The sequence below is a fragment of the Nocardia abscessus NBRC 100374 genome (assembly GCF_000308455.1).
Taxonomy (GTDB): domain Bacteria; phylum Actinomycetota; class Actinomycetes; order Mycobacteriales; family Mycobacteriaceae; genus Nocardia; species Nocardia abscessus.
In genome coordinates, this window is sequence record NZ_BAFP01000006.1 from 1 (window position 1) to 57,236 (window position 57,236).

At 69.0% G+C, this 57,236-nt stretch carries 53 protein-coding genes, 1 tRNA gene and 1 other RNA gene (1 of these 55 running past the window's edge); 26 read left to right on the top strand and 29 right to left on the bottom strand.

What is annotated here, in order from left to right:
• On the bottom strand, positions 1-374 hold a 374-nt coding region (locus ON19_RS01540), incomplete at its 3' end, for a glutamate--tRNA ligase family protein (protein WP_043685659.1).
• 56 nt (positions 375-430) lie between these two features.
• Positions 431-913 (bottom strand): DUF309 domain-containing protein, encoded by a 483-nt coding sequence (locus tag ON19_RS01545; protein ID WP_043685340.1) that lies wholly within the window; start codon positions 911-913, stop codon positions 431-433.
• Positions 914-1,361: 448 nt separating this feature from the next.
• Between ON19_RS01545 and ON19_RS39880 the strand changes: the two genes are divergently transcribed.
• Entirely contained in the window at positions 1,362-1,547 is a 186-nt protein-coding gene (locus ON19_RS39880) for a DUF397 domain-containing protein (RefSeq protein ID WP_372478713.1), read from the top strand.
• 103 nt (positions 1,548-1,650) lie between these two features.
• Here the strand turns inward: ON19_RS39880 and qcrB are convergent, their stop codons facing one another.
• The gene (qcrB, locus tag ON19_RS01550) at positions 1,651-3,291 is read right to left on the bottom strand and encodes a cytochrome bc1 complex cytochrome b subunit (protein WP_043685343.1); all 1,641 of its coding nucleotides are present in this window, start codon (positions 3,289-3,291) and stop codon (positions 1,651-1,653) included.
• A 176-nt stretch (positions 3,292-3,467) separates the two neighbouring features.
• Between qcrB and ON19_RS01555 the strand changes: the two genes are divergently transcribed.
• Entirely contained in the window at positions 3,468-5,027 is a 1,560-nt protein-coding gene (locus ON19_RS01555; protein WP_051168436.1) for a WS/DGAT/MGAT family O-acyltransferase, read from the top strand.
• 16 nt (positions 5,028-5,043) lie between these two features.
• On the opposite strand, the gene ON19_RS01560 is transcribed toward ON19_RS01555, so the two are convergent.
• The 4 genes from ON19_RS01560 to ON19_RS39885 all read right to left on the bottom strand — a co-directional run bounded on the left by ON19_RS01560 (position 5,044) and on the right by ON19_RS39885 (position 8,496).
• Positions 5,044-5,682, bottom strand: coding sequence for a hypothetical protein (locus tag ON19_RS01560; RefSeq protein WP_157229564.1), 639 nt, complete (start codon positions 5,680-5,682; stop codon positions 5,044-5,046).
• Positions 5,683-5,993: 311 nt separating this feature from the next.
• A complete protein-coding gene (locus ON19_RS01565) occupies positions 5,994-6,449 on the bottom strand; it encodes a deaminase (RefSeq protein ID WP_086006582.1) in 456 nt (151 codons plus the stop codon).
• Positions 6,446-7,117: a RibD family protein gene (locus ON19_RS01570; protein ID WP_255218362.1), complete on the bottom strand. Its 672-nt coding sequence runs from the start codon at positions 7,115-7,117 to the stop codon at positions 6,446-6,448. The genes ON19_RS01565 and ON19_RS01570 overlap by 4 nt, the downstream gene beginning before the upstream one ends.
• 11 nt (positions 7,118-7,128) lie before the next feature.
• Positions 7,129-8,496, bottom strand: coding sequence for a helix-turn-helix domain-containing protein (locus ON19_RS39885; RefSeq protein ID WP_051168437.1), 1,368 nt, complete (start codon positions 8,494-8,496; stop codon positions 7,129-7,131).
• A gap of 302 nt (positions 8,497-8,798) precedes the next feature.
• On the opposite strand from ON19_RS39885, the gene ON19_RS41580 reads away from it, so the two are divergent.
• The 5 genes from ON19_RS41580 (at position 8,799) to ON19_RS01600 (ending at position 10,482) form a co-directional block, all read left to right on the top strand.
• Positions 8,799-8,978, top strand: coding sequence for a hypothetical protein (locus tag ON19_RS41580; RefSeq protein WP_051168444.1), 180 nt, complete (start codon positions 8,799-8,801; stop codon positions 8,976-8,978).
• Positions 8,979-8,986: 8 nt separating this feature from the next.
• Positions 8,987-9,433 carry a hypothetical protein gene (locus tag ON19_RS01585; protein WP_043685359.1) on the top strand — a complete coding sequence of 149 codons (447 nt, stop codon included), beginning with the start codon at positions 8,987-8,989 and terminating at the stop codon, positions 9,431-9,433.
• Complete coding sequence (locus ON19_RS01590) at positions 9,412-9,753, top strand: hypothetical protein (RefSeq protein WP_043685362.1); 342 nt, start codon at positions 9,412-9,414, stop codon at positions 9,751-9,753. Before ON19_RS01585 ends, ON19_RS01590 begins: the two co-directional genes overlap by 22 nt.
• Positions 9,750-10,187 carry a hypothetical protein gene (locus ON19_RS01595; RefSeq protein ID WP_043685365.1) on the top strand — a complete coding sequence of 146 codons (438 nt, stop codon included), beginning with the start codon at positions 9,750-9,752 and terminating at the stop codon, positions 10,185-10,187. The genes ON19_RS01590 and ON19_RS01595 overlap by 4 nt, the downstream gene beginning before the upstream one ends.
• 79 nt (positions 10,188-10,266) lie before the next feature.
• On the top strand, positions 10,267-10,482 hold the full coding sequence (locus ON19_RS01600) for a hypothetical protein (RefSeq protein WP_043685369.1): 216 nt from the start codon (positions 10,267-10,269) through the stop codon (positions 10,480-10,482).
• A gap of 60 nt (positions 10,483-10,542) precedes the next feature.
• On the opposite strand, the gene ON19_RS01605 is transcribed toward ON19_RS01600, so the two are convergent.
• Positions 10,543-10,842 carry a hypothetical protein gene (locus ON19_RS01605; protein WP_043685373.1) on the bottom strand — a complete coding sequence of 100 codons (300 nt, stop codon included), beginning with the start codon at positions 10,840-10,842 and terminating at the stop codon, positions 10,543-10,545.
• Positions 10,843-10,860: 18 nt separating this feature from the next.
• Positions 10,861-11,004, bottom strand: a complete 144-nt coding sequence (locus ON19_RS41585; RefSeq protein WP_157229565.1) for a hypothetical protein — start codon at positions 11,002-11,004, stop codon at positions 10,861-10,863.
• Positions 11,005-11,094: 90 nt separating this feature from the next.
• Here ON19_RS41585 and ON19_RS01610 point away from each other — a divergent pair, with 90 nt between their 5' ends.
• Positions 11,095-11,505 carry a hypothetical protein gene (locus ON19_RS01610; RefSeq protein WP_157229566.1) on the top strand — a complete coding sequence of 137 codons (411 nt, stop codon included), beginning with the start codon at positions 11,095-11,097 and terminating at the stop codon, positions 11,503-11,505.
• Positions 11,506-11,663: 158 nt separating this feature from the next.
• Here the strand turns inward: ON19_RS01610 and ON19_RS01615 are convergent.
• Positions 11,664-11,751, bottom strand: a tRNA-Ser gene (locus ON19_RS01615).
• 126 nt (positions 11,752-11,877) lie between these two features.
• Here ON19_RS01615 and ffs point away from each other — a divergent pair.
• An RNA gene (ffs, locus tag ON19_RS39640) (signal recognition particle sRNA small type) lies at positions 11,878-11,972 on the top strand.
• Positions 11,973-12,220: 248 nt separating this feature from the next.
• On the top strand, positions 12,221-13,510 hold the full coding sequence (locus ON19_RS01620; RefSeq protein ID WP_043685381.1) for an aspartate aminotransferase type Ic: 1,290 nt from the start codon (positions 12,221-12,223) through the stop codon (positions 13,508-13,510).
• A gap of 151 nt (positions 13,511-13,661) precedes the next feature.
• Here the strand turns inward: ON19_RS01620 and ON19_RS01625 are convergent, their stop codons facing one another.
• Both ON19_RS01625 and ON19_RS01630 read right to left on the bottom strand, forming a co-directional pair.
• Positions 13,662-14,102 carry an SRPBCC family protein gene (locus tag ON19_RS01625; protein ID WP_043685385.1) on the bottom strand — a complete coding sequence of 147 codons (441 nt, stop codon included), beginning with the start codon at positions 14,100-14,102 and terminating at the stop codon, positions 13,662-13,664.
• Positions 14,103-14,111: 9 nt separating this feature from the next.
• Positions 14,112-14,918 (bottom strand): methyltransferase domain-containing protein, encoded by an 807-nt coding sequence (locus ON19_RS01630; RefSeq protein WP_043685388.1) that lies wholly within the window; start codon positions 14,916-14,918, stop codon positions 14,112-14,114.
• Between the two features lie 161 nt (positions 14,919-15,079).
• Between ON19_RS01630 and ON19_RS01635 the strand changes: the two genes are divergently transcribed.
• The 3 genes from ON19_RS01635 (at position 15,080) to ON19_RS01645 (ending at position 18,107) form a co-directional block, all read left to right on the top strand.
• Entirely contained in the window at positions 15,080-15,655 is a 576-nt protein-coding gene (locus ON19_RS01635; RefSeq protein WP_043685392.1) for an HhH-GPD-type base excision DNA repair protein, read from the top strand.
• A gap of 122 nt (positions 15,656-15,777) precedes the next feature.
• Entirely contained in the window at positions 15,778-16,488 is a 711-nt protein-coding gene (locus ON19_RS01640) for a DUF8020 domain-containing protein (protein ID WP_043685395.1), read from the top strand.
• A 344-nt stretch (positions 16,489-16,832) separates the two neighbouring features.
• Positions 16,833-18,107, top strand: a complete 1,275-nt coding sequence (locus tag ON19_RS01645; RefSeq protein WP_043685400.1) for an ROK family transcriptional regulator — start codon at positions 16,833-16,835, stop codon at positions 18,105-18,107.
• Between the two features lie 60 nt (positions 18,108-18,167).
• Here ON19_RS01645 and ON19_RS01650 read toward each other — a convergent pair whose 3' ends face one another.
• Positions 18,168-19,799 carry a DUF2207 family protein gene (locus ON19_RS01650; RefSeq protein ID WP_043685404.1) on the bottom strand — a complete coding sequence of 544 codons (1,632 nt, stop codon included), beginning with the start codon at positions 19,797-19,799 and terminating at the stop codon, positions 18,168-18,170.
• A gap of 76 nt (positions 19,800-19,875) precedes the next feature.
• Between ON19_RS01650 and ON19_RS01655 the strand changes: the two genes are divergently transcribed.
• Entirely contained in the window at positions 19,876-21,006 is a 1,131-nt protein-coding gene (locus tag ON19_RS01655; protein ID WP_227954558.1) for a neutral zinc metallopeptidase, read from the top strand.
• Between the two features lie 7 nt (positions 21,007-21,013).
• Here ON19_RS01655 and ON19_RS01660 read toward each other — a convergent pair whose 3' ends face one another.
• The 4 genes from ON19_RS01660 to ON19_RS01675 form a co-directional block, all read right to left on the bottom strand.
• A complete protein-coding gene (locus ON19_RS01660) occupies positions 21,014-22,330 on the bottom strand; it encodes an ammonium transporter (RefSeq protein ID WP_043685411.1) in 1,317 nt (438 codons plus the stop codon).
• A 94-nt stretch (positions 22,331-22,424) separates the two neighbouring features.
• Positions 22,425-23,114, bottom strand: a complete 690-nt coding sequence (locus tag ON19_RS01665; RefSeq protein WP_043685414.1) for a TetR/AcrR family transcriptional regulator — start codon at positions 23,112-23,114, stop codon at positions 22,425-22,427.
• Positions 23,111-25,357, bottom strand: a complete 2,247-nt coding sequence (locus ON19_RS01670) for an MMPL family transporter (protein ID WP_043685418.1) — start codon at positions 25,355-25,357, stop codon at positions 23,111-23,113. Before ON19_RS01670 ends, ON19_RS01665 begins: the two co-directional genes overlap by 4 nt.
• An 80-nt stretch (positions 25,358-25,437) precedes the next feature.
• Entirely contained in the window at positions 25,438-26,256 is an 819-nt protein-coding gene (locus ON19_RS01675) for a hypothetical protein (protein WP_043685422.1), read from the bottom strand.
• A gap of 452 nt (positions 26,257-26,708) precedes the next feature.
• Between ON19_RS01675 and ON19_RS43535 the strand changes: the two genes are divergently transcribed.
• The 5 genes from ON19_RS43535 (at position 26,709) to ON19_RS01700 (ending at position 38,871) form a co-directional block, all read left to right on the top strand.
• Positions 26,709-29,981: a DNA polymerase III subunit gamma and tau gene (locus ON19_RS43535; RefSeq protein WP_227954559.1), complete on the top strand. Its 3,273-nt coding sequence runs from the start codon at positions 26,709-26,711 to the stop codon at positions 29,979-29,981.
• 443 nt (positions 29,982-30,424) lie between these two features.
• The gene (locus ON19_RS01685) at positions 30,425-31,639 is read left to right on the top strand and encodes an acetyl-CoA C-acetyltransferase (RefSeq protein ID WP_043685426.1); all 1,215 of its coding nucleotides are present in this window, start codon (positions 30,425-30,427) and stop codon (positions 31,637-31,639) included.
• 115 nt (positions 31,640-31,754) lie between these two features.
• Entirely contained in the window at positions 31,755-33,905 is a 2,151-nt protein-coding gene (locus tag ON19_RS01690) for a 3-hydroxyacyl-CoA dehydrogenase NAD-binding domain-containing protein (protein ID WP_043685428.1), read from the top strand.
• 111 nt (positions 33,906-34,016) lie between these two features.
• Positions 34,017-35,114 carry an esterase-like activity of phytase family protein gene (locus tag ON19_RS01695; protein ID WP_043685432.1) on the top strand — a complete coding sequence of 366 codons (1,098 nt, stop codon included), beginning with the start codon at positions 34,017-34,019 and terminating at the stop codon, positions 35,112-35,114.
• A 184-nt stretch (positions 35,115-35,298) separates the two neighbouring features.
• Complete coding sequence (locus tag ON19_RS01700; RefSeq protein ID WP_043685435.1) at positions 35,299-38,871, top strand: serine/threonine-protein kinase; 3,573 nt, start codon at positions 35,299-35,301, stop codon at positions 38,869-38,871.
• An 8-nt stretch (positions 38,872-38,879) separates the two neighbouring features.
• On the opposite strand, the gene ON19_RS01705 is transcribed toward ON19_RS01700, so the two are convergent.
• Complete coding sequence (locus tag ON19_RS01705) at positions 38,880-40,196, bottom strand: class I SAM-dependent methyltransferase (protein ID WP_043685439.1); 1,317 nt, start codon at positions 40,194-40,196, stop codon at positions 38,880-38,882.
• Positions 40,193-41,635: an FAD-binding oxidoreductase gene (locus tag ON19_RS01710; RefSeq protein WP_051168438.1), complete on the bottom strand. Its 1,443-nt coding sequence runs from the start codon at positions 41,633-41,635 to the stop codon at positions 40,193-40,195. The genes ON19_RS01705 and ON19_RS01710 overlap by 4 nt, the downstream gene beginning before the upstream one ends.
• A 207-nt stretch (positions 41,636-41,842) precedes the next feature.
• Between ON19_RS01710 and ON19_RS01715 the strand changes: the two genes are divergently transcribed.
• Complete coding sequence (locus ON19_RS01715; protein WP_043685677.1) at positions 41,843-42,277, top strand: SRPBCC family protein; 435 nt, start codon at positions 41,843-41,845, stop codon at positions 42,275-42,277.
• A gap of 61 nt (positions 42,278-42,338) precedes the next feature.
• Here ON19_RS01715 and ON19_RS01720 read toward each other — a convergent pair whose 3' ends face one another.
• Genes ON19_RS01720 through ON19_RS01730 form a run of 3 tightly spaced genes read right to left on the bottom strand, consistent with a single transcriptional unit; the run spans position 42,339 to position 44,208 of the window.
• The gene (locus tag ON19_RS01720) at positions 42,339-42,689 is read right to left on the bottom strand and encodes a VOC family protein (protein WP_043685680.1); all 351 of its coding nucleotides are present in this window, start codon (positions 42,687-42,689) and stop codon (positions 42,339-42,341) included.
• A 14-nt stretch (positions 42,690-42,703) separates the two neighbouring features.
• The gene (locus ON19_RS01725; RefSeq protein ID WP_043685442.1) at positions 42,704-43,516 is read right to left on the bottom strand and encodes a MerR family transcriptional regulator; all 813 of its coding nucleotides are present in this window, start codon (positions 43,514-43,516) and stop codon (positions 42,704-42,706) included.
• A gap of 50 nt (positions 43,517-43,566) precedes the next feature.
• The gene (locus ON19_RS01730) at positions 43,567-44,208 is read right to left on the bottom strand and encodes a hypothetical protein (protein ID WP_043685684.1); all 642 of its coding nucleotides are present in this window, start codon (positions 44,206-44,208) and stop codon (positions 43,567-43,569) included.
• A gap of 190 nt (positions 44,209-44,398) precedes the next feature.
• On the opposite strand from ON19_RS01730, the gene ON19_RS01735 reads away from it, so the two are divergent.
• From ON19_RS01735 to ON19_RS01745, 3 genes are all read left to right on the top strand, one after another.
• Complete coding sequence (locus tag ON19_RS01735; protein ID WP_063709377.1) at positions 44,399-44,731, top strand: YbaB/EbfC family nucleoid-associated protein; 333 nt, start codon at positions 44,399-44,401, stop codon at positions 44,729-44,731.
• A gap of 13 nt (positions 44,732-44,744) precedes the next feature.
• Positions 44,745-45,353 carry a recombination mediator RecR gene (recR, locus tag ON19_RS01740; RefSeq protein ID WP_043685451.1) on the top strand — a complete coding sequence of 203 codons (609 nt, stop codon included), beginning with the start codon at positions 44,745-44,747 and terminating at the stop codon, positions 45,351-45,353.
• 109 nt (positions 45,354-45,462) lie between these two features.
• Positions 45,463-46,080 (top strand): LysE family translocator, encoded by a 618-nt coding sequence (locus tag ON19_RS01745; protein WP_043685453.1) that lies wholly within the window; start codon positions 45,463-45,465, stop codon positions 46,078-46,080.
• Positions 46,081-46,086: 6 nt separating this feature from the next.
• Here ON19_RS01745 and ON19_RS01750 read toward each other — a convergent pair whose 3' ends face one another.
• Together ON19_RS01750 and ON19_RS39890 are read right to left on the bottom strand one after the other, a co-directional pair.
• Complete coding sequence (locus ON19_RS01750; protein WP_043685456.1) at positions 46,087-46,731, bottom strand: hypothetical protein; 645 nt, start codon at positions 46,729-46,731, stop codon at positions 46,087-46,089.
• A 9-nt stretch (positions 46,732-46,740) separates the two neighbouring features.
• Complete coding sequence (locus ON19_RS39890) at positions 46,741-46,959, bottom strand: hypothetical protein (protein WP_083899092.1); 219 nt, start codon at positions 46,957-46,959, stop codon at positions 46,741-46,743.
• Between the two features lie 304 nt (positions 46,960-47,263).
• Between ON19_RS39890 and ON19_RS01760 the strand changes: the two genes are divergently transcribed.
• Both ON19_RS01760 and ON19_RS01765 read left to right on the top strand, forming a co-directional pair.
• Complete coding sequence (locus tag ON19_RS01760; protein WP_265336664.1) at positions 47,264-50,293, top strand: circularly permuted type 2 ATP-grasp protein; 3,030 nt, start codon at positions 47,264-47,266, stop codon at positions 50,291-50,293.
• Positions 50,290-51,204: a transglutaminase family protein gene (locus ON19_RS01765; protein ID WP_043685464.1), complete on the top strand. Its 915-nt coding sequence runs from the start codon at positions 50,290-50,292 to the stop codon at positions 51,202-51,204. The genes ON19_RS01760 and ON19_RS01765 overlap by 4 nt, the downstream gene beginning before the upstream one ends.
• Before the next feature lie 9 nt (positions 51,205-51,213).
• On the opposite strand, the gene ON19_RS01770 is transcribed toward ON19_RS01765, so the two are convergent.
• The 5 genes from ON19_RS01770 to ON19_RS01790 all read right to left on the bottom strand — a co-directional run bounded on the left by ON19_RS01770 (position 51,214) and on the right by ON19_RS01790 (position 56,830).
• A complete protein-coding gene (locus tag ON19_RS01770; RefSeq protein WP_043685469.1) occupies positions 51,214-51,924 on the bottom strand; it encodes a type 1 glutamine amidotransferase in 711 nt (236 codons plus the stop codon).
• A complete protein-coding gene (locus ON19_RS01775) occupies positions 51,921-53,159 on the bottom strand; it encodes a MurT ligase domain-containing protein (RefSeq protein ID WP_043685472.1) in 1,239 nt (412 codons plus the stop codon). Before ON19_RS01775 ends, ON19_RS01770 begins: the two co-directional genes overlap by 4 nt.
• Before the next feature lie 65 nt (positions 53,160-53,224).
• Complete coding sequence (locus tag ON19_RS01780; RefSeq protein WP_043685477.1) at positions 53,225-53,866, bottom strand: pyridoxamine 5'-phosphate oxidase family protein; 642 nt, start codon at positions 53,864-53,866, stop codon at positions 53,225-53,227.
• 72 nt (positions 53,867-53,938) lie between these two features.
• A complete protein-coding gene (locus ON19_RS01785) occupies positions 53,939-55,714 on the bottom strand; it encodes a hydroxysqualene dehydroxylase (RefSeq protein WP_051168440.1) in 1,776 nt (591 codons plus the stop codon).
• A gap of 165 nt (positions 55,715-55,879) precedes the next feature.
• A complete protein-coding gene (locus ON19_RS01790; protein WP_043685481.1) occupies positions 55,880-56,830 on the bottom strand; it encodes an EamA family transporter in 951 nt (316 codons plus the stop codon).
• Positions 56,831-56,940: 110 nt separating this feature from the next.
• Here ON19_RS01790 and ON19_RS01795 point away from each other — a divergent pair, with 110 nt between their 5' ends.
• Positions 56,941-57,236 carry the beginning of a LysR family transcriptional regulator gene (locus ON19_RS01795; RefSeq protein ID WP_051168445.1) on the top strand. 640 nt of this gene lie beyond the right edge of the window, so only the first 296 of its 936 coding nucleotides appear in the window; it begins with the start codon at positions 56,941-56,943; its stop codon lies off the right edge, out of view.

Genomic DNA, 57,236 nt, shown 5'->3' on the forward strand with positions numbered 1-57,236 from the left:
GTGCGGCAGGTACCGGGGTACGCGCCCATCGGCCCGTGCGGCGCCGTCGCGGCTTTCTGGATTTCCTTTCGAGTGCAATAACATTCGTAGGTGAGCCCGGCGGCCACGAGCCGCTCGACGGCCGCTTTGTATTGCGGCAACCGGTCGGATTGGCGCACCACCGGCCCGTCCCAGTCCACGCCGATCGCGGCGAGGTCGTCCAGCTGCCGCTGCTCCGCACCGGGACGCACCCGGTCCAGATCATCGATCCGGAGCAGGAAGCGGCGGCCGGTGGAGCGAGCGAACGCCCAAGCCAGGAGCGCCGTGCGGAGATTGCCCAGGTGCAGATCCCCCGACGGGCTCGGCGCATACCGGCCCGCGCCCCGCTCAGCCACGGGCTCGGTCGGTAGACGATGAGGTGCGCACGCCGGCCATGGTAGAAGCGACGCGATCAACCGCGCAGACGCGGCCGCAGGTCGGCCTCCGCCGGTTCGCCGCCTGTCTCCAGCGTGGCGAGCAGCGATTCGGCGTGCGCGACCAGGCCGGCGAGGTCGATATCGTAGGGCGCCTGCTGACCTTCCGGCCGGTATGCCGTCAACCGCGACACCGCGCGGGCGAGCAGTGTACGCGCCCCCTTCGGATTGCCGCGCTGTATGTGGGTCAGACCGACAGCGAACTGCGCGAGTGCCTGCCACAGCATCCGCTCGGCGAACGGCCCGTTCTTCCATGCGGCCTCTAAAACCTCATGTGCATTGAATGCAAGTCCGTCGTCCAGCAGTTGCTGGGCGAAGGTCAGAGTTTGCTGGGGCGGAAGCTCGGGATCGTCTGGAATTCGGGCAACTCCGGTGCTGCCGAGCGGCAGCGGGCGCCCGAGGCGGTCGCGAGGACGGGCACTACGGGCGCGACCTGCGTCGTCGCGATCGCGTTCGACCATAGGTTCCATCATGCACGGCCGCTGTGCCCGCGTCGACGGGGGCTGTGGCGGGATGTGAATTGTCGTCCGATAACAGAGCAATCACATCCGTTAAAAACATTGTGGTACGCCAGTGCTGGGAATGAATGAGGAGGGCTGGCAATGCTTCCGCAACTCTCTTGCTTCGCAAACGTGTGTGGTTGCGATGATTGAATAGGCAAGAGCCGGGCAAACTTTCGAAGGACCTGCTAGTGTTACCGCGCGGGGACAGGCCCCGCGCGAGGTTAATTTCCTCTCGAACTCGATGTGCGATATAGACGCACCGAGAAAGTGCGCTCCGGCACGGGGTGCACCACGGGATTCGGCTTTCGGAGTCGGGTGCCGATGCTAGCTGGAACGATGTCAGGAGAAATCTCGCTCTCGACGCAGCAAAGGAGCTAGTGCCGTGGAGGTTGATTGGACGGGCGCTGTGTGGCGCAAGAGCACATACAGCGGTCCGGATGGGAACTGCGTGGAAGTCGCTTTTCTCGTCGACGGCAATGTCGCGGTTCGTGACACCAAGGACAGTGGACGTGGCCCGGTCCTGGCGTTTGCGCCGGGCGAGTGGGACGCATTCCTAGTGGGGGTCTCAGGGGGAGAGTTCCGGCGCGGCTGAACCGCTCCGGAGTCGCCTGAACAAGGCAAAGCGGGCCCCGGGTCGTATGGACTCGGGGCCTTCGCGGTTTCGGGACGGGTTGTGCGGGCGCGGGCGCCGATCCTCAGTGGGTGGAACCATTTCCGTGGCCGTTCGCCCGATCCTGAACCGTGCGCAGCACGGCGAGCTGCTTGCGCTCCTCTTCGTGCTCGGTCTCGAAGTGCTTCGCGCTCTCGTCGCGCGGGTCGGCGCGCAGGAAGCTGCCGGTGCCGGGCTTGCCCGCCGCGCCGAGCTTGCTCATCTTCTTCGGTACGGGTGCGCCCTGGTACTCCAGCGGAATCGGGTGACCGTGCGCGTCCACCGGGCCGAGCGGCTGGTGCACCTCGATGTACTCGCCGTGCGGCAAGCGCTTGACCACACCGGTCTCCACGCCGTGCTCGAGCACCGCGCGATCGCTGCGCTGCAAACCGAGGCAGATGCGGTAGGCCAGGAAGTAGGCGATCGGCGGCGCGAGCAGGATGCCGATGCGGCCCACCCAGGTCGTCGCGTTCAGTGAGATGTCGAACTTGTAGGCGATGATGTCGTTGACGCACGACAGCGTCAGCACCACGTAGAACGCGATCGCCATGGCGCCCAGTGCCGTGCGAACGGGCACGTCGCGTGGGCGTTGCAGCAGGTTGTGGTGTGGGCTGGTGTCGCCGGTGAGCCGCTTCTCGATCCATGGATAGGAGATGAGGACGGCGAACACCAACCCCATGAGCACGGCGACCCAGAACACCGCGGGCACGGTGTAGCGGCCCAGGTACAGCTCCCACGGCGGCATCAACCGGGCCATGCCGTCGGTCCACATCATGTAGAAGTCCGGCTGCGAACCCGCCGACACCTGCGACGGGTTGTACGGGCCCATGTTCCAGATCGGGTTGATCTGGAACACGCCGCCCATGATGCCCACGATGCCCAGGGTGAAGGCGAAGAACGCGCCCTGGTCGGCGGCGAACACCGGCACGATCCGTGCGCCCACCACGTTGTTCTCCGTCCGGCCAGGCCCGGGGAACTGGGTGTGCTTCTGGTACCACACCAGCGCCACGTGCGCGGCGATCAACGCCAGGATGATGCCCGGGAACAGCAGCACGTGTGCCACGTACAAGCGCGGGATGATGATGTCGCCGGGGAAGTCACCGTCGAAGATCAGCCAGTGCATCCAGGTGCCGATGATCGGGATGCTCATCGTGATGCCGGAGAACGCGGCCCGCAGGCCGGTGCCCGACAGCAGGTCGTCGGGCAGCGAGTAACCGAAGAAGCCTTCGAACATCGCCAGGATCAGCAGCAGCGAACCGATCACCCAGTTCGCCTCGCGCGGCTTGCGGAACGCGCCGGTGAAGAAGATCCGGAACAGGTGAACGATGATCGAGGCCGCGAACAACAACGCCGCCCAGTGATGCACCTGCCGCACGAACAGGCCGCCACGGACCTCGAAGGACAGATTGAGCGCCGTCTCGTACGCCCGTGACATGGTGACCCCGCGCAACGGCTGGTAGGAGCCGTTGTAGACGACCTCGCTCATCGACGGGTCGAAGAACAGCGTCAGGTAGACGCCCGACAGCAGCAGGATGATGAAGCTGTAGAGCGCGATCTCGCCGAGCAGGAACGACCAGTGGGTCGGGAAGACCTTGTTGATCGACCGCTTCACGAACGCCGCGGCGCTGTACCGCTCGTCCGCCTCATCGGCTTGGTTGGCGGTTATCCGAGATAGAGCTGTAGCCATGGCCGACACCCCGCCCTGGGTGAGAGTGGTATCCGTTCCTACTACAGACGGTAGCAGAGCTGGAAGGCGGAATCGATGGGGTTTTCCGGGTGAATTGTGGAACAAGATCATTCACATCGTCCGGACTCGCCGGACCTCGCCGGATCCGAGTCGATATCGTTTTACTCGTGAGCGCGATGACACCGCAGGACGCGACGATCTATTGGCTGTCCAAACGCACGCGCAACGACCTTTTTCTGCTGTATTGCTTCGCCGATCGAGGACGGCCGACCGAGGAACTCCGCGCCGCGGTCGCCGAACGAAGCGCGCGGATCGCCGACCTTTGCGTCCGGCTGCGCGAACTGCCCGCGGACATCGACTACCCGGCTTGGACGCGGTGTGAATTCGGTGCCGGGCAATTCCTGGAACACGAACTGGTGGACCGCAATTGGTCGCGTCTGCTGGGCGCCCTCGGCGATGTGCTCGGTACCGGCGTCGATGCCGCCGTGCACCCGTGGCGACTGCACGTGTTCCGCTCCATCGCCGACGCGCCGGGACTGGAAGGAGAACCCGCACTGGTGGTGGTGCTCCAGATGTCCCATGCGCTGGCCGACGGGCGGCGGGCCTCGGCGATCGCGCGGGCGCTGTTCGGTGGGCCGCAGAATCCCGCGCTCCAAGACGGAAGCCGAGCGGGGTCGGCGGCGTCCGGTGACATGCGGGCCAGGGCAGACGGCGGTGTCGATGCCGCAGGTGGCGAGTCGTCCACCGACCGGAGCGTGCCCACTGCGCGGCTGTCCGCGTTGCTTGCTGGAGGGGGTGAAGTCGGCTCGGCGGTAGCAGCTCGTGGACGGATGATCGGTGATGCGGTGTCGGCGGGAGTGTCCTCCGCTGGGTTGCTGGCCGACTCGGCTCTGGCGTTGCTGCGCATGCCGGTTCGGCTGTCCGCCACCGCGGTGCGCGGCTATCGAGCGTTCCGGGCGCAGCAACGACTGGCGCAATTGACCGAGGCGGGCGAATTACCGCCGCCAGGGCCGGATTTCCCGCCGACCTTGCTGAATCGTTCGACAGCGGAAGGGGTTCGGCGGCACGAAGCGCGGATACTCGTGTTTCCGGCCGAAGACTTGCGCGTCCCTGGTCGCACCGTCACGGTCGTCGTCCTGACCGCGGTGTCGCTGGCGCTCGCCCGCTACCTGGCCGATCGTGGCGAGCCGCCGGAGCGCCTCGGCGCGCAGGTGCCGATGGCTCTGGCCGAGCGCACCGCTTCGCGCAACAACTACCGCAACCTCGGCGTCGATCTGTTCGTCGACGAACCGGACCTGCGGCTGCGCGCCGACAAGATCGCCGCGGCGCTCGTCGACCGTCGCGTCCGCGCGCGGCACCCGCTGCTGTCGGCGCAGGACCGGGTCACCGCGACCGTCCCGGCCCCCATGCTGCGGCGGGACGTGGACCGCTATCCCCTCGACGCCGTTCCCGACTCGATCGCGGGCCACACCGTCGTCTCCAGCGTCGATCGCGGCGCAGCGGACCTTTCCTTCGGTGGCGGCGACGTGCGCTTCACGGCCGGCTTCCCGGCCCTCGGCTCCGTCATGCATCTCACCCACGGGGTGCACGGTCTCGGCGATACCGTCACGGTCTCGCTGCACGCCGACCCCGCGGTACTGCCGGACCTCGATGCCTACGCCGCGTACCTGCGTGCCGCGCTGCTCGAAGCGCACCTCACGCAGCGGGACCCCGCTCCGGCGGCGCCGCCGGTGTGACGCTCGCCTGCCTCGGTCAAGAACGGGCGAGGGCAGGCTGGGGCGTGGACTGGTGCACTTCGGCGGAGATCTTGATCTCCAGCTCGAGCCGGGTGGCGTTGATGACCGAGCGTTCTTCCTCGACGGTGTTCTCGATCGCCCGCGACCACAGCGCCTGGATCTCCGCGATCTCCTCGGCGGTGGCCTCGCCGTCGAGTTCGATCCTGCGGCGCTGCAAACTGATGTTCAGCGCCGCGGCGAGCGTGCGCATCAGGTCCTCGCAGCGATTGGGAATCTTGCGGTGCGACACGACGCGCAGGCTGCTGATGAAGCCCCGGGAGCCGGTGATGATCTGCCGCACTTCCGCGTCGAGCTGATCCAGTTCTTCGGCCTCCCAGCGATCGCAGCGCAGCAATTGCTGACGGACGTCGCTCGAGACGGCCAGCACCGAAGAGACCGCGGTCAGCACCGACTCCCGCCGCCATTTGTCGTGCTCGCGCCGCTCGGCCGCCGCGTTGGTCGACTCCACGGTGCGCTGCGCCGCGTCCAAGGTGACCCGGTTCCGCTCGTCCGCGGCGGTGAGCGCCGCACGGTTGGTGCGGTTGTTGACCAGCACGCCGACCAATGCCGCAATGGCAACGATGAGGGAACCGAAGAGCGGAAGCCACTGAGTCACGGGGACGATCATTCCATCGGAAACGGAAGTCGCACAGCCTAGATCGGGCAAACCTGCCGCACGGGCCGCGATGTGTGGTCGGGCGCGGCGGCTGGGCTCCGCGTGACCTGGCCACCGTCCGCGCGCGATCGGTCGACCGGCCACCTCCCGAGAGGAACTACGCGTACGGGACCGCGGGCCGGACTGCGGTCCCGTAGTGATCGCCTCATCACCCCGACCCCGGCAGACGGGCAGGGCCAAGTGGAAGCCCGGCAGTGGTGCCCAGCGCGCGCCATCGCGCCTGCGCGATGAGTGCATCACCGCAGTTCGACCTACGACAGGTCGAGGTGCCGGTTCATCGCCATCGCCGCATCGGCGAGTTCCGGCAGCTCGATCACCTCGACACCCTGCTCCCGCAGCTTCTCGACCCCGACACAGTCCTCGACGAACGTCGACGGCTCCCGCCACGCGATCACCATTCGCGGAATCCCCACCGCCAGAATGCGATCCGTGCATGGCACGCGGGTTTTCGTCGCGCGCTCCGAGCACGGTTCGAGCGTGCTGTAGATCGTCGCCGCCTTCAGCCGCGGATCCGCCGGGTCGAGCTTGTCGAGCGCGGACTCCTCGGCGTGCACCTTCGCGTCGGTCTCGCGTGAGTAGCCGGTCGCGATCTCTTTACCGTCGGCGACGATCACCGCGCCGACCGAGAACGCGCCCTCGACGACCGGGCAGAGTCCGGCGAGCTCGATAGCCCGCGTCATCCAGTGGTGGTGATCCGGTGCAGTCACGGGGTCTCCTTCGGGTGGTAGCGCAGCACGGCGACGTCGCCGAGCTGGGTCACGTCGACCAACCGCATTCTGCGCGTCGGCCCGCCCGGGAACCGGGCAGGGTTCACGAACCGCGGTGCGGCGCTGTCCGCGACGAGGGTGGGGCCGATCGCGAGGTGCAGCTCGTCAGCGAGCCCGGCCGACAGGAACGCGGTGTGCATGTGGCTACCGCCCTCGACCATCAACCGGCCGACACCCCGGGCACCGAGGTCGTCGAGCAGCGCCCCGAAGTCGACGGTCTCGCCGAGCGCGACGACATCCGCCAGTTCGTCGAGTCGTTCGCTGGCCTTCGGTGCGCCGGCGTCGGTCGTGTAGACGACGGGCCGGTGCTCGTCGGTGCCGTAGTGCCAGAACTTCGCGTCAGGATCCAGGCGGCCGGAAGCGGTGACGGTCACCTTCAACGGCTGCGCGGTGCGCCCGGCCGCCACGCGTGCGGCTTGCCGGGCGTCGCTCTTGACGATCAGGCGCGGGTTGTCGCTCCGCACGGTCTCGGCGCCGATCAGGATTGCATCGCACTCGGCGCGGACCTGGTCGACGCGGTCGAAGTCCTCCGCGTTGGACAGCAGCAACCGCTCCGGGCTCGTGTCGTCGATGTGCCCGTCGACGCTGACCGCGACTGACAGAAGCACGAACGGGCGCGTCACGACGGCACGACCGCCCACCGTTCCGCCGCCGCACGAAATTCGGCGACCTCGGGCAGGTTCCGGGCCGACAGCAGCTCGTCGACGGCGCGCACGTTGTGCAGCACCCGCTCCGATCCGGTGCTGACCCCGATCTGCATCGCGGCCAGGCCCAGCGTCGCGGCGGGCTCTGCCTCACCCATGTGCGCGTAGGCGAGGGCCTGGCGGGACATGTAGACCGCCTGGTCGCGGGTGTACCCGGACTGCATGTTGTTGATCGCGCGACCGAACTGGTCGATAGCGGCGCGGTAGTCGCCGAGCGCTGCGCGGCCGTGCGCCTGATGGACGTCGATATAGGTGTCATCGAGGAAGAACCCCCACGACGGATCAACGTCGGCGTCGGCGGCCAGTGCGCGGGCGCGGTCGAAAGCGCGGTCGCTGGCTGCTCGGTCGCCCGCGAGCGCGGCAGCGTACCCGGCGAACGTCGCTGCGACCGCGGCGAATCGGGTTCGCGGCGGGGCGGCGCGCTCGGCAGCTTCGGCCAGCTCGATAGCCTCGGCGCCATCGTGCATGTCGTTGGCGATCTGCGCCTTACGGATCAGGGTGGCGGCGATGCAGTAATCGTCGCCGAGCTGGTGGGACCAGGTCAGCGCGCGATCGGTCCAGTGCTGGGCCCTGGCCCAGTTGCGGGCGTCCTGATGCAGCCATGCGGCGAACTCGGCGTAGAGAATCCGCATCCGCTGCATCTCGGTAGCGTCGCCGACACCGGCGCGGCGCAGCTCGTTCATGATCTCGAGGTTCTGCTCGATCAGCGGGATCACACCCGGGCCGCCGTGCAGGTTATCGCTGTCGATCAGCGACAGCCGCAGCGTGCGGAAGTGGGCGGCGTGGTCGACCTGGGAACTGTTGGCTAGGGCAGCCGCGGGCTTGACGCCGACGGCGGCGGCTAGGGCGCTTACCCCGAATCCTGCGACTACGGTGCGACGAGGGAGTGACACGAGGACGACCTCTCCTGCGGCGGTCCGGGCGCGCACCCAGACCTGATCGATTTCACCAGCACCACCCGAGGTGACCGGCACCAGCCGACGGGGGGTGTCATTCGCCAGCGTAACCGTTGGAGGCAAGCCGGGATCGGGTTGATCTCGGGGCGATCCGATGCCCGCGAGGGCCCGCTCGAACCGGGCAATCACCTCCGGCGGCGCTTCGGTGAGCACCTTCGCAAGTAGCTCTTGGCTGCTCGGGCGCAGCTGGGCCGAGGCGCCTTGAAGCTCCCAATTCGTGATCGTGCGCGCGCCGATTCCTGTTCTGGCAGAGAACTTTTCGACGCCGAGATGCATCGCATCACGCAGCGCTTTGGTTTCCACTCCGGTCCAGCGATAGATGATCATCGGCTCGCTCCAGCCCCTGCTCGTGCCGCCGTGGTGAATTCGAAAACTACACCGGTCCAACCGCATCCGCCGCCGAATCGCTCAGGGGTGAACCTACGAAGTTGCGGTGCAACTGCATCGTTACGGCCTGGTTGCTTCCACCTGTCCCGGAGACGCTGAGACAGCACACCGGTGCCGGACCGCAGGCGATTTCCTCATCGCGTCTCGGATACGCACCCGGCCGCGCGGAGGTCGATTCTGGTTCGGACCTCGCGGCCGGTCCGGGCACCGGTGTGCCCGAACCGCCTGCCACGGAGGCCGATATGCGTATATCGCGAGACACCCGGGACCTGTGGGCCGTGCGCTACCGCGACTGCGGCACCGAACCCACAGACCTCGATCTCGACCGCGCCCGATTCATCCTCGCCGACCACGCCGCCCACGGCGGCGGCTGCCTGCCCTACCTCGCGGCGATGGCCTACTCGCTCGGATCGAAGGGGTAGGCGCAGACATGGACGCAGCCAACAGATCCCAGCAACACGGCTTGCCGGACTGGCACGAGGTCAGCGCGGCAATCCGCTACCTCGCTGGCGACAAACCCGGCGACCACCTGATCACCCGATGGGTACGAGCGCTCGCGCACCTGCACCGCATCGCCCGCATCACCCCCGACCGCGTCACCGACATCGACCGGCGCCGCACCGCTGTCGTGACGTTGATCAACGAGTGGGTGACCATCCACCTGGCGCCGGCCACCCGCGCCGAGGACGTCGGACCCGCCGCTGACGCGCTCGCCGCCGCGTACATCGACGCCGAGGTGCTGCTGCTCGCGCAGAACGAGGTCGCCGAGGAGACCTTGCATGCGGCGTGGTCGCAGGTGGGTTACCTCGCCACGCAGTGGGCCGACCTGGTCGCCGCAGTGGTGGATGGACAGCCATGCCCGCCGGGCCGGTGCTGACCCTCGCCGCGATGGCCGTTGCGGTCATCGCCTGCGTGTTCGTCGCGGCCTGGCTGCTGACGGGTGTACCGGCGACCGGGCCGCGGTTCACCGAGATCGACGACCGACTCAGCCACGAGCCCCCGCCCCTGCCGCTGACCGTCGAGCAGGCGCGCCAGCAGTGGGCGCGGCATCTGGGCTGCCGCCTCACCCACTGCGCCCGCAAGCAGGAGATCCAGCGGGTACTGCGTGCGGCCGGAGTCGCCCCACCCCTCGACGCCACAGCAACGGCACCGACCCGGCGAGGCGGTCGGCACGCCCACCCAAGGAGGAAGACATGAAGTTACGAATCGACCGCGCTCTGCTCGCGGGGTGCATCGCCGCGGCACTGTTCGCCGGAGTCGCCCCAACCGCCGCGCACGCCGAACCCGGATACCGGGCCACCGCTGGCGGTGCCTGCGCGTTCGCCTTCAACAAGAATCCGTACCTGCTGCACGAGGCCGTCGTCGTCGGCGGCACGGTGAAATGCGACCCCGCCCCGCTCGAGTTCCACCTCACGTTGCAGCTGTGGTACCGGTCGAGCCACAGCAATCCCACGCCGAAGGGGGAGCCCGCCGTTGTCACACAGATCCCCAACCCCCAACGGCACGTCGCCGCGATGGCATTGGACTGCGTACCCGGCGCGTGGCAGGGCCGGATCGTCATGCGAGCTACCTGGAAGACCGGGACGGATGAAGCCCGCAAGGAGACCCCGTACACCATCATCCAGTGCTAAGTTCACTCCGATGAAGCTGCTCGTTGTCCGTAGCGGCCCTGCTACGTGGTCGACTCGTTGGTTTGTGTTTCGCTGCCACGTGCACTCCTGGTTTCGGCGTGTCTCCCGCGAGCCCGGTTACACCGGTGAGAACCAGTGGAGTCCCCACCGCGAATACGGCGGTTGGGTCATCCGCCCGAACAGTGGGTGGCGTCGGTTCCGCTGGATAACCCCACCGCTGCACTACACGCGCGCCATCCCCGCTACCGACATGGACGCCGTCGGCAGTTGGATGCTGGCCAAGCTGGAGCAGTAGACCGGTAAACCGAATACAGCGAAGCCCGCCCCGCCTCTGAATCAATGGGGGCGGGGCGCGTTATTCGTCGGGCAGGCCGACCGACGCAGGTCGCGGCGGCGGTGCCTGCCCGCGCGGGTCGCCCTCCAGCGGCGCCACGACCGAATCAAGCGGCGGCATCTCCGACCCGCGCCCGCAGGTGTCGACCAGCACCGTCACCGTCATCGTGCCGTCGTGGATGCCGCCCTGCGGGCCGCGCGGCATCCACGGCCCGAGCACCACCTCGGCGAGGTCAGCGCACAACGCAGCGCGCCGCATCGCCGCCGCGTCGTCGAGCGCGTCACGCGCCATCGAATCTAGGATCGCCACCGGCTCGGGCATCGAGTTGTCCTCGGTCTGTCAGTAGCAGCGATCCACGCCGAGCTCGATCACCGCCGCCAGTTGCACCACCTGACCGCGCGCCACCGTCCCGGCGAGCGGCTGCGGGAACTTCGCGTACTCGTATCGGGCATCGATGATCTGGAGCAGGCGGCGGACCAGCACTCCCCTAGCTGACCTGGTCGGTCCTCCGGCGCTCTTTGGCACTGGGGCCGTCGTCGTGCGACTCAGATGACCTGCATCCAGTTCACCAGCATGACCGCAGGTTTGGCGATCTTCTGGCACTGTAAGGCTGGCTACAGCAACGCGTTTGGGAGTCAAATGCGATCACAGGCTAACGCCTACCAGCAGCAATGTACTTCTATTGAATCGGGGAATCTCATGCCCGCTGGAGGCCGCCAGCCCTCGCTCGAGAGCGTCGTCGCTAACTTGTTGTCGCTGCTGGTCATTGTGGGTGTGGCCATACCCGCTGTAATTGCTGGCGGGGCCGCTGTGGTGTTTGCGGTGTTCGCCGCGGCAGCACATGCGATTGGGGAGAAGCTCGGCCTGATGGCTAAGGATGAATTTCGTGAGCCGGTCGACTCCGTGTGGCGAGGTCTTCTGCCTTTTTTGCTGGTCGTGCTCGTTTGTTGCGGTCTTGCCACGCTAGTCGCGGTGACACGGTGAACTGATCACGCCCGTGGATAACCGGCCACCGGTGGAATGGCCTCAATCCAGGGGCGGCATGGCCGCCTCATATCCAACACTGAGCGTTTGCCAGCATGGAAAGGCTGTTACGAAAACGCCCCCGGCCAGCCAGTTCGGGCTGGTCGGGGGCGTTTCCGTGGCGGAGGATAGGGGATTTGAACCCCTGAGGGCGTTAACCCAACCCGCGTTCCAGGCGAGCGCCATAGGCCACTAGGCGAATCCTCCGTGGAGCAGCATACCGGTAGCCCCCCGCCGGTCGCCAAATAGGGGGGTGGCGGGTGCGAAGTGCCTGGTCGAGGCGGGTTGTAGACCCGGAAGATGGGATTGCGGGCGGAAGGCGCTACACTGGCCGACGGATCCCGCGCGGCGTGCATCCTGTGAACTCCCCCAGGGCCGGAAGGCAGCAAGGGTCAACGGGCTCTGGCGGGTGCGCGGGGTCCCCTTATTCGGAGGGCTTGCGCGGGCGGATGCGCGGCTGCTCGCCTTTCGCTCGACCGGTACGGGCCTGTGGGCGGGCCGGGCGCGAGCGGACTACCGTCGGTCGGCGGATAACGCCCCCAATTCCGGGCACTGCACGGGTAACGTGAACACCGTCCGCGGATGCACGTGCGTCCGCACGGACAAGTTCGGCCGCCGCCGCACATCGGTCCGGCCAGACCCATTCGTCCCTTCGCTGCTTGAAAGGCTGCCCAGGATGCCCCGGCAAACGCAGATCGGTTTGATGAGCCAAGAGGAACTCGTGTCCGAGCACGAGACCCAGACCGCGAACTACGCGAAGCTCCAGACCGAGAAGCTCACGCTGGACCTGACCCGCGGAAAACCTTCGCCGGAGCAACTCGACCTGTCCGCCGCGCTGCTGCAACTGCCCGGCGAGGGCGATTTCCGCGACGGCACCGGCACCGACTGCCGTAACTACGGTGGCCTGCACGGTCTCCCGGAACTGCGCGCGATCTTCGGTGAGCTGCTCGACATCCCGGTGGACAATCTGCTCGCGGGCAACAACGCCAGCCTCGAGCTGATGCACGACGTGATCACCTACGCGATGCTGTACGGCACCAACGATTCCGAGCGTCGCTGGGCCGCCGAGGACACGCTGAAGTTCCTGTGTCCGGCCCCCGGTTACGACCGGCACTTCGCGATCACCGAGGCACTCGGCTTCGAGATGATCCCGATCCCGATGCGCCACGACGGCCCGGACACCCACGCCATCGCCGAGTTGCTGGCGAACGACCCGCAGATCAAGGGCCTGTGGGCAGTGCCGAACTACTCCAACCCGACCGGCGTCGTCTTCTCCGAAGACGTTGTCCGCGAACTCGTCTCGATGCCGGCCGCCGCGCCGGACTTCCGGCTGTTCTGGGACAACGCGTACGCGGTGCACCCGCTCACCGACACCGCGGCCCCGGTGATCGACGTGCTCGGCCTTGCCGCCGCGGCCGGAAACCCGAACCGCCCCTTGGTGTTCGCCTCCACCTCGAAGATCACCTTCGCGGGCGCGGGCGTGAGCTTCATCGGTGGTTCCACCGCGAACCTGGAGTGGTACCTGAGCCACGCGTCGAAGAAGAGCATCGGCCCGGACAAGATCAACCAGCTGCGCCATCTGCGCTTCTTCCGGGACGCCGACGGCGTGCGCGCGCACATGCAGAAGCACCGCGCCATCCTGGAGCCGAAGTTCGCCCTGGTGCTGAAGATCCTCGAGGACCGTCTCGGCGCGTCGAAGGTGGCGTCCTGGACCGAGCCCAAGGGCGGCTACTTCATCAGCCTGGACGTGCTGGAGGGCACTGCGGCGCGGGTGATCGCGCTCGCGAAGGAAGCGGGCATCGCCCTCACCGCGGCCGGTTCGGCCTTCCCGTACCGCAACGACCCGGAGGACAAGAACATCCGGATCGCGCCGAGCTTCCCGAAGCTGCCCGAGCTGGAGAAGGCGATGGACGGGCTGGCCACCTGCGTACTGCTCGCGGCCACCGAGAAGCTGCTCGGCAAGTAGCGGCAGATCGAGACAACCCGACCAGCGGCGCCCGGCACGGATCTCGTGCCGGGCGTTGTCGGCTTCGTGCTGGGCCGAGGCGCCCGCGTGATTGTGCCGGAGGGGTCCGCTCGCAGATTCGAGCTGGGCCGATCGCTGGAGCGGTAGTCGGCTAGCCGGTCTCCAGCAGTTCCTTGAGCCGAGCCAGGTCGGCGCGGTTCGCCCGCCGGATCGCCGCCTCCAGCAGGGGCGCGGCGAGTCTCTCGAATCCGCTCGGCTCGCCGCGATTGCGCAATGTCATGCGGGTGCCGCCCTCCGGCGTGTCGGCCCAGGTGTAGGTCGTCTCCATCGGAAACGGCCCCTGGGCGGTACGCATCACCAACCGGGAGCCGGGCACATAGTCGACGACCTCATAGGTATAGGCCAGCCTGCGGCCGAGGAAGCGAGCGACGAACGCCGCCCGCGAGCCGACGCGCAGCGGCGGCTCCGTCTCCGAAGTGACGCTGTGGATGCGCGAGTACCAGGCGGGCGCGTGCGCCGGATCGGCCGCGTACGCCGCGACCAGCTCGCGTGAGCGGTCGATCACCACCTCGGTCAGCACGTCGACGGCCATCGGCCCGGGTCAGCGCGGTTTGTGCGCGAGGACGGCGAACATGGTCACCGAGAGATGGATGTCGCCATTGGCCGCGCCCGCCTCGAGGTCGCCGAGCAGTTGCTCGCGCTGTGCCTCGGTGATCGAACCGCGCGCGACCGCCATCGCCGAGATCCTGGTGACCAGCGAGCCCACACCGACGCTGCGGTCCTGCACCAAGGCTTGCGAGCCGATGTCGTCGACCACCAGGCCTGCCTTGGTGAGCAGACCGGGGAGGTGACGGCCCGCCAGCGGGTTGGTGGTGGCCGACACCAGGGTGTCGATCACCTCGCGGACGACTCCCCGGTCACCCGGGTGCATGATCGCGGTGCCCCAATCGCTGTCCACCACGACGACGCGGCCACCCGGACGGAGCACGCGCGCGATCTCGTTGGCCGCGCGGGCGGGGGCGGTCAGGTGCTGGAAGACGCGCTCGCACAGGACGGCGTCGAAGCTTTCCGCGCCGAACGGCACGCCATAGGCGTCGCCGGAGTGGAATCTGGCCGTGGAGCCCGCCTGCTCGGCGCGGCGTTCGGCGGAGGCGAGCAGATGCGGGTCCGGCTCGACGCCGACCGCGCTGCCGGTCGGGCCCACCGCCTCGGCGAAATTGATGACCTCGGTCCCGGTGCCGGAGCCGATGTCGACGGCATGTTCGCCGGGCCGCAGCGCGAGCGCTTCGTGCGCCCAGGTGCGCAAGCGGCGGATGCCGGGAAGCGCGGCCTGTAGGTCACGCACGTCGACGAGCTGGTCCTGGCCGGCTCGGTCGAACCGATCGGGGCGCAATGCGTATGTGTTCATGGGCCCGTGTCCATCCATGGCCGTCGTAGTCGGTGTCGCCGTCATCGGAGGCATGGCCTGGAGCCTACGCGGCACGTCGTCTACCCGCGCGTAGGGGATGTGAGGTGGGTCACTAATGTGGAGGAACCCAGTACGGCCTGAATACCCGGAGAGGCTCGACAGTGACTCGCACGCTACGCCTGGCGCAAGACGCCGAGGCCGACAAGCTACTGACCGAGGACCATTTCGCCACACTGCTCGGCATGCTCCTGGACCAGCAATACCCGATGGAGCACGCCTTCCGCGGCCCGAAGAAGATCGCCGACCGGATGGGCGGCTTCGACATCCAGCGCATCGCGGAGGCCGATCCGCAGGAGTTCGAGGAGCTCGCCGCGACACCGCCCGCGATCCACCGCTACGGCCGGTCCATGGCCCGGCGTGCCCAGGAACTGGCTCGCTACGTCATCGAGCACTACGACGGCAAGGCCGAGAACATCTGGACGGCGGGCGACCCGGACGGCAAGGAAGTGCTGCGCCGCCTGAAGGAACTTCCCGGCTACGGCGAGCAGAAGGCGAAGATCTTCTTGGCCCTGCTGGGCAAGCAGCGCGACGTGCGGCCGGAGGGCTGGCGCGCTGCGGCGGGCGCGTACGGCGACGAGGGCTCGCGCCGGTCGGTTGCCGACGTGACGGACGCCGAATCCCTCGCGCAGGTAAGGGAATTCAAGAAGCAGGCGAAAGCAGCAGCCAAAGCGAAGTAGGTCGGCCGTAATTCGCGGGTTGCCTATTTGAAATCGTCTTGCGTTTTTTCCTCGTTCTCGCGGAGTCGGTACCGGATGCTTTTGCCTGGAACGGCTCCACCTGAGATGAGGGATTGCAGGACATGAGGATGAGGAAGCTCGCCGTGGTGGCGGCGCTGGTGACCATCGCGACCGCAGTGGCCGCGGGTACGTCCGGCGCCGCGCCGGCGGAGGAAAGCGCCGAAAGCGCAATCAATTTCACCGCGTATTCGACAGATAGTCAGTCGATCGTCGAAACCGACGCGGGTTCGCTGGTCGTCGAGGACGAGGTATTCAAGGTCAAGGCGTCCAACGGTACCGTGCTCGCGGCCCAGCCGCTGCGGTTTCAGCTGGAGGATTTCGAATTCCCCATCGCCGCACAGATTTCCGGCCGCAGCGCCACGCTGACGCCGCTGTTCGACCGGGAGCACGCGGTCTACAAGCCGGTCGCCCTGCCGTACGAGGACAAGGCGCCGTGGAAGACCGAGTACGACCGTGAGGTCGCCGCCTGGACCCGCCTGACCAGCACCATTGCTGCCGGTGCGACGGTCGGCACGCTCGTCGGCGGCCTGGCGGGCGGCGCCGTCGGTTGCGTGCTCGGCGGCATCGCGGGCGCCACCGTGGCCTCCGCCGCGATCGTCGGCCTGTTCGGCGCGTTCATCCCGGCCGCGGCCATCGGCTGCCTCGGCGGCATCGTCGCGGTCGGCGCGCTCGGCACCCTCGCGGGCCAGCTGCTGGTGACCGCTCCGGTGGCGGTCGCCGCCGCGATCCAGTACTTCACGACGATCAACCAGCCGTTCAACGCACCGAAGTAATCCTTCCGCGTGAAAAGACCCCGCCCCGCAAGCCCCTTCGGGGGAGCGGGGTCTTTTGCGCGTGCTCACCACCTGGGGAAACAATGTGCGGGTGCACACAACGGCGCGTCGGGGGTTGGTGCGTCGCGGAAATCGGTGTTAATTTTGATGACATGTCTGCCGGCCGACCGAACCTCCTGCGCGTCACTTACGTGACCGCCGCGCTGGGTCTGCGGCTGCCATTGACGCGCGAACTGTGTCGCCTCTCTTGCTGCAGCTGAGCTCGTTTTCCTGCTCATTTGCTGCCTCGCCGCCCATGTAGGCACGTCCCGTTGGATTACGGGACTTCAGCAAGGATCTGCACAATGTCCCTTCCCGCCCTCGAACGATCCGGCTCCAGGGTTGCGGCCGCCCGTGCCCGCGTTCAGCGTCCGGTCGTCGCTCCCGAACTGCGCATCGCCGACAACCCGGCGGCCGCGGTGTTGCGCTCCGCTACCGGCGGTCCGGTTTCCCGCGACAACGCCGCGCACACAACGGGTTTGAGTATCGCCACGGTCAATCGCCAGGTCTCCGCACTGCTGGCGGCCGGCCTGCTGCGGGAACGCCCCGACCTGACGGCCTCGGGCGCGGTCGGACGCCCCCGCGTCCCCTTCGAAATCGATCACGAGGCCTACCTGACCATCGGCATCCACATCGGCGCCGTGGTCACCAAGATCGTCGCCGCCGATCTGCGCGGCCGCATCCTCGGCGGCCTGGCCATCGCCACCCCGCAGACCGGTCAGGAATTCGCCACCACCACCGTCGCCCGCAGCGCGAAAGCGTTCCTGCAGCGCTGGCACCGGCGCAAGGCGCTGTGGGCCGGCGTCGCGATCGGTGGCCGGGTCGATCCGCTCACCGGCGTGGTCGACCACCCGAAGCTGGAATGGCGCGGCGCGCAAGTCGGTTCGGTGCTCGGCGAGGTGCTGGAGCTGCCGGTCTCGGTGGCGCCGCACGTCGAGGCGATGGCCGGGTCGGAGCTGCTGCTGCCCACCGGCGAGCCGAAGGATCAGGCCCGCGTCGAGCGGGGCAGCAGCCTGTACTTCTACGTGCGTGAGACCGCCGGTGTCGCAGTCACTTTGGACGGTCGCGTGCACACACCGAGCAACGGCCCCGGATCGATCGCGCATCTGCCAACGGGCTCGGACGTCGAATGCACCTGCGGACGGCGTGGCTGCTTGGAGGTGACCGTCGGCGATCGGTCGCTGCACTCCAGGGCCGTCGGCCGCGGCATCATCCCGGCGCACAACGGAACCGCGGGCTCGACCATCGCCGACCTGTACCGGGCCGCGGAGGCCGGTTCGGAATCCGCGCGCGAGCTGCTCGCCGAACGGGCCACCATCCTCGGCCACACCGTGGCGATGGTGCGCGACATGCTCAACCCCGATCGGGTGATCCTCGGCGGCCAGGCCTTCACCGGCTACCGCCCCGCGGTCGCGCATGTGGCGCGGGCGTTCAACCAGGGGTCCACCCTGCCGCCCACCGACATCCGGATCAGCGGATTCGGCGGCAAGGTACAGGAATACGCCGCGGTGGTGACCTCGCTGAGCGTCCTGTACGCCGACCCGCTCGCGGCGGTCCGGCGCACCGCGTCGAACGACTGAGCAAACGAGAAAGGGCGACCGGCCGCAGCGGCCGGTCGCCCTTTTCGTGCGTGTACGGCGTTACCGATGCGGGTCGCCCGCGGTCGCGAACAGCCCCTCCAGCGCGGTGATGAAGAACGGGAAGTGGCCCGCGAAGCGCTGCAGGTTGCGGTCGCGTTCGAAGCCGCCGAACCAGTAGAGGCCGGGTTGCGCGTCGGCCGACGGATCGAGATCGCGGAAGGCGCGGATCCAGTTGTCGGCGCGCGCGCCGAGCACCATGAACGGCAGCGCCCGGGAGAATACGGTTTCCTGGTCGATCGGCGGGATCTGTTCGCGCCGAGTCGTTTCCAGGCCCCGCTGGAGTGCGCGGATCTGCCGGGCGAGCTCCAGCCCGCGCGCCGTGCGTGCGGGCAGGTACTTCGGCGTGAGCAAGGTCGCGACACCGCCGAGCGCGATGGCGACACCGACCAGGGCATGCCCGGAGGTGAGCGCGAGCGCGACGGTCGCCGCGACACCGGCCACGACCAGCGCGCCGCCGAGCCACACCGCGAAGCCGGGCTGCCTGCGGTCCAGGAAGTTGCCCCGGGCCACGGCGTCGGCCACCAGCGCGGTGCGTACCGGACCGGAGGTCACGCGACCCGGTTTGCGCAGGTCGGCCAGTGTCACCGCGTCGGAGCCGTCGGGCAACAGCGCGTGGTAGACGGCCTTCTCGTAGTCGCGCAGCTGGTCATCGGGGGTGTTCACCCGGGTGATCCGCCAGTCGCTGTCGCTGAGCGGGGTGATCCGGATGTACCGGCGCACCGCGAGATCCACCACGGTGGCGGCGATGTCGACCGGATCGACATACCCGTCCAGCAGCAGGCCCGCCTCGCCGGGCAGCGCGCCGTCCGGCGAGGTGAACTGCACGCGATCGCCGTCGCGCAGCAGCGGGTCGATCGTCTCCGAACCGCCGTGCATCGCCGCGTCCTGGCGGCGGGCGCGCAGCACGAAGGCGACCAGGCCGGCCAGCGCCACCAGGAGGACGCCGAACGCCACGAGCACGGGGGTGGTGATCGTGAACGGGCCCGCGTCGCCGCTGTCGCGCACGTCGGCGTTGTTCGGCACGGTGCCGGGCGGCAGTTGCAGGGTCAGGTCGATCGCGTCGCCCTTGTGCAGGTCGGTCTGCTCGAGGAACAGGACGCCGTCGGCCTCGATCTTGACGTCGGCGCACGGCCGGGTGTTGCCGGGCGGGCCGAGTTTGCAGTCGACGATGCCCATTTCGAAGCTCGGGCTGATCAGCGAGGCGCTGATGGACGCGATGTCGGTATTGAGCACACCGAGCCAATGGAATACCTGGGTGCCCGGCGCGCCGCTGACGGTGTTCCGCACGGAGTACCGGAAGGTGGATTCGCCGGGCCTGGCCTCGATGGTGAACTGGTCGTTCGCGACTGTCGCGGTGCCCGCGCCCTCGGTGTCCACGTCGGTGACGCGGAAGACGCGCTCGGCGTCGTCGCTCACCTTCAGCCGCAGCGGAAGCGACATCCGGAAGGAACCCTCCGGCGGTACCGAGACCTGTTCGACCACTTCGAGGACGCCCTCGCGGTTCAGCTTCAGATCGGCGGTGATGGTCACGCCGTCCGGCGCGGGCTGGGCCTGGGCGACCGGGGCCGTCGCGGACAGTCCGACGACGGCGAGAAGCAGCGCGCCTAGGGCGGCCCCCCGAAAAGTCAGCATGGCTGCTTACTCTAGACAGCTTGCTATTCTGCGTCAGCGGCTGTCGGCGATCACTAGGACGAGGGGGTACGGGGGCGTGACACAACCACCGTACGGACACGGACCGGTCCCGCACGGGGGGCGTCCGGTTCCGCCGCCGCCCGGCTACGGTGCGCCCTATGGCCCGCGGCCGGGCTACGGTCCGCCACCTGGGTACGGCCCACCGCCCGGCTATGGTCCGCCGCCCGGATATGCCCCGCCTGCTTACGGTCCGCCCCCGGGTTACGGCCCGCCGGTCCCGCCGCCGATGCCCTACGGCCCGCCGGGACGGCCGCCCTACCCGCCGCCGCGCAAACGCGGTGGCGGCGGATGGGTGGTGCTGCTGGTGGTCGTCGTGTTCCTGGTCGCCGCGGGGCTGGTGCGCAACGCCATCTCGGTGGGACGCAACGACAGCGACGCGTCCGGCCCGCAACCGAGCTTCACGTTCGACGCCCAGCCGGACGGCTCGATCGGGCCCTCGGAAACCGGCAACAATCCGCTGCTGACCGACCCGAGCGCGACGCTGATCCCGGCGCGATGCGACTACGCGCGGTGGGGCACGCAGGTGGACGCCGCCCGCAAGTTCTTCGAAAGTGCCGCGTCGTGCCTGGAGACGGCATGGAAACCCGTGCTGCGCAAGGCGAACCTGCCGTTCCAGCCGCCGTCGCTGAACGTCAGCGCGACCACGGCGGGCATCACCACGCCGTGCACCGGCTCGACCAGCAATTTCGCCGCGTTCTACTGCCCGGCGAACAAGACGATCTACATGCCGATCAGTCAGTTGCAGACGGACTACTTCAAGGACAACTGGGTGGTGTACCTGTCGGTGTTCGCGCACGAGTACGGGCACCACGTCCAGGCGATGTCCGGCATCCTGCGCAAGGCCAACAGCGAGCGGGCGGACGCGGGACCGCGCACCGCCAAGGGCCTGGAGTTGTCCCGCCGGGTCGAATTGCAGGCCAACTGCTTCGACGGCATGTACCTCTCGTCCTCGGCGGAGGGCGGCTCGCTGACCGATCCGCAGCTCGCCTTGGCCCGCAAGGACGCCTACGGGCGCGGCGACCAGGCCGGGGACATGCGCGACCACGGCTCCGCCGAGAACGGCGGTCAGTGGTTCGAGACAGGTGTGGACAAAAACCGTGCGGCGCAGTGCAATACGTTCACCGCGTCGGCGAGTTCGGTGAGCTGATTGCCGATCAGTCCCGCTGATCGTCGTCGAGCGGGCGATCGGAGTGCGGACGCCCGAAATGCCCCTCGCCGAGACGGCGTGGCGCGTGTCCGTGCACTCCTTCGGCATACGCCGTCTCGGCGTGCAGGGCGAAGTCGATTCCGGCGGTCTCGTCCTCCTTGCTGACCCGGAATCCGACGAGCAGGTCGATGCCCTTGCCGAGCGCGAACGAGACGCCGAACGCGTAGGCCGCGACGACGAGCACCGCCACCAGCTGCTTGCCCAGCTGAGCCAGGCCACCGCCGAAGAACAGGCCATCGACGCCGCCGGTCATCACCTGGGTGGCGAGCAGTCCGATCAGCACGGTGCCCACGATGCCGCCGACGAAGTGCACGCCGACCACGTCGAGCGAATCGTCGTAACCGGCTTTGAACTTCCAGCCCACCGCGAACGAGCACACCACGCCCGCCGCGAGCCCGACCAGCAGCGCGCCCAAGGTGTTGACCGACCCGCACGAGGGCGTGATGGCGACCAGACCGGCCACCACGCCGGACGCGGCGCCGAACGTGGTCGGCCTGCCGTCACGGAGCTGCTCCACCGCGAGCCAGCCGAGCATGCCGAGACACCCCGCCACCAGGGTGTTCAAGAAGACGGCCGCGGCAAGGCCGTTGGCGGCCAGCGCCGAGCCCGCGTTGAAGCCGAACCATCCGAACCACAGCAGGCCCGCGCCGAGCAGCACGAAGGGCAGGTTGTGCGGGCGCATCGCGTCGGTCCTGAACCCGATGCGCGGGCCGAGCACCAGCGCGAGGGCCAAGGCCGAGGCGCCGGAGGCGATCTCCACCACCAGCCCGCCGGCGTAGTCCAGCGCGCCGAACGAGGCGAGCCAGCCGTCCGGACCCCACACCCAATGCGCGATCGGCGCGTATACCGCCAGCGCCCACAGCGGCACGAAGATCATCCACGCGGCGAACTTGGCGCGGTCGGCGATCGCGCCGCTGACCAGCGCGGCGGTCAGGACGGCGAAGGTGAGCTGGAACGTCGCGAACAACAGCTCCGGCACCGAGCCGCGCACCGAGGTCGGGTCTATGCCTGCCATGCCGAAGTGGCCGAGATCGCCGATCAGGCCGCCGCCCGCGTCGTCGCCGAACGCCAGGCTATAGCCGAGCAGTAGCCACACGACCGTCACCAGCGGGATCGCGATGAAGTTCATCATCAGCATGTTGAGCACGCCGGTCGAGCGCACCATCCCGCCGTAGAAAATCGCCAAGCCCGGGGTCATCAGCAGGACCAGGGCTGTGCTGATCAGTAACCAGGCGGTGGCCGCCGGATCGATGGTTGCAGACACGGGTTCACTCCTTCCGCGCGCGTGCGCTGCGAGGAAGTTACCGAACGGTCGCTCGCGGCCCGACAGCCGATCGGTCGAAGCGGGTTTCCACGGTTCAGGCCGGAGACCGGCCCTGCCGGACGCGGCGCAGCCACTCGGTCACTGCCTCCGCTGTCGGCGGGTCGGTGCCGATCAGGTCGAGCACGCTGTAGCCGAGGCACGCGGCGCCCATCACGCGCGAGGCGACGGCTTCGGCATCGCCCCAGGGCAGGAAGGGTTTGGCGAGCAGCAGGGAGGTGATGCCGTGGGCCACCGACCACAGCTCAAGCACGATCGGCAGCGGGTCGCGCGGCGCCATCGTCCCGTCGTCCATGCACTTGCGCACGGTGGCCGCGAAATGCTGGAAGGCCCCGCTGGTGAGGACCTGGTCCACCGCGCCTCCGGTGTCGGTCGGCGCGGTCGCCAGCCGGTACTGCTCGGGATGCTCGAGGGCGAAGCGGACGTAGGCCATGCCTTGATCGTGTAGCTGGGTCATCGGGGAGGTGGTGGGATCGGTGGCGGCGCGCATCGCGTCGGCGAGATCCTCGAAGACCTGCGCGACGACCGCCTCGATGAGTTCGTCCTTATCGGCGAAGTGCCGGTAGATCGACGGCGCGCTCACCCCGACCAGCTCGCTCACGGCGCGGATCGAGACCGCGTCGGCGTGCCCGGTCCTGCTGAGCAGTTCGGCTGTCGCGCGCAGGATCTCCTCCCGCAGCTGTGCGCCGGAACCGCGCGGCGACCGCGGACGCCTGCCACCGATCATGCGCGTCCCGCGGTTTCCAGCGGGCGGGCGGCGATGTCCTCCTCGCCTTCGGTCAACCCGATCTTGGCGTGCAGGCGGGCCAGCGGTGCGGGCGCCCACCAGTTGGCCCGGCCGAGCAGGCGCATGAGCGCGGGCGCGAGCAGGCCGCGGATGATGGTGGCGTCGACGAGCACGGTCAGCGTGAGGCCCAGGCCGAGCAGCTGCATGAACGACACTTTCGAGGTCACCAGGGCGCCGAGCACGATCGCCATCAGCAAGGCGGCCGCGGTGAAGATCCGGCCCGTGCGGGCCAAGCCGACCGCCACCGCGCGGGTGTTGTCGTGCGTGGCCAGCCATTCCTCGCGCACCCGCGACAGCAGGAACACCTCGTAGTCCATGGACAGGCCGAAGGCCAGGCAGAACATCAGGATCGGCATGGTCGGCACCAGATAACCCACCGGGGTGAACCCGAGCAGTCCGGACAGGTGGCCCTCCTGGAACACCCACACCATCGCGCCGAAAGCGGCCGCCAGCGACAGCGTGTTCAGCAAGAGCGCTTTGATCGGCAAGACGACGCTGCCGGTGAACAGGAACAGCACGACGAACGTGGTCAGCGCGATCAGAGCGGCGGCGAGCGGTAGCCGGGAGGCCAGGGCGTGCAGCGAATCGGCGTTGGCCGCCGCCGCGCCGCCGTAGAGCGCGTCGCCCGGCGCCGGGATCGCCCGGACCTCCTTCAGCTGACGGTCACCGGCGGGCGAGAAGGGGTCGAGCTTGGTGGCCACACTCAGATAGGTCCCGGTGTCGTTGACCATTCCGGGCGGAGCTGCCGCGACTCGCGCGCCGCTCGCGTAGATCCCGGCTCCGGACAGCACCGCGGGCACGCCGTCGACCTTGGACAGTTCGGCGGCGTACCCGCCGAGCGCCGCGACGTCGCCGCGATAGCCGTCCAGCACGATCGTGGTGCTCGCGACCGGATCGGCCTGGGGGAACTCGGTGCGCAGGGCGTCGCCGACCTGGCGGCTGGAGGCGGTCTCCGGCAGCACCCGGTCGTCCGGGTAGCCGAACTGCACCGAGAGGAACGGTGCGCCGAGCGCCAGCAGCAGCGCGATGATCACGATGGCGACCGGCGCCGCGTGCCGCATGACCACGCCGGCCAGCCGGTACCAGCCGCTGTCCTCCGGCGCACGCGGGCCTGGCGCGGGCGCGCCGCGGCGGAACAGGCGTCGCAACGGAGCCCGCAGGTCGAGGGAGTTCACGCGGTGTCCGAGCAGGACCAGCGCGGCGGGCAGTACCACGATCGAGGCGGCCGCCGCCGCGGCGACGACAGCGACGCCCGCGTAGGCGAAACTCTTCAGGAAGTATAGGTCGAACACGCTCAGTACGGCCATCGACAGCGCGACGGTGAGCGCGGAGAACAGCACCGTGCGCCCCGCGGTCTGCACGGACCGGATGGTGGCCGCCGTTGGATCGAGGCCGTGCGCGAGTTCCTCGCGGAAGCGGCTGACGATGAACAGGCTGGAGTCGATGGCCAGCGCCAGGCCCATTGCCGTCGTCATGTTCAGCGCGTAGATCGAGACATCGGTGAACAGGGTGAACAGGCGCAGGATCGCCAGCGTCGCCAGGATGGCGAAGATGCCGATGGTCAGCGGGAGGGCGGCGGCGACGAGGCTGCCGAACACCAGGATCAGCACGATCATCGACAGCGGCACCGCGACGCCCTCGGCCAGCGCGAGGTCGCGAGTGGTCTGCTCGGTGACGTCGTGGTAGATCGCGGCGATGCCGCCTTGCCGGACTGTGACGCCGTCGGAGACGCCGGCCAACTGCCGCTCCAGTTCGCCCGCGGTCTGCTGAATCTGCGTTTCGTCGCCCTCGAGGTAGGCGACGACCAGGGCGCTCTTGCCATCGGTGCTGCGCAACGCGTTCGCCAACGGCTGCGGCGTGGTCCAGTAGGACTGGACGCCCTGCACGTCCGCGCGCGTCTTCAGCGCATCGGCCAGCCTGACACCAGCCGCTTTGGTGGCCGGATCGTCCGCGCCCGCCGCGGAACCGACCAGCAGGACGAAGTTGGGCGCCGCGCCGGCGAAGTTGTCCGCGATCAGCTGATTGACCTGCGCGGATTCGGCGTCGTTGGAGGTGAAACCGCCGGACTTCAAGTGCGCGGGCGCGGTGGCGCCGAAGACGCCGCACAGCAGGGCGATGGCCAATGCCGCGGCCAGCACGGTGCGCGGAGATCGGGTGGTGAAACGGGCAATCCGGGTCAGCATCGCGGCTCCGCTCGTTAGGTTAACAGCGTTAGGGTAACGCTGTTAACCTATGGTGTCGACCCCGCGTGATGCGCCCGACGTCAGCCGCGAGACTTACGGATGGCCCGCAACCCCCTGCGCCCGGGCACGGGGAGGTCCTCCTGCATCTCCACCCACTCCGCGGTGGTCAACCAGAGCTGCTGGACGCGGGCGTCGGCGGTGTTGTGGAAGATCCGGCGGCCCCGGTCGTCGCGCAGTTCTTGCGCGACCACCGACCAGCGCGGCGCGCGGCCGTGCTCGTCCAGGTAGTCGGCGAGGTATGTCGCGATCGCGGTGCCGATGGTGTTCACCGGGCGCAGCGAGACCCGGTTGCCGTACTGGGCGGCGTAGAAACGCCGTGCGGCGCAAAGGGATCGGGGGTTGGCGTTCGAAGCGATCCACCCGGCGCGCTGGGCCCGCTCGATCAGCCAGAGGTGTTTGACCGCCGACGGCGCGATATTGCCGACACGGGTGCGGATCAGCGTCATGATCTGCTCGCTGCACAGCACGTCGCGGCGGGTGGGGCCGTAGCCGTGCGCGGTCCAGTGCGCGTCGGCGAGTTTGGCGAGTGCCCGGCCGAAGTCGTCGATGCTGCGCTGCGCGCGCCTGCCGAGACGTTCGATGCGCTCGGCCTCGCGCCGCATCTCGTTCTGCGCGGTGAGGGTGCGGATCGCGGCCATGGTGGGCACCTGGCCGCGTTCGAGGAGCTCGAGTATGGCGGCGGCGGTGGCCGGATCGGCTGCCGCGGTGACCGGCAGCGAGTCACGCTTGATCGCGAACTCCTGCGGGCTGATGGCGCGGCTCAAAAGGGCGACGGCGGAGCGGTCGCCTGCGAAATCGGTGCTGGACAGCCAGGCGGCGGCGATGTCGTCACACGACACGGTGGACGGTCCTCCGGTGGAAGTGGGGATTGGCGCTGGTCACCTGTGGGCCGAGCTCTGTTGGTTGTGCCCCGGTCGGGATGAGGGACCGGCCGGGGTCACCAACCTGATGAAGGTTTGGCTACCGAAGTTGCCGAATGCCACGTTAGCCAGCCGATTGCATCGGTGTCACCATTGGTGACGGTTTCGTTATCTCCAAAAAGTTGGGATAAAGCGGGGTGTGAGTTCATATTTTCCAGATCGGCGGGGGTGGCGTGGCCGCGAAGTTCCGAATTCGCGCGCTCGGCATGAGCGATAGCTCGAAGGTTGCCATCTCTGTATAGTCCGGTTGGCCGCCGAAGAAGGCAGCGTGCCTGTTGTGACTTGTATCACATCTATGGGCGCCGCACCGGCCCGGAACGGCGCACCAGGCGGGAATGTCCTTTGTCGGTGGTCGCCGGTAACCTCTGGCCGTGGCTCTGTACCGGAAGTACCGACCGGCAACGTTCGCTGAGGTGGTGGGTCAGGAGCACGTCACCGACCCGCTGAGTATCGCGCTCGACACCGGGCGGATCAGTCATGCCTATCTGTTCTCCGGTCCGCGCGGCTGCGGCAAGACGTCGTCCGCGCGCATTCTCGCCAGATCGCTGAACTGCGCGGAGGGGCCCACTTCGACGCCGTGCGGCACCTGCCCGTCCTGCGTCGCGCTCGGCCCCGGCGGTCCGGGCAACCTGGACGTCATCGAACTCGACGCCGCGAGCCACGGCGGTGTCGACGACACCAGGGAATTGCGCGACCGCGCCTTCTACGCACCCGCCGAGTCCAGATACCGCGTGTTCATCGTGGACGAGGCGCACATGGTGACCACCGCCGGATTCAACGCGCTGCTCAAGATCGTCGAGGAGCCGCCGGCGCATCTGATCTTCATCTTCGCCACCACCGAGCCGGACAAGGTGCTGCCCACCATCCGCTCGCGCACGCACCACTACCCGTTCCGGCTGCTGCCGCCCGCCACGATGCGCGGCCTGCTCGGCCGGATCTGCGAGCAGGAGCACGTGCCGGTCGAAGAAGCGGTGTACCCCTTGGTGATTCGCGCAGGTGGTGGTTCGCCGCGCGATAGCCTGAGCGTGCTCGACCAACTGCTGGCGGGTGCGGGCCCGGAGGGCGTCACCTATGCCCGCGCGGTCTCGCTGCTCGGCGTCACCGACGTGGCATTGATCGACGACGCGGTCGAGGCGCTGGCCGCCGACGACGGCGCCGTGTTGTTCGGCACCGTGGACCGGGTGATGGAGGCGGGCCACGACCCGCGTCGTTTCGCCGTCGACCTGCTCGATCGCTTCCGCGACCTGATTCTCCTGCGCGCGGTGCCCGACGCCACCGAACGCGGTCTGGTCACCGGCCCTGGCGACGTGCTCGAGCGGATGCGTGACCAAGCCGCGCGACTGGGCTCGGCCACCCTGACTCGTTACGCCGAGCTGCTGCACGAAGGTCTCGGGGAGATGCGCGGTGCGACGGCGCCGCGACTGCTGCTCGAAGTCGTCTGCGCGCGCATGCTGCTGCCGTCGGTGTCGGACACCGAATCCGCCACGCTGCAACGGTTGGAACGGCTGGAGCGCGGTCTGGCGGGTGGCTCGATCGCCGCTGCCCCCGCCGCGTCCTCGCCGGCTGCCCCTACCCAGCCGCCGGCTGTGGGCGGGTCCCCGTCGAAGCCGCCCCGCCGCCGGGGGGCAGAGGCGCTGGCCGCGATTCGCCGGGAGAGCCGGGGGACGGGTAGTTCAGGGGGCGCTTCGGAAGCCGGAGGTGCTGCCCCCGCTGGAGGTGCGGGGCAGGCCGGTGGTGCGGCGATGTCGAAGGGTGCCGGAGGCTCCTCGGTTGGTGCAGCTGAGACCGGTGGCTCGGAGGGGCTGGTGCGTGCGGGAAGTGCCGCCTCCGCCGAAGGTCCGGCGCAGGCTCGTGGTGCGGAAGGTGTCGTGGGTGCTTCGCCCGCTGGAGGTGGGGGGCGGGCTGGTTCGGAGGGGCCGGTGCATGCCGGAGGTGCTGCTCCGGCCGGAGGTCCGGCGCGGACTGGTGGTGCGGAAGGTGCGGTGCGTGCCGGGGGTGCTGCTCCGGCCGGGGGTGGGGGGCAGGTTGGTTCCGCGGGGCCGATGCGTGCGGGAGGTGCCGCCCCCGCCGAAGACCAGGCGCGGACCGGTGGTCCGGAAGGTGCGGTGCGTGCGGGAGGTGCTGCTCCGGCCGGAAATCAGGCGCGGACCGAGAGTGTGGAGGGGGCGGGGCGTGCCGGTGGTGTATCCGCGGAGGCCGGGAGCGCGGATAGTCCCGCGCCGGTCGGACGGGGGGGAAGCCCGTCGTCCGGTGCTGGCGGTTCTACTGCCGTAGTGCCTGGTGGCGGAGCCTCTGGCGGTGGTGGCGAATCCGCGGGCGCCGGAGAAGGTCGTCGGCCGACATCCGCTGATCGTGCGTCGGCCATGGACTCGGTTGCGCCGGGTGCGGGTGTCGAGGGCGGCGCGGATCGTATGGCGCCGGTCGCCGAGCCGGGCTTCGATGCCGGATCCGGCAGCGGGTCGGCAGGGATGACGTCGGGAGGGCCGGGTGCGCCCTCGGGTACCCCGCAGAGTGGAACGGACGAAGCGTCCGGGGTGCCTGACGCCGCCGTCGCCCGCGGTGCGAGTGCGGGAGCGGGGCGCCTTCCTTCCGAATCCGAGGCGCCGCAGCGGATTTCCGACGATGTCGCGGGTTCGGGGCTTTCTCCGGCGGCTCAGGCAGCCCATTCTCAGGCATCGAGCGCGCAGGTGTCGGGCCCGGCCGCCGGGCGCGACCCCGTGGCCGCCGATTCGACTGCCGTGCGAAGTTCTGCCGCCGGGCAGGGCGATCAGGATCGATCCGACGTGTCTGCGTCGCGCGTGCCCGACGCGTCTGAGTCCCGCGCGACCGGCGCGACCGGCGCGCCGTCATCGGAGCCCGCCTCCGGTCCTTCGCCGAGCGGTGACCTGTTGCGCGAGGTGGAAGCCGCCTGGGCGGATATCCGGGCCAAGGTGCGCGAGTTCGGCGCCGCCGTGCAGGCGATGCTCGCCGGTGCGTCGGTCGCCCGGGTGGAGGGCGAGGTCATCGTCTTCGCCCATCAGCACGCGCCGCTGGCGCAGCGATTGTCCGATCCGCGGAATCTCGAAGCGGTCCGGTCCGCGGTGCGGGCGGTGCTCGGTCGCGACCACGAGGTGCGCTGGGAAGCGGGCGGTGCGACGCCACGTCCCGCGGCCGCGCCCCGGTCCGGCGGTGCGGGGAACCGCACCCGCGGGCAGGCGGGCAATCAGCCGGGACGTGAATCCGGCAACGCGGCAGGCCGTGCTCCGGACGCCGCCGCCCCGCCGCGGTTCTCACGCCCGAGCCAGACCCGGAACGCGGGCGCCGACAAGCCGGGCACCGCGGGGCGCTCGCGCGCGACCGGCGCGAACCCGCGCCCGTATCCCGCGGACGACGACATCCCGCCGCCCGACTACCCCGACCTCCCGGACGATCCCGGCCCCGCGGACTATCCGCCGCCGTACGACGCCGAACCGAGCGGAAACGACGCCGCGAGCAGCCGCGGCCGGGGCGGTGACGGCGTTGTCCCCGCCGCGACGCCGGAAGAAGAGCAGGAGATGATGGCCGCCGCGGCCGACCCGGTCGCTCCCGGCGACCGGCGCGATCCGGACGAGGTCGCCCTCGAATTGCTGAAGAGTGAGCTGGGTGCCACACGGCTGGATGGTTGACAACCACCGCTCCGACGACGTTAAGTTAACCGGAGTTCGCACTCCACGGTAGTATGAGCGGGTAGCCGTGAGCTTCGGTACGCCGACGTTCTATGGTATGCCCAGGCGTACGAGCGACCGGGACGTGCGTCCGCTGTTGCTTGCCTGGTTTTGTACAGCGTTAGGAACGGTCGGTCGCAAGGCCGGTCGGCGAGGTCATCCGCAGCCACGCCGCACCCGCGGTGTCGCCGCACACCAGCGCTCGGACGGACGAACGTGCCGGACGGTCGCACAGGAGCGCTCGGACGGACGAACGTCTGGCCGACCGCAAGGAGCGCTCGGACGGACGAACGTCTGGCCGACCGCAAGGAGCGCTCGGACGGACGTATGTGCCGGCCGACCGCAAGGAGCGCTCGGACGGACGAATGTCCGGCCGCCGCACATTGAGGAAGGAACACTCCGATATGACCACAGAGGCCTACATTTACGAGGCCATCCGCACCCCGCGCGGCCGTGGCAAGAAGAACGGCTCGCTGCACTCGGTCAAGCCGATCGACCTGACTGTTGGTCTGATCCAGGAGCTGCGCGGCCGCTTCCCGAACCTCGACGAGGACCGGATCTCCGACCTGATCCTCGGGGTGGTGGCGCCGGTCGGCGACCAGGGCGCCGACATCGCCCGCACCGCGGTCACCGCGGCCGGCCTGCCCGACACCGTCGGCGGCTTCCAGCTCAACCGCTTCTGCGCGTCCGGCCTCGAGGCGGTCAACCTGGCCGCCCAGAAGGTCCGCTCCGGCTTCGACGACCTGGTCATCGCCGGTGGCGTCGAGTCCATGTCGCGCGTGCCGATGGGCTCCGACGGCGGCGCCTGGGCGCTGGACCCGGCCACCAACTACGACACCTACTTCGTCCCGCAGGGCGTCTCCGCCGACCTGATCGCCACCATCGAGGGCTTCAGCCGCGACGATGTCGACGCCTACGCGGTGCGCTCGCAGGAGCTGGCCGCCAAGGCCACCACCGGCGGCTACTTCGCCAAGTCGATCGTCCCGGTCAAGGACCAGAACGGCATCGTCGTGCTGGACAAGGACGAGCACATGCGTCCCGGCACCACCGCCGAGGACCTGGCCAAGCTGCAGCCGTCCTTCGCCGTGATCGGTGAGATGGGTGGCTTCGACGCGGTGGCGCTGCAGAAGTTCCACTTCGTGGAGAAGATCAACCACGTGCACCACGGCGGCAACAGCTCCGGCATCGTCGACGGCGCCGCGCTCGTGCTCGTCGGTACGGAAGAGGCGGGCAAGGCCTCCGGCCTGACCCCGCGTGCGCGCGTCGTGGCGACCGCCACCAGCGGCGCCGACTCCACCATCATGCTCACCGGTCCGACCCCGGCCGCCAAGAAGGTGCTGGCCAAGGCGGGTCTGACCCTCGACGACATCGACCTGGTCGAGATCAACGAGGCCTTCGCCTCCGTGGTGCTGAAGTTCCAGAAGGATCTGAACGTCCCGGACGAGAAGCTGAACGTCAACGGCGGTGCGATCGCGATGGGCCACCCGCTGGGTGCGACCGGCGCGATGATCACCGGCACCATGGTCGACGAACTGGAGCGCCGCAACGGCCGCTACGCGCTGATCACCCTGTGCATCGGCGGCGGCATGGGCGTGGCGACCATCATCGAGCGGGTCTGAGCCCCAACCGACCGCTATTTCACTACGCGGCGTGAGCGTGGGGCCCGGAGGAGGCAGCCTGCGTAACCACGCAGGGCCCCGCGAACGCCGCAATTCGATCAGGAGACACACAGCTGTGAGCGAAACCAACATGATCGGTTGGGAGCAGGATTCGGACGGCATCGTCGTGCTGACGATGGACGACCCGAACCAGGGCGCCAACACGATGAACGAGCTGTACAAGAAGTCGATGACGGCCACCGTCGAACGGCTCGAGGCGGAGAAGGACAACATCACCGGTGTGGTCCTGACCTCCGCGAAGAAGACCTTCTTCGCCGGCGGCGACCTGAAGAACATGATGAAGGTCGGCCCCGACGACGCCCAGTCGCTGATGGACGAGCTCACCGAGCTCAAGAGCGGTCTGCGTCGCCTGGAGCAGCTGGGCAAGCCGGTCGTCGCCGCCATCAACGGGGCCGCGCTCGGCGGCGGTCTGGAGATCGCGCTGGCCACCCACCACCGCATCGCGGCGGACGTACCGGGTTCGCAGATCGGTCTGCCGGAGGCGACCCTCGGCCTGCTGCCCGCGGGCGGCGGCATCATCCGCACCGTGCGCATGCTGGGCCTGCAGAACGCCCTGATGCAGGTGCTGCTGCAGGGCCAGCGCAACAAGCCGGCCAAGGCCAAGGAGATCGGCCTGATCGACGAGCTCGTCGGCTCGGTCGAGGAGCTGGTCCCCGCCGCCAAGGCGTGGATCAAGGCCAACCCCGAGGCCTGTGTGCAGCCGTGGGACAAGAAGGGCTTCAAGATCCCCGGCGGCACCCCGTCCTCCCCGGCCTTCGCGGCGAACCTGCCCGCGTTCCCGGCCAACCTGCGCAAGCAGATCAAGGGTGCGAACATGCCCGCCCCGCGCGCCATCATGTCGGCCGCGGTCGAGGGCTCGCAGGTCGACATCGACAACGCGTCGCTGATCGAGTCGCGCTACTTCGTGCACCTGCTCACCGGCCCGGTCGCGAAGAACATGATCCAGGCGTTCTTCTTCGACCTGCAGACCATCAACAACGGTGGCTCGCGGCCGAAGGACGTGCCGAAGAAGGAGATCAAGAAGGTCGGCGTGCTCGGCGCGGGCATGATGGGCGCGGGCATCGCCTACGTCTCCGCCAAGGCGGGCTACGAGGTCGTGCTGAAGGACGTCTCGATCGAGGCGGCCGAGCGCGGCAAGAACTACTCGGAGAAGATCGAGGCCAAGGCGCTGTCCCGCGGCAAGACCACCGAGGAGAAGTCCAAGGCGCTGCTGGACCGGATCAAGCCGACCGCGGACCCGGCCGACTTCGCCGGCGTCGACTTCGTCGTCGAGGCCGTCTTCGAGAACACCGAGCTCAAGCACAAGGTGTTCCAGGAGATCGAGGACGTCGTCACCCCCGACGCGCTGCTGGGCTCGAACACCTCCACCCTGCCGATCACCGGTCTGGCGACCGGCGTGAAGCGCCAGGAGGACTTCATCGGCATCCACTTCTTCTCGCCGGTCGACAAGATGCCGCTGGTGGAGATCATCAAGGGTGAGAAGACCTCGGACGAGGCGCTGGCCCGGGTGTTCGACTACACCCTCGCGATCAAGAAGACCCCGATCGTCGTCAACGACAGCCGCGGCTTCTTCACCTCGCGCGTGATCGGCACCTTCGTCAACGAGGCGATCGCCATGCTCAAGGAGGGCATCGAGCCCGCCACCATCGAGCAGGCCGGTCTGCAGGCGGGCTACCCGGCCGCGCCGCTGCAGCTGTCGGACGAGCTGAACATGAAGCTCATGCAGAAGATCGCCAAGGAGACCCTGGAGGCCGCCCAGGCGGGCGACACCACCCTGGGCGTCAAGCGGCACCCGGCGCAGGACGTCATCGACTACATGGTGTCCGAGGGTCGTCCGGGCCGCCTGGAGAAGGCGGGCTTCTACGAGTACGACGAGAACGGCAAGCGCACCGGCCTGTGGGAGGGCCTGCGCGAGCACTTCAAGACCACGGCGGACTTCGGCGTCCCGATCCAGGATCTGATCGACCGCATGCTGTTCGCCGAGGCGATCGAGACCCAGAAGTGCTTCGACGAGGGCGTGCTCACCTCCACCGCCGACGCCAACATCGGCTCCATCTTCGGCATCGGCTTCCCGGCCTGGACCGGTGGTGTGCACCAGTTCATCGTCGGCTACCCGGGTGGCCAGGAGGCCTTTGTGGAACGCGCCGACTACCTCGCCAAGACCTACGGCGAGCGCTTCGAGGTCCCGGCCTCGCTGCGTAAGTAGTCTCGCGCTGTAACCAACGGCGAAGCCCGCCATCGCTTTTCGCGGTGGCGGGCTTCCGTCGTTTTCCGGCCCGTTCACCTTCGCGTCCGTTCGGCCGGATAGGTTGGCATCGTGCGGAGACATAGTCGTCATGTTCTGATCGTCGGTTGTGCCCTCGCGCTCGCCTCGGCCCCGGTGGCCGGCGCCGATCCCGCGGCGGCGCCCTCGGTGCGTTTGCTGGGTGAGCAAGTGATCGCATCGGGCCAGGACTTCGACGGCACCACCGTGGGTGGCCTCTCCGGGATCGACTACTCGGCACGCACCGGTGAATTCGTGCTGATCAGCGACGATCGGTCGAACAAGAACCCCGCGCGGTACTACACCGCGCGTAGCGAGGTCGGCGAGCGCGGAGTGGGACCGATGACGTTCACCGGCACCCGGCCGCTGCTGACCGCGGCGGGCGCCCCCTACCTGCCCACATCGGTGGACCCGGAGGAGATCCGGGTCGACCCGTGGACCGGCGACTACTACTGGACGCAGGAGGGCGAGCGGGACGGCGCGGCTCTCGCGGACCCCTCGGTGCGGATCGCGCACCCGGACGGCTCGTACGCCGGTGAGCTGCCGATCCCGGAAAACGAACGAATGCGTCCCGACTCCGGCCCCCGGCAGAACCAGGGGTTGGAGGCTGCGACCTTCCTCGCCGCGGGCACGTTGTTCGTGACCGCCACGGAAGGACCGCTGCTACCGGACGGCCCGGCGGCGACCACGACGAGTGGCGCGGTCGCGCGGATCACCGTCCAGGCCCGATCCGGCCCCCTGCTCGCCCAGTACGCGTATCCGATGGAGCCGGTCTTCGCCGAGTCGCGCCCCGAGCCCGGCCGCGGGGGGAACGGGATCGCTTCGCTTCTAGCCGCCGATCCGCTGGACCCCACGAAAGTTCTTGTGCTGGAACGGTCCTTTTCGGAGGGCGCGGGCAACAAGATCCGCGTCTACGAGGCCGATCTGAGCGCTGCGACCGATATCCTCGGTGCCCCGATCGGCGCCGCGCGTCCGGTGGCGAAACGTCTGCTGGTCGATCTCGACGACGTGGGGCTCTCCACAATCGACAATGTGGAGGGTATGACCTGGGGGCCCCGGCTGCCTTCCGGCGAACGAACCCTGGTTCTGGTCAGCGATGACAATTTCGACAGCCGCCAGGTCACCCAGGTCATCACCCTCGCCGTCGCCTAGCTCAACGACCTGGGACCTCGTGGCGGCACCGCCGACACGAGCCTTCCTGTTCCGAAAGATCTCCCGCGTGCTCGCGCACCGCGCTACGTTGGAGTATGCGCAGACATATCGGACACCCGCGTCCGAGGTCGGCGCGGAGTTGGTCGCCGATGTCGCCGATTCGATGTGAGTTCGAGGTGATCACATGAATCCACAGACGCGTTCGGGCCGGGTGCGTCCCGAATCCCCTGCGGCCGAATCGCATACGCAGCGCCTGACGCCGATCGCCATCGCCGACGAACTCGAGGCGATGGGTCTGTCGGGTGCGGTGGAGATCGGCCGAGGCGGGTTCGGGGTGGTGTACCGCTGCATCCAGACCGCATTGGACCGGGTGGTCGCGGTAAAGGTGCTCTCGTCGGAGATCGACCCGGAGAGCCGGGAACGGTTCCTGCGCGAGGAACAAGCCATGGGCAGGCTGTCCGGCCATCCGAACATCGTCGACATCCTGCAGGTGGACGTGACGGCGACCGGGATGCCCCTCATCGTCATGCCGTTCTGCACCCATGGGTCGCTGGAAAAGCTGATCCGTGATCAAGGCCCGTTGACTTGGGCGGACTCGCTGCGAGCCGGTGTCAAGCTGGCGGGCGCGATCGAGAGCGCGCACCGCGCCCGGATCCTGCACCGGGACGTGAAACCGGCCAATGTCCTGCTCAGCGGCTATGGCGAGCCGCAGCTGACCGATTTCGGCATCGCCCGCATCCCGGGCGGGTTCCAAACCTCCAGCAGCTTGATCACCGGGTCGCCCGCGTTCACCGCGCCGGAGGTGCTCAAAGGAGACGAGCCGACCATCCGCTCCGACGTCTACGGCCTCGGTTCGACGCTGTTCGCCTTGCTGACCGGGCACGCGGCCTTCGAGCGGCAAGCGGGCGAGCGGGTGGTCGCGCAGTTCCTGCGGATCACCACGCAGCCGGTACCGGACCTGCGCGAACAGGACATTCCGCCGGATGTGGCGACCGTCATCGAACACGCCATGTCGCCGAGCCCGCGAGACCGCCCGGCCAGCGCCTACGAGTTCGGCGAGATGCTGCGCGCGGTGCAGCGCGGTCACGATCAGTTGCCGGACGAGATGGCGCTGCTGGACACCACGCTCGAGGCCGAAGCGACGACTCCGACCGCCGTCGGCGAGCCGACCGCCGCGTGGACCGGCTCCCGTGCCGCCGTCACCTCGCGGCGCAGCTGGCCGTTGACGCTGCGGCCCGCCGTCTCGCAGCATCCGTCGACGTTGCCGCCGACGGCCGTGACCAAATTCCGTCCACCCACGCCCACCCGGGAGCCGATACCACGGCCGCGTCTGCTGGACATCCTGCGTGGGGGTGGTCGGCGCAGGCTGGCGGTGATCCATGCCCCGGCTGGGTTCGGCAAGAGCACGCTCGCCGCGCAGTGGCGCGCCGCGATCGCCGAAGACGACGCCGCAATCGCCTGGATCGGTGTCGACCGCGACGACGACAACGAGATCTGGTTCCTGGCCCACCTGATCCAGGCGATCCGCCGGGTGCATCCGGACGTCGGCGACGGGCTGGGCCAGGTGCTGGAGGAACGGCCCGCCGACGCCGCCGCGTTCGTGATTCCCACGCTCATCGACGAGATCCACGCCGCGGGCAAGACGGTCGTGGTGATCGTCGAGGACTGGCATCGGATCACCGACGCGGGCGCGCATCGCGCGATGGAAGCCCTGCTGGACAACGGCTGCCACCATCTGCGATTCGTCGTGACCAGCCGGGAGCAGTCCGGCCTGCCGACGAGCCGGATGCGCGTGCACGACGAACTGGTGGAGATCGGCTCGGCCGCGCTGCGCCTGACCGAGACGGAAACCCGGCAGATCCTGGTGGATCGCAACGGATTCGACCTCACCCCCGAGCAGGTGACCGAGATCCACACCGCCACCGACGGCTGGCCCGCCGCCATCCAGCTGGTCGGCCTGTCGCTGCGCGGCAACGCCGATCCCGCCCAGCTGATCGCCACGCTCTCGGAGGGCAACCATGGCATCCGCGAGTACCTCGCCGAGAACGTGCTGGACACCCTGGAACCGAGGATGCTCGAGTTCCTGATGTCGATCGCGGTGACCGAGCGGGTGTGCGGCTCGCTCGCCGCGGCGCTGTCGGAGGAGCCGGAGGCCGAACAGTTGCTCGAGCAGGCCGAGCAACGCGAGCTGTTCCTGCGGCGCATCGAGCACGATCCGGAGTGGTTCCGGATGCAGCCGCTGTTCGCCGAGCATCTGCGGACCCGGCTCGAACGCGTCCACCCGGGAAAGCTGAAGTCGCTGCACCGCAAGGCTTCTCGCTGGTATGCCGAGCATCAGCTGCTGCGCAAGTCGGTCGACCACGCGCTGGCCGCGACCGACCTGAAGATGGCGCTGGACCTGCTCGAGAGCGGCGGGATGGATCTGATCGACGGTTCCCGGCTCGCCACCCTGCTGGGCAGCGTGTCGAAATTGCCGATGCAGCAGGTGGCCTCGCGCTCGAAGCTGTTGATGGCGGTGGCCAGGGCGAACGTCAACCTGCAGCAGTCCGGCGCGGCGCGCAACGCGCTGGGCAGACTGTCCAACATCCTGGCCCGCGGCTCCTCCGGCGACGCCGACGTGCGCGTGCAGCGCTGCCAGGCGGCGGTGCTCGCCGCTTCCGACCAGATCGCGCGGGACCATACCGAGGGCGCGTGCGCTCGGGTGGCCGACTGCCTGCAGCAGCCGGACGACCTACCCGCGTGGACGGTCTCGACCGCGGCGAACCTGACCAGCTTCGTGCGCCTGTGCGAGTTCGACTTCGAGGGCGCGAGGAAGATGCAGGACTGGGCCGAGGAGTACCACGAGCGCTCCAAGGACCCGCTCGGCATGGTCTTCGGCCGCTGTGGCCGAGGCGCGGCCGCCTATGAGCAGCTCGACGTCGCCGCCGCCACCCGTAGCTTCCAGCAGGCGTGGGAGTCCGCGCGCGAGCGCTCCGGCCCGCGCTCGCACGCGGTGCGCGTGGCCGCCGCGCTGCTCGGCGAAATGAACTACCGCCGAGGAGATCTGGATACCGCCGACCGGCTGCTGGACGAGAGTCACGAGCTGGTCACCCGGATCGGCCCGGTCGACTTCCTGATCTCCACCTTCGTCGTCGGCGCTCGGGTCAAGGCGGTCCGTGGCGACCTGTACACCGCCGCCACCCGGCTGGAGGAGGGCGCGCGCATCGCCGCCGACAACCGGCTGACCCGGCTGGCCGCGCACATCAGGGCCGAACGGCTGCGCCTCGGTATGCCGCCGGAGGCCGCGGATCGCCGGTACATCGATCCCAGCGAGTCCACACCGCTCCAGGCCGGGCATCGGCTGACCGGCGCCGCCCTGCTCACCGCCGAAGCCGAGGAACTCGCCGCGATCCGCGCGCTGCTCGGCGAACACCGGCTCGGCTCCGACGACCGGGCGGTGCGCCGCGCCCGCGCGCTGCACGACCACACCCGCGAAAAGCACCGCCCGCGCGCGCAGTTGGACGCCGCGCTGCTGCTGGCGGAATGCTTGGCCGCGGCGGGCTGGGTCGGCGAGGCGACCAACCTGCTGCTGCCCTCCCTCGCGACCTGCGCCGACCTCGGCTGGACCAGGCCGCTGCTGGACGCGGGCCCCGGCGTGGTCGGCATCCTGCGCGTGCTGCGCGCCGATCTGCCCGCTCCGCTACAGGTCGGCGACACCGAACTGCCCGCCCGGTTCCTGGACGAGCTCCTGGACGGGGCGGGCAGTCAGGTCTTCTGAAGGAGGGGCTACGGCTGCCACCACGGCCGCAACGGCACGGTCCAGTCGCCGTCGGCAGGCAGTTTGACGCCGAGTACCTGGTGCAGCTGAACCACGTTGCGCTGGAAGCCGAGGCGGCACCCCGCCATGTACAGGCCCCACACCTTCGCGGTGCCCTCGCCGACTTCCGCGACGCAGGCGTCCCAGTTGGCGACCAGGTTCTTGCACCATTCGTGCAGCGTCAGGGCGTAGTGCTCGCGCAGGTTCTCCTCGTGCAGCACCTCGAGCCCGATGTTCTGGATCTCGGAGATGATCCGGCCGGAACCGATCAGCTCGCCGTCCGGGAACACGTAGCGGTCGATGAAATCGCCCGCCTTGGTGGTGCGGGTGTTGTCCGGGCGGGTGATGCAGTGGTTCAGGAACAGGCCGCCGTCGCGCAGCTTGCCCTTGATGAAGTCGAAATAGAACGGGTAGTTGTGCACCCCGATGTGCTCGGTGAGCCCGATCGAGGACACCGCGTCGAACTCGCCCTCGGGGACGTCGCGGTAGTCGGAATGGCGCACCTCGGCCAGATCGGCGAGGCCTTCCTCGGCGATCTTCGTCCGCGCCCAGTCCGCCTGCTCGGCCGAGAGCGTCGCGCCGATCACCTTGACGCCGCGCTTGGCCGCATAGCGCACCATGCCGCCCCATCCGCAGCCGATATCGAGCAGCCGGTCGCCTTCTTTCAGCCGCAGTTTCTCGAACACCAGGCGGTACTTGTTCTCCTGCGCCTGCTCCAGCGACCAGCTCTCGTCGCCGTAGGTCGCGCAGGTGTAGGTCATCGACGGGCCGAGGACGTACTCGTAGAAAGTGTTCGAGACGTCGTAGTGATGATGGATGGCCTCGGCGTCGCGGGTCTTGGAGTGGCGCAGGCCCTCGAAGGCGATGCGCCGCCAGCGCGGCAGGGTCTCCTGCGGCGGCGGTGCGACCGGCTTGAGCCGCTCCCAGCCGAGCGAGCGTGCGATGGTCACCAGGGCCAGCGCGGACGGACGGCGGAACTTCAGCCCGTCCATCGCCTTCAGGATTTCGTACGGATCGCCCGGGTGCACGCCGGTGGTGGCCAAGTCGCCTGCGATGTAGGCGCGGGCCATGCCCAGGTCGCCGGGGGCGGTCGCGAGATAGTTGATGCCGCGCGGCGTCCGGATCTCCAGCGCGAACTCCGAGTCCTCCGGCCCGGTCGCGCTGCCGTCGTAGGCCGTCAACCGGATCGGAACTTCGCCCTCGACGAGGGTCTCGAAGATCTCGGCAATGCTGAGCCTGGTCCCGAGATCGGCGAAGACGTCGGAGCGGTCCTTGAATGTCGTCATTTACGTTGCACCGCCTTCGAATACAAATCCAGCAGGCGCTGGTTCGGGTCGTAGCGTTTCTTCAGTTCGGTGTAGGTGTTTCCGCCGTAGAGCGCCGCGAACTCATCTTTGCCGTAGTAGGAATCCGAGTACAGCGACTTATGACCGTCGAAGTCGGTCACCGTGTGTTCGATGGCGCGGTTGGCCGCGCCTTCTTGCTGCCCGGGCACGGTGGGCACGGCCGACCAGAATCCGACATTGACGTAGGTTCGGTCCGGCTCCAGGGGATACAGCGGCCAGGGGCGTCCGCCCGGCCGGTCCGCCTCGCCGGTGTCGCGCAAACGCAGCGGGCACAGCCAGATCGGCTCGATCGGGATCTCGCGCAGAAACCATTCCACGAAGTCGGCGGTGCGATCCACCGGTACCTCGATGTCCTGCACGACCCGCTCCCGTGGCGGATTGCCCTCGCGGGCCTCCAGTTTGTCGCCGATGCCGTATTTGCGGTCCAGCGCTACGAGTTTCCAATAGAAACTGCTGCGCCGGTAGCGTTTCGGCCAGAACCGGCGGATCTTCGGGTTCTGCGTGCCGAACGCGCGGGAGCACCAGAACCAGTCGGTGTCCCAGCGCCACAGGTAGTCGTGAATGGTCAGGCGGTCGCGTCGGGGCTCGGCGCCGTCGTGCTGGATGGACCGGTAGTAGATGTCCATCCCGGTGTAGTCGCTGACCGGGCCCGGCTCGTCGGTCCGGCGGCCCAGCGTCAGGTAGCTCTCGTCGGCGGAGAACACGACGCCGTCGAGGTAGTCGACTCGCTCGTCCGCGTAGGTCCGGTCCGTGACGATCGCGGCGAGGGCCGACTCCAGCTCCCGTAGATCGTGAAACCGCACGTGCCGCAGGGCGACGTACGGCTGCACCTCCTCCAGCTCGATCTTCAGCCGGACGGTGTAGCCCAGCGTGCCGTAGGAGTTCGGGAAACCGCGGAACAGATCGGCGTACTCGTTGTCCGGCGTCACCGTGAGGATCTCGCCCGCGCCGGTCAGCACGTCCATTTCCAGCACGGACTCGTGCGGTAGGCCGCTGCGGAACGAGGTGGACTCGATGCCGAGACCGGTGACCGCGCCGCCGAGGGTGATCGTCTTGAGCTGCGGAACGACCAGTGGCGCCAGCCCGTACGGGAGGGTGGCGGCCACCAGTTCCTCGTAGGTGGTCATGCCCGCCACGTCGGCGGTCTTGGCGACCGGGTCCACCGCGATGACGCGGGTCAGTCCGGAGACGTCGAGACCGGGCGCGGTGTTCTCGGCCCTGGCGCGGAAAAGGTTCGAGGTCTTTTTCGCCAACCGGACGTTGGCGTGCTCGGGTATCGCGCGGTAACTCGCCAATAGGCGGTCCACGCCCGCTCGATGCGCGGCAAATCCTGATTCGCGTGCGGCCGGTGCGTGTCCGGCCTTCCCCAACAGACTCACTGCCACCCCTCGACGCTAGTACGGACGATACGGCTGGGCCACCGCGAGGGCACAGTGGCGGAGAAATGTCACGCATATGTTGCGAAAAGGAATACCGAATTGTCCGGAGGCGTTTGCCACCCGGCGACGCCCTCCGCGTTTTCCCGCGGCATGGACAGGGCAGGATGGACATCCGTCGAGACACCGCATCCGGACAAGGAGCTCATTGTGGGACAGGTCAGCGCCAGCAGTTCGATCGACGTGACGGCGGATCCGCAGCGCACACTGGCGGCCATCGCCGACTACGACACCGTGCGTCCGCGCATTCTCACGTCGCATTACCGCGACTACAAGGTGGTCGAAGGGGGCAAGGGCGCGGGCACCGTCGCCGAGTGGACGTTGCAGGCGACCGAGAAGCGCTCGCGTAACGTGCACGCCGTCGTTTCGGTGTCGGATTCCATTGTCACCGAGCGCGACTCCAATTCGACGCTGGTGAACACCTGGACCGTCACCCCGGAGGGTGCCGGCGCGCGGGTCACGCTGCGCACCACCTGGAAGGGCGCGGGCGGCGTCGCGGGCATCTTCGAGGGCATCTTCGCGCCGCTGGGCCTGAAGAAGATCCAGGCCGAGGTGCTCGCGAATCTGCAGCGCGAACTGGCCTGATCGCCGGACCGCGACGACGGTCCGGTGCGGGCCGTCGTCGCGGTCGACTTTCGCCTGCGGTCTACTCGGCCGCGATGTCGAAGAGGTTCCCTTCCGGGTCGGCCAGCGTCGTCCACTTCGTGCCCCACTCGTCGAAGTCGCCGACGTGCTTCGCGCCGAGTTCGATCGCGCGTCCGACCTGCTCGTCCCGGTCGGATGCGTGTAGGTCCAAATGAATGACGTTCTTGCCCGCGTTCTTGTCGGGCACCCGGATGAACATCAACACCGGCGTGGCGCCCGCGGTCCGGCCGACGGTCGCGAACTCCGGGCTGGGGTCGGGATCGACGGGAGTCTCCAGCAACCGCGACCAGAATTCGGCGATGGCGCCCGCATTCTCGCAATCAATGGTGACGTGGGCGATCGAGAGCGTCATGGATATCTCCTCGTTCACGGCTGGGCGATAGGCCAGCACACTTCGGTCCGGTAGGTGGCCGGATCGTCGGACTTGTCCGGACCCAGCAGGTACAGCTCGCGGATGGGCTCCGGCAGCGCGACGTCGTGTTCGGCGACATGACTGCCCAGCGCGCCGTAGGTGCGGTCGAAATCGTCGAACGGGCCGTCGTGCACGGTGACCGCGAAACGGCGGGCAGGTAGTTCGACGACGGAAAGCGCTGCGGGCAGGGCGATGCCGGGGTCGGCGACCGGGACGAACACGACCACCTCGCCCTCGTCCTCTTCGAAGAAGTCGGTGCCGTAGGTGGCCCCGCCGGTACCCGCGGGTGCGACGCCTGCCGCGTCGAGGGCTTCGTACAGCGACCGGAACGCCGTCGCGCACCACTCGCCGATGTGCTCGCGCGCCACCACCGCACGGCGGGCCGCGGCCGGGAATGCCGGAACTACGCGATACTCCACGGTGATCGGGGCCGAAGGGGTCAGCAGCGAACGCAACGACGCCACCACCGCGCGGGTACGGATCAGCTCCGCCTCCATGCGTTCCAGATGCGCGCGCAGCGCGGTGTCGCGGGCGCTGTCGTCCGGCGCGGTGAGCACGGCGCGGATCTCCTGGACCGGCATGTCCAATTCGCGCAGCCGCCGAATCAGCTGGGCCTGGGCCACCTGCGCCGTCGAGTACCGCCGATAGCCGGAACCCGCGTCGATATCGACCGGGGCGAGCAGGTCGATCTCGTGGTAGTAGCGCAGCGTCTTCACACTGAGGTGGCTCAGCCTGGAGAACTCCCCGATGGGGACGGTCGCTGTCATGGCATCAGCCAACACCCTCCAGTGACGGGAGGGTCAACGGCGTCCGATGTTCAGCCGAGCGCGAAGGTCAGCAGCAGGGTGGTCTGGAACGCGCCGCGCCACCACGAGTAGCCGAACCAGACACCGGGGGTGACCTCCCGGATCTCGTCGTAGACCGGCGGCGTCGGGGAGGGCGTGTAGTCGAGCGCCCAGGCCGGCCGCCCGTCGGTCAGGGCGGGCGACGCGTAGACGTCGGCGCGCCAGCCCTCGACGCCCGCGCCGGTGAGGCGGTTCATCAGGTATCCGCCGTCCGGGCCGGTGTAGAAGGTCTTGCCGATCCACAGCGGGGGAGCGACGGCCTGCATGACCGGCGGGCGAGTCACCCAACCCGCTTTCACGCCGGTCGGAACGGTGCCCAGCGGCGCGTCGCGGAAGATGGCGTCCTGCTGTTCGGCCGAGCAGCGGAAACGCAGCGAGTCGATGGTCGCGGCCTTGTCGTCCGGGTAGAGAACGCAGCCGCTCCCGTAATCGGCGACGGCCGGTGTGGTCTCGACATCGATGACCTCTTGCGCGTCGACCTCTTGCGCGCCGATCACCTCTGTCGCGTCGATGATCTCCGTGTCCGCGGACACCGGACCGGTGCCGAGAAACAGGCCCGGAACCCCGAGCGTGAGCACCAGCGTGCTCAGGAAACGTGCACGGACTGCGATCATCATTGTCTCCAGATTTGCACACCGGTCTCGACCCGGTGTCGATGGTAAGGGGCTCTCGGTCGATCTCCATCGGAACTACCCAACCTGTTATCAGCCATGCGCCGCGCGCGCCGACCATCGGGCCGCGCCGAAAGCGCGGTGCGGCAGGACTAGGCTGGCCGATGACACCTTCTCCAGAGAGGACCCTCCCGTGCAGCCAGGTGGTCAGTTCGACATGCAACAGTTGCTCGCTCAGGCGCAGCAGATGCAGCAGGCGGTGATGGAAGCCCAGGCCGAGATCGCGGCGACCGAGGTGGACGGTGCCGCGGGTGGTGGGCTGGTCAAGGTCACCATCAAGGCGAGCGGTGAGGTGGTTTCGCTCACCATCGACCCGAAGGCCGTCGACCCCGACGACGTCGAGACCCTGCAGGACCTGGTCATCGGCGCGGTGAACGACGCGATGGCCAACGCGCAGCGCATCGCCGCGGAGCGGCTCGGACCGCTGTCCGGTGGCCTCGGCGGCGGTTCGCTGCCCGGTTTCTGAGCCGAGGTAGCAGTTGTACGAGGGTCCGGTCCAGGATCTGATCGACGAACTGGGCAAGCTGCCCGGCGTCGGTCCGAAGAGCGCGCAGCGCATCGCCTTTCACCTGCTCCAGGTGGAGCCGCCGGAGATCGATCGGTTGCAGGCCGCGCTGCAGAAGGTGCGCGACGGTGTGCAGTTCTGCGTCACGTGCGGGACGGTCTCCGACGGCGAGTTGTGCCGCATCTGCGCCGACCCGCGCCGGGACCGGACCATGATCTGCGTCGTCGAGGAGCCGAAGGACGTGCAGGCGATCGAGCGCACCAGGGAGTTCCGCGGTCGCTACCATGTGCTCGGCGGCGCGCTCGATCCGCTCAGCGGTATCGGCCCCGACCAGTTGCGGATCCGGGAATTGCTGGCGCGCATCGGGAATCAGGAGGACGGCGTCGATGTCAGCGAGGTGATCATCGCGACCGACCCGAACACCGAGGGCGAGGCCACCGCCACCTACCTGGTCCGCATGCTGCGCGACTTCCCCGGCCTGAGCGTGACCAGACTGGCCTCGGGCCTGCCGATGGGCGGCGACCTGGAGTTCGCCGACGAGCTGACCCTCGGCCGCGCGCTGTCGGGGCGGCGGACCCTCTAGGAGCTCTCGCTCGCTCCGGCGCGCGGTAACCCCACTCGGTCCGGTCTTCGCCGAACGCCTCTCGCGAGTAGGGGTTGCGCTGCGCCGGGCTCGAGTTACCGTGTCGGGGATGAGCATCGAATTCGTGTTGACGACGCTCGTCATCGTCGCCACGCCCGGCACCGGTGTGCTGTTCACGCTGGCGGCCGGACTGTCGCGCGGCGCGCGGGCCGCGGCGATCGCGGCCTTCGGCTGCACGCTCGGCATTGTCCCGCACATGATCGCGGCGATCACCGGTCTGGCCGCGCTGCTCAATGCCAGCGCGGTCGCGTTCCAGACGCTGAAGTACCTCGGCGTCGCCTACCTGGTGTACATGGCCTGGACCACTTTCCGGGACAAGGGCGCGCTCGCCGTCCCGGAGCCGACCGGGCGCACCGTGCCCTCGGCGCGGAAAGTGATCACCTCGGCCGTGCTGCTGAACCTCCTCAACCCCAAGCTGACCGTCTTCTTCTTCGCGTTCCTCCCGCAGTTCGTGCCCAGCGGCGCGCCGAACGCGTTGGCGCGCATGCTCGCGCTGAGCGGCATCTTCATGCTGGCGACCTTCGTGGTGTTCGCGGTTTACGGCGCTTGCGCGGCCGCCGTCCGCGACCAGGTCGTCTCGCGTCCCACCGTCGTCACCTGGATGCGCCGTGCCTTCGGCGCCTCGTTCCTGGCGCTGGCGGGCCGGCTGGCCATCCAGAATCAGTGATCGCGTTCATAGATCGACGCGGGACCAGGGTAGGCCGGGGAAGCGGGTGCGGTCGTCGTTGGCCCAGCCCCAGATGAGGGCGGCCACGGTGGCGGGGTCTGCGACGGTGGTGCCGAAGTGCTTGTCGGGGGAGCCGTCCCGGTATTCCAGGGTGTAGGCGCCGGAGTTCTCCCGATAGGTCTGGATGTAGAACTGCTCACCGCGTTCGACAACGAGATACGGGTTGGGCGCGCTCAGCTCCGGAATCCACTGCTCGATCAACGCTTCGGTCAGGTAGGGGAACTCGCCCGCGCCGCCGTGCGTGACGATGGCAGGCACGTGCCCGGCGGGATCGATCAACCAGGCCAGCTGCGGATCGTAGACGGCGTAGTTCAGCGGCGTGGCGAGTTCGAACAGTAGGTGCCGTGCGAAGCCGATCGCGTCGTAGGGACACGACACGTAGAGTGCCGCGCCGGTGGCGGCGCCGCCCACCGGCGCGGTGCTGAGAAAGTTGTCCTCCTCGGGCAACTCCGCGTTGCGTCTGTTCAGTTCGGCCGCGATCCCGGCGACCGTCCCCGACTCGGGGACGCCCTGCTGGGTGCTCAGGTAGGCGTCGACCTCCGCGATCGACGACGCGACACCGGACGGCAGCAACACGTGGTCATAGCTCACCCGGCCAGGCTACGGAACCGCTCGGGCGCGTCGGCGGACCGTGTCGTCGTCGGTGCATCGGCAGCCGCCCGCGAGATCCCGGCAATCGAGGACGAACGCGTGGCGGGCATGGGCGAGATCGAGGCAGTGCTCGTCGGTGCATTCGGCCATCCGGTGCGCGTGCACGATCAGCGTTCCGTGGCAGTGGTCGAATGCCGAGTCGCAGGATGAACAACCTGGTGTACGCATGTGACCTCCTGGCGAGATCGTTCGTCGTGATTCGGTGATACCACCGGCACGGCCGCTGCGGTGGGATCCGCGGCCCGTGTGTCGTCCGTATCCGGCGCAGGGGCAATCACCCAGCAACCGGCGCTGCTGCCGGAGCGGACACTGCCGGATCACCTGGATTCGGCACCGCGACGTGCGAAAATGGCCGCACAGCCCACCGATGCGATGCGTCGGGACGATCGGTTGGTTCCGGGTGCGAACCGTCCGGAAAGCGTTCGGCGACCGTGGGGCACGGATGCGGCGGAAGCGAGGTCGGCCGGTGAGGTTGCGCGACGAGCCGCGGGAGACCGCGGCCCTCACGACCGTGCGCGAGCAGTTCGCGCGCTACCGCACCGACGGCGCCGAGACCGCCGCCTACGACGAATGCGGCAGGCCCGTCCCGGGTTACCACGACGAACTGGTCGACGCCGAGGGCAACGTGCGCCGGATCTGGTCGGAACTGTCCGCCGACTTCGCCGAACTCGGCGGGGACGGCCTCGGCAGACTGGACAGCAGGGTGCGCAGGCTGATCGATGACGACGGCATCACCTACCTGGAGGCCGGCGCGCCGGCCGACGCCACGGCGCCGTCGCCGTGGCGGCTCGATCCGATTCCCCTGCTGGTGGCCGCCGACGACTGGATTCGGCTGGAGGCGGGGCTGGAACAGCGCTCGCGCGTGCTCGACGAGGTGCTCACCGATGTCTACGGCCCACGCAGGACGATCGGCTCGGGGTTGCTCGCACCGGAAGTGGTGTTCGGCCACCGCGGCTATATCCGGGCCGCGCACGGCATCACCGTGCCGGGGCGGCATCAGCTCTTCTTGCACGCCTGCGACCTCAGCCGCTGGAGCGACGGGCGATTCCGGGTGCTCGCGGACTGGGCGCAGGCGCCCGCCGGCGCCGGATACGCGCTGGCGGACCGCAGGGTGGTCTCGACCGCGATCCCGGAGTCGTTCGAGCACGCCAATCCGCGCCCGCTGACGCCCTTCGCCAGGGCGATGCGCTCGATGCTGATCGAATCGGCGCAGATCGGCGACGACGAACCTGTGGTCGTGGTGCTCAGCCCCGGCGTGCACTCCGAGACCGCGTTCGATCAGGCGTATCTCGCCTCCACCCTGGGCTTTCCGCTGGTGGAGAGCGCGGACCTGGTGGTGCGGGACGGTGCGCTGTGGATGCGGTCGCTGGGCACGCTGAAACGGGTGGACGTGGTGCTGCGCCGAGTGGACGCGGAGTTCTCCGATCCGCTGGACCTGCGGCCGGATTCGCACCTGGGCGTGGTGGGACTGGTCGAGGTGCTGCGGCGCGGCGCGGTGACGGTGGTGAACACGCTCGGCAGCGGATTACTGGAGAACCCCGCGCTGGCGGGTTTCCTGCCCGGGCTCTCGCGGGCACTACTCGGCGAGGACCTGCTGCTGGAGAGTGCGCCGTCGTACTGGGGTGGGCACGACCGGGAGCGGGCGCACCTGATCGCGCACCTGGACGGGCTGGTCCTCCGCTCGGCGGTCGACGGAGCCACGCTGTTCGGACCGGAGCTGAGCCGGGAGCAGCGCGACGAACTGAAGGCAAGGATCGGCGCGCACGGATGGCAGTGGGTCGGCCAGGAACCGGCGCAGTTCTCCGTCGCGCCCGCCGTCCGCGATCACGACGGGCTCGCCGCGGCTCCGGTCGGGATGCGCTTGTTCTCGCTGGCCCACCGCGGCGGCTACACCGTGATGTCCGGCGGTCTCGGCCAGCTGCGACAGCGCACGACCGAACGCGCCGCGATCAAGGTCGCCGCCAAGGACATCTGGGTGCGGGCCGCGCCGCAGGCCGCGGCAGCGACCAGCCCCGAGCCGCCGCGCGCGGAGCGGGAACGGCGCACCGCCCCGATCGTGGCCGCGATCAGCTCCCCGCGCGTGCTCAACGACCTGTTCTGGATGGGCCGCTACGGTGAGCGCGCCGAGGACACGGCGCGTCTGCTGATCGCCACCCACGAGCTCTACCAGGAGTTCCGCTATCGCCCCTGGCTGGAGGGCGCGCAAGCGCTGCCGGTCCTCTTCGCCGCGCTCGGCCGGACCACCGCCACCGCCGCACCGGCCGAGGGACCGTCCGGCCCGGAGGCGCACGCTCCCGCGCCGCAGCAGAATTCGTCCGACCGCGACATGCTGTCACGGTCGGGTGATGTGCCGGTCGCGCAGTACGGCGACGATCGGGCGCACACGGCGGCCGGATCGATCGGGTATGCCGATCACGAGTCCCTGGCCGTCCCGGCGCTGCCGGGTGCGGCCGGATCGGCGGAAGATGCCGCGCAGCCGCCGTTTTCCGGCGAACCTTCCGCTACGGAGGGCTCGGCCGCACAGTCGCCGAGAGCCGGAGCGCCGAAAGCAGAAGGTAACGAAACCGTTCAGGAGCGAGCAGAGTGTCGTTCCGGCGTGGCTCGGGTCGAAGCCGTGGCCAGAGCCGGTGCGCGACAATCGGTTACGGGCGGCGTAGAGGCCGTCGCCGAACGACCGGGTAGCGACGCGCCGACCGGCGCGTCCCGGGAGGGCCACGACTATCTCGTCGCCCTGACGATCGATCGGGACCTCCCCGGATCGCTGGCCTTCGCGATCGAGCGGTACGGCAACGCCGCGCGGGCGGTGCGGGACCAGTTGCCGACGGACACCTGGATGATCCTCGGCGCCATCGACCGTGCGCTGGCCTGCTACCCGGCCGCGGTGGACGACCAGGAAGCGGAGCTGTCCGACGTGCACGCACAGACCCTGGCCGGGCTGCTCGCGCTGTCGGGGATCGACGGGGAATCGCTGGTCCGCGACACCGGGTGGTACGTCAGGGACATCGGCAAGCGAATCGAGCGCGGTCTGGCCTCGACCGCGTTGCTGTCGGCCGCGCTGACCCAGCAGTATCCGGAGGAGACCGAGCGGGAAGTCACCGAGTGGGTGCTGCGCGCCACCGAGTCCTCGGTGAGTTACCGGCGGCGGCACCGGGATTCGGTGCGCATCTCCGACCTCGCCGAGCTCCTGCTGTTCGACACCGCCAATCCGCGCTCGCTGGCCTATCAGCTGGATCGGCTCCACGCCGACTTCCACGCTCTGCCCGGCGCCTCCGGCTCGTCGCGTCCGCAGCGGCTGCTCGCGGACGCGCGACGCATGCTGCGCCGCCTGGACCCCGACGACCTGGAGTTCACCGACGCGGACGACCGGCGCACCGAACTGGCCGAATTGCTGGAGGGAGTGCACTCGCGCCTGCGCAAGGTGTCCGAATCCTTCGAAACCACGACGCTGTCGCTCCCGATCGGCATCCAGCCGCTGTGGGGCAGCGCGCGGGTTGTCGAATGACCGGCCCCGACGCTGCGGCCCGGCGCTACCGGGTGGAGCATCGCACCAGATACGCGTACTCCGGGGAAGTCACCAGTTCGTACGGGCGGGCGTACCTGACGCCCCGCGAATTCCCCGGCCAACGACTGATCGCACACGACATCCGAATCGACCCCGCGCCGTCGGACCGGTCGGTCGGCGCGGACGTGTACGGCAATAGCACCTCCTACTTCCACGTCACCACCGAGCACCGCGCTCTGACGGTCGTCGGCGAATCGCTCGTCGAGGTCGACGCCCCCGGACACGATCGCGCCGCATCGGCCGCCCAACCTTGGGAGAAAGCGCGCCCCACCGGAGCGAACGGGCCGTTCGCGGTCGAGTTCGCCCTCGACCTGCACCCGCCGGAGATCACCGCGGACCTCGCCGCCTACACGGCCGAATCCTTCCCGCCGGGCAGGCCGCTGCTGGACGCGGTAGACGAGCTGAACACCCGCATCTACACCGACTTCGCCTACCGGTCCGGCGCCACGACGGTATCCACTCGGGTGGCCGACGTGTTCGCCGCCCGAGCCGGCGTCTGTCAGGACTTCGCGCGTCTCGCGGTCGCCTGCCTGCGCTCGCAAGGCCTCGCCGCCAGGTACGTCTCCGGCTACCTGGCCACCGATCCGCCGCCGGGGAAGGAGCGGATGGTCGGCGCCGACGCCACGCACGCCTGGGCGGCGGTGTGGACGCCCGGCATGGACGGACACGACCGGGCGGGCCACTGGATCGACCTCGACCCCACCAACGACCAGTTCGCCGACGAGCGATACATCACCGCCGCCTGGGGCCGGGACTACGCCGACGTCCCTCCGCTGCGCGGCATCATCTACACCGACGCGAAGGACAGCGTCATCACCGTCTCGGTCGACGTCACCGAGACCGGAGACTGATCACGCGGCTCAGGCGCGCAGGCGCTCGCGGCGCAGCTGGTCCACCTCGGGGAGGTCCAGGGGGGCCAGTTCGGTGCCGCCGAGGGCGCGCGTCAGCAGCAGGTCGGCGAGTTCTGGGTTGCGTGCCAGCGCCGGACCGTGCATGTAGGTGCCGATCACCGAACCCTGGACGACGCCTTCCAGCCCGTCGCCGACGCCGTTGCCGACGCCGCGGTTGACCCGGGCCAGGCCGTGCGCCTCGCCGCCGAGTTTCGTTCCGCCCCGGTGGTTTTCGAAGCCGGTGAGCGCCGCGGTGAGCCCGTCGAGCAGCGGTGCGGTGGTCACCTCGCCGATGGCGCGCTTGGCCTGCGGCGACGTGGTGACGTCGATCAGGCCGACGCCGTCCACCCGCTCGCCCGTCGAGGTCTCGTACCACTGGCCGAGCACCTGGATGGCCGCGCAGATCGCCAGTATCGGAGCGCCTTTCGCGGCGGCGCGCTGCAAGCCGGGATAGCGTTGCAGGTGCCGGGTGGCCAGCCGCTGGGCGGAATCCTCCGCGCCGCCGAGGGTGTAGATGTCCAGGGAATCCGGCACCGGCTCCGACAGCGTGATCTCGACGATCTCGGCGTCGTAGCCGCGCATGCGCAGCCGCTGTCGCAGCACGAGGGCGTTGCCGCCGTCGCCGTAGGTGCCCATCACGTCCGGCAGCACCAGGCCGATGCGCAGGGTCGATTCGCTCATGATGCCCGCTCCTCGAGGTCACGGTTGAGATCGCGGAACGCGGTGTAGTTCGCCAGCACTTCCACATGGCCGGCCGGGCACGACGCGATGGCGCGCACCGGATCGGGCACCGTGGTGTGCTCCACGCCCGCGTAGGTCAGTCGTACGGCGAGATCGGTGGCCCGCTCGCCGGCCGCCACCACCTGCACGCCTTCGAAGTGCTCGAAGCGCACGTCCCACAGCCAGGACAGGTCCTCGCCGTCGGGCACCTGGCCGTTCACGGCGATCACCAGCCCCGCCGAGGTCGGCTCGATCATCGATAGCGCCTCCTGCCACCCGGCTGGGTTCTTCGCCAGCAGCAGACGCGCGTCGTGCTCGCCGACCTGCACGGTGCGGTAGCGGCCCGCGATCTCACGCACCGTGCCCGCGGCCGCGACCGCCTGCTCCGCATCGGCGCCCAGTGCGACGGCCGCGGCCACCGCCTGTGCGGCATTGCCGCGATTGGCCCGGCCGGGCAGTGCCAGCCGCAACGGGAAGCGCACGCCGTCCGGCCCGACCAGATCGTCCCCGTCGAGCCACCAATCCGGTTCGGGGCGTTGGAAGTCCGCGCCGGTACTGCGCCAGTGCGTCCCCTCCCAGACGATCGGCTCGCCGCTGCGGGGGCAGCTGGTCGCGTCCATCGCCCAGCCGCTGCCCGCGGACACCCACACCACGTTGGGATGGTCGTAGGCGATCGAGGTGACCAGCACGTCGTCGCAGTTGGCCACCACGACGGTGGCGGGATGCCCGGCCAGCCCGGCGCGCAGCTTGCGCTCGATCATGTTGATCTCGCCGACCCGGTCGAGCTGGTCACGGCTGAGGTTCAGCAGTACCACCGCCGAGGGGTTCAGCGAATCGGTGACGTGCGGCAGGTGCAGTTCGTCCACCTCGATCGCGGCCAGCGGCGCGCGCCGGTGCGCGTTGAGCGCGGCGACGATGCCCGCGTCCATGTTCGCACCGTCGGCCTGGGTCGCGACCGTGCCCAGCGTGCTGAGCGCGGCGGTGGTCATCCGCGTGGTGGTGGACTTGCCGTTCGTGCCGGTCACCAGCACGGTGCGCCGCTGCCGCCCCAGCTGGTCCATGACGGTCGGATCGATTTTCAACGCGATCAGGCCGCCGATCATCGAGCCCTTGCCGCGACCCGCCTTCTGCGAGGCCCAGGACGCCGCGGCCGCCGCCGCCAGCGCGAGCCGTCCACGCACCGATATCTCTGCCACGTCGCGAGTCTATGTTCGCCCCGCGATCCGGGCGCGCCGCGGTCGGGTGGCGTGGGCCACGCGGCTCAGCCCTGGTAGAGCTTGGCGGCGTAGTTCTCCGGGGAGTAGTAGCGCTCCAGCTCCTCCACCGTCTCGGTGACGTTCGTCTGCACCTCTTTGACCAGGCAGGCGGCGCTCGGCAGAGAGTCCTGCGGCCACTGTTGCGGCTCCCACAGGTGGCTTCGCATGAACGCCTTGGCACAGTGGAAGAAGATCTGGTCGATGTCCACCTCGACGGCGAGGATCGGGCGGTGCCCGCGCACCACCATGTCGTCGAAGTACGGCGCGTCGCGCACCAGCCGCGCGCGGCCGTTGATCCGCAGCGTTTCGCGGCGGCCCGGAATCACGAACATCAGCCCGACGTGCGGGTTGGCCAGGATATTGAGGTAGCCGTCGGCGCGCCGGTTACCAGGGCGCTCGGGAATGGCGATGGTGGTGTCGTCGAGCACCCGCACGAATCCGGCCGGATCGCCTTTGGGGGAGGCATCGCAGTTGCCGTCCGCGTCGCTGGTGCTCATCACCAGGAACGGCGAGGTGGCGATCCACTCGCGGTCCCTGGCGTGCAATGCGGCTCGCTCCTTGGTCGCGGCGCGCGGCATCACCGCGCCGAGCAACTCCCGCAGGTCCGTCGGGTCGGTGATCTCGTTCGGGCCGGTGCTCTCGCGCATGATTCGATTGAAGCACCGTCCGCAAGGGCGGGGCGATCGAATTCCGGTCCGCCGAGGGGATATGAATCACGTTCAGACGGGCATGTCGAATATGTTCGGCTGTCCGGCCGCGTAGCGGTCGGCGTCGATCCGGCGCAGCGGTTCCAGTTCGGGCGCGCGGAACAGGGTGTACATCCGGCAGCGCTCCGCGTTCGAACCGGACACCTCCAGTAGCGCGTTCACCGCGGCGCGCGCGGATTCGTTGGCGCCCTCCATGGTGGCCAGGTCGACGTTCGTGCGCACGTAATCGCCTGCCAGGAACAGGTTCTCCAGTGCGCCGTGCGGTTGCGGACGGTACTCCCACGACCCGGCCGTGTTGATCAGCAGCGGGTCGGCGTTGGCGTTGCGCCGCTGCCCCTCCTGCCAGGTGATGCCCGGGTCGAGGAACCAGGAGTGCAGGTCGGCGTCGCGCAGCACCTCGCTGCGGTCGTCCAGGTGGGCCCGGATCTGCGCCCAGGTCTCGCGGGCGATCTCCTCGTGCGTGCACTCCTTGGCCGGTTTGCCGAACAAGATGCCGGGGGTGTTCCAGTCGGAGATGTCCACCGACAGGCAATCCTGCACGCTGCCGTCGCCGAACTCGGGCAGCTTGCGGCGCCACAGCTGGTTCTGGCTGATCGAAGTGAGCGACCACGGCGCATCGATGTAGGCGGTGTGGCCGCGCGAGATCTCCGCCGGTCGGCGCAGATAGAACTGGATGCCGTTCATCCAGTCGGTGAAGAGGTTGTCCATCGCGGCCAACTCGGGCTGCACGGCGAGCACTTGCGGCGACCACAGGGTGCGCGCCCGTTCGGCGGGCAGCGCGACGACGAAGTAGTCGGCCTCGATCGTGCGCTGTGCGCCGGTCTCGTCCAGGATGCGGGCCGCGGTGATCCTGCGGTCGCGCACCTCGAGTTCGCGCACCTCGGCGCCGAGCACGAACTCCGCTCCGAGTTCCCGGATCCGCCGCATCCACGGGTCGATCCACACCGCGTTGGTCGGACCGTTCAGCACCCGGTCGAGGCCGCCGTCGTTACCGATCTCGAAGGGATTGCCGAGGAACTGCTCACCCATCGTGCCGATGGTGCGCACGCTGGCCACGTTCTCCTTCGCGGCGACCATGATGCTGGTCAGCGTGCGCGAGAGCAGCGCGCGGAACTCGTGCGAGCGCGCGTGACCGCCGACGAAATCGTGCCAGGACGTGCGTTCCCACTGTCCGAGGCGGCGGGCGTCGCAACTGGTGTTGAAGACCAGCAGGCGTTCGGCGAAGTAGATTCCCTCGTCGGCGGGCATTTTCAGCGCGGTGGACAGCCCGGCGCCGAGCGTTTCACGGAAGGCTTCGGGGTTGAAGCCCGAGCGGGCGCGCGGGCCGAGCGGGACGCGGAAGTCGTCACCGCCGCGTCGTGCGAATCGTGCCTCCGGCACCGCGACGAGGTTGTCCCAGACTCCGTTGGCGTTGCCAGGGAAGGGGATTCGCCGCATGGTGTCGGGCACGTGCTGATAGAAGCCGGGGAAGAAGCGAAAACCGTGCTCGCCGGGCAGATCCGGCCGTCCCCCCGCTCCGGTGCCCGGTACGCCGACGCTGCGGGCTTTGCCGCCCCACGCGCGCTTTTCGTAGACGGTGACCTGGAATCCGCGTTCCGCCAGTTCGTGCGCGGCGGTGAGGCCGGCGACACCGCCGCCGAGCACCGCGACCCGTCGTCCGCCGGGATTCGCCGCGGCCGGTGTCGGTAGCAACGCACCCGCCGTCAGCGCCCCCGCTGTAGCCACCCCCGCTGCGACCGTGTTACGAAGCAGTGCTCTTCGCGATACGGTCCATCGATTTTCTGCCATGCGCCGCTCTGCTGCCTAGAACCGGGACCAACCTCCACGCCGGGCACTACTTTAAGGCGGCAATTCGAACATCTCGCACCGACCCCGCAAAGCGATCGGTGCGCTCCGCGGAATCTGCGCGACCGAGCACACACGGGGTGGCCGGATCGAGGCGTGACCGCCCGTTCAGGCCGGGCGGCCGGAGCCGGCCGGCGCGGGGGTGCTCGGTGTCCCGGTGCGGACATCCGTCGTCGCCGCACGCGGCCTGCTCGACGTGGCGGCGAACGCGCCCGCCAGCACCACGACGCCGCCGACCAGCGACAACGGGGTCGGTGTCTCGTGGAGGACAGTCCAGGCCGCGGCGATTCCGACGACCGGAACGAGCAGCGAGAACGGCGCGACCAGACCTGCCGGATAGCGCCCGAGCAGGTAGGTCCACAGTCCCGTGCCGACCACGGTGGCGAGGACGGCGATATAGGCGAGCGCCAGGAGAGCGGGCAAACCCTCAGCTGTGAACGACTCGGCCAAGGCGCGAGCGCCCGTGGTCGGCCCTTCGGCGAACAGGGACAGCGCGAACAGCGGCACCGGCGGGACGGCGGTCGTCCACAGCATCAGGTGCAGCGGGTTGACGCCCGGGGACTCGGTACCGGCCAGGCGCGCGCCGATATTGCCGAAGGCCCAGCCGAGCCCGCCCGCGAGGGTCAGCAGCACGGGCAGCAGCGCGGCGTGTTCCAGTCGGTCCCAGCCGATCAACGCCATGCCCGCCACCGCGACGGTGATGCCACCGACCTGCACCGGACGCATCCGCTCGCCCAGCAGGAGCGTGCCGAGCAGCACGGTGAACGGCGCGGAGGATTGCAGCACCAGCGAGGCGAGTCCGGTCGGCATGCCCACCCGCATCGCGGTGAACAGGAACGCGAACTGCAGGATGCCGAAACCGGTGCCGTACAGCAGGATCCAGCGCATTCGCACCGCGGGACGCGGGATGAACAGCAGGGCGGGGACCGCGAGCACCGCGAAGCGCAGTGCCGCGAAGAAGAACGGCGGGAAGTGGTCGAGCCCCACCCGGATGGCGAGGAAATTCAGTCCCCAGAGCAGGACGACGGTCAAGCCGAGCAGGCGGTCGCGGTTGGTCACATCCTCATCGTGCGAGTTGCTAATGATCAGAACAATCGAATAATTATTTACTGATGATGTAGCGTTGCTTAATGGATTTGAGCTCCGCCCCCGCCGCTACCGGCCCGCCCATGGCGCTGGAACGGCTGCGTGTGCTGCGTGAACTCGCCGATCGGGGCACCGTCGCCGCTGTGGCCTCGGCGCTGTCGATGACACCCTCTGCCGTCTCGCAACAGCTCAAGGTGCTGGCCAGGGAGGCCGGGGTGGCCCTGCTCGAACCGGACGGCAGACGGGTGCGTCTCACCGACGCGGGCCGCGCCTTGGTGGTGCGCGCCGACGAGGTGCTCGCCGCCATGGACCGCGCGGTCGCCGAGATGGCGCACTACCGTGGCTCGCCGCGCGGGCGGGTCCGCGTCGCGGTGTTCCC

Excerpts from the sequence above, each read along its gene's own strand:
- ON19_RS39890 (WP_083899092.1), bottom strand. The coding sequence starts at position 46,959 with ATGCGTACACCAGGTTGTTCATCCTGCGACTCGGCATTCGACCACTGC.
- ON19_RS01770 (WP_043685469.1), bottom strand. The coding sequence starts at position 51,924 with ATGAGCGAATCGACCCTGCGCATCGGCCTGGTGCTGCCGGACGTGATG.
- ON19_RS01620 (WP_043685381.1), top strand. The coding sequence starts at position 12,221 with ATGCCCCGGCAAACGCAGATCGGTTTGATGAGCCAAGAGGAACTCGTG.
- ON19_RS01765 (WP_043685464.1), top strand. The coding sequence starts at position 50,290 with ATGACCGGCCCCGACGCTGCGGCCCGGCGCTACCGGGTGGAGCATCGC.
- ON19_RS01645 (WP_043685400.1), top strand. The coding sequence starts at position 16,833 with ATGTCCCTTCCCGCCCTCGAACGATCCGGCTCCAGGGTTGCGGCCGCC.
- ON19_RS01705 (WP_043685439.1), bottom strand. The coding sequence starts at position 40,196 with ATGACGACATTCAAGGACCGCTCCGACGTCTTCGCCGATCTCGGGACC.
- ON19_RS01640 (WP_043685395.1), top strand. The coding sequence starts at position 15,778 with ATGAGGATGAGGAAGCTCGCCGTGGTGGCGGCGCTGGTGACCATCGCG.
- ON19_RS01745 (WP_043685453.1), top strand. The coding sequence starts at position 45,463 with ATGAGCATCGAATTCGTGTTGACGACGCTCGTCATCGTCGCCACGCCC.
- ON19_RS01665 (WP_043685414.1), bottom strand. The coding sequence starts at position 23,114 with ATGATCGGTGGCAGGCGTCCGCGGTCGCCGCGCGGTTCCGGCGCACAG.
- ON19_RS01780 (WP_043685477.1), bottom strand. The coding sequence starts at position 53,866 with ATGCGCGAGAGCACCGGCCCGAACGAGATCACCGACCCGACGGACCTG.
- qcrB (WP_043685343.1), bottom strand. The coding sequence starts at position 3,291 with ATGGCTACAGCTCTATCTCGGATAACCGCCAACCAAGCCGATGAGGCG.
- ON19_RS01605 (WP_043685373.1), bottom strand. The coding sequence starts at position 10,842 with ATGCCCGAGCCGGTGGCGATCCTAGATTCGATGGCGCGTGACGCGCTC.
- ON19_RS01590 (WP_043685362.1), top strand. The coding sequence starts at position 9,412 with ATGCCCGCCGGGCCGGTGCTGACCCTCGCCGCGATGGCCGTTGCGGTC.
- ON19_RS01730 (WP_043685684.1), bottom strand. The coding sequence starts at position 44,208 with ATGATCGCAGTCCGTGCACGTTTCCTGAGCACGCTGGTGCTCACGCTC.
- ON19_RS01700 (WP_043685435.1), top strand. The coding sequence starts at position 35,299 with ATGAATCCACAGACGCGTTCGGGCCGGGTGCGTCCCGAATCCCCTGCG.
- ON19_RS01650 (WP_043685404.1), bottom strand. The coding sequence starts at position 19,799 with ATGCTGACTTTTCGGGGGGCCGCCCTAGGCGCGCTGCTTCTCGCCGTC.
- ON19_RS01785 (WP_051168440.1), bottom strand. The coding sequence starts at position 55,714 with ATGGCAGAAAATCGATGGACCGTATCGCGAAGAGCACTGCTTCGTAAC.
- ON19_RS01720 (WP_043685680.1), bottom strand. The coding sequence starts at position 42,689 with ATGACGCTCTCGATCGCCCACGTCACCATTGATTGCGAGAATGCGGGC.
- ON19_RS01610 (WP_157229566.1), top strand. The coding sequence starts at position 11,095 with ATGACCGCAGGTTTGGCGATCTTCTGGCACTGTAAGGCTGGCTACAGC.
- ON19_RS01630 (WP_043685388.1), bottom strand. The coding sequence starts at position 14,918 with ATGAACACATACGCATTGCGCCCCGATCGGTTCGACCGAGCCGGCCAG.
- ON19_RS01725 (WP_043685442.1), bottom strand. The coding sequence starts at position 43,516 with ATGACAGCGACCGTCCCCATCGGGGAGTTCTCCAGGCTGAGCCACCTC.
- ON19_RS01545 (WP_043685340.1), bottom strand. The coding sequence starts at position 913 with ATGGTCGAACGCGATCGCGACGACGCAGGTCGCGCCCGTAGTGCCCGT.
- ON19_RS01585 (WP_043685359.1), top strand. The coding sequence starts at position 8,987 with ATGGACGCAGCCAACAGATCCCAGCAACACGGCTTGCCGGACTGGCAC.
- ON19_RS01595 (WP_043685365.1), top strand. The coding sequence starts at position 9,750 with ATGAAGTTACGAATCGACCGCGCTCTGCTCGCGGGGTGCATCGCCGCG.
- ON19_RS01625 (WP_043685385.1), bottom strand. The coding sequence starts at position 14,102 with ATGGCCGTCGACGTGCTGACCGAGGTGGTGATCGACCGCTCACGCGAG.
- ON19_RS01685 (WP_043685426.1), top strand. The coding sequence starts at position 30,425 with ATGACCACAGAGGCCTACATTTACGAGGCCATCCGCACCCCGCGCGGC.
- ON19_RS01670 (WP_043685418.1), bottom strand. The coding sequence starts at position 25,357 with ATGCTGACCCGGATTGCCCGTTTCACCACCCGATCTCCGCGCACCGTG.
- ON19_RS01555 (WP_051168436.1), top strand. The coding sequence starts at position 3,468 with ATGACACCGCAGGACGCGACGATCTATTGGCTGTCCAAACGCACGCGC.
- ON19_RS41580 (WP_051168444.1), top strand. The coding sequence starts at position 8,799 with ATGCGTATATCGCGAGACACCCGGGACCTGTGGGCCGTGCGCTACCGC.
- ON19_RS39885 (WP_051168437.1), bottom strand. The coding sequence starts at position 8,496 with ATGATCATCTATCGCTGGACCGGAGTGGAAACCAAAGCGCTGCGTGAT.